The organism is Dinoroseobacter sp. S375 (genome assembly GCF_049800775.1).
Classification (GTDB): domain Bacteria; phylum Pseudomonadota; class Alphaproteobacteria; order Rhodobacterales; family Rhodobacteraceae; genus Dinoroseobacter.
Map to the genome: position 1 here is coordinate 1 of NZ_JBNAFR010000001.1, position 55,229 is coordinate 55,229.

General features: G+C 65.3%; 58 protein-coding genes and 3 tRNA genes (1 of these 61 running past the window's edge). 30 read left to right on the forward strand and 31 right to left on the reverse strand.

All coding sequences use genetic code 11. The annotated features are described in order from the left end of the window. Positions 1-39: 39 nt before the first annotated feature. Positions 40-1,193, reverse strand: a protein-coding gene (locus ACP150_RS00005; RefSeq protein WP_424964469.1) for an IS3 family transposase whose coding sequence is annotated in 2 segments (ribosomal slippage) — positions 40-932 and positions 932-1,193 — 1,155 coding nt in all. Because the reading frame shifts where the segments join, the coding sequence is not laid out codon by codon here. 149 nt (positions 1,194-1,342) lie between these two features. Between ACP150_RS00005 and ACP150_RS00010 the strand changes: the two genes are divergently transcribed. Both ACP150_RS00010 and ACP150_RS00015 read left to right on the forward strand, forming a co-directional pair. Then, positions 1,343-1,891 carry a hypothetical protein gene (locus ACP150_RS00010; RefSeq protein ID WP_424964470.1) on the forward strand — a complete coding sequence of 183 codons (549 nt, stop codon included), beginning with the start codon at positions 1,343-1,345 and terminating at the stop codon, positions 1,889-1,891. Positions 1,892-2,247: 356 nt separating this feature from the next. Then, positions 2,248-2,430 carry a hypothetical protein gene (locus ACP150_RS00015; protein WP_424964471.1) on the forward strand — a complete coding sequence of 61 codons (183 nt, stop codon included), beginning with the start codon at positions 2,248-2,250 and terminating at the stop codon, positions 2,428-2,430. Between the two features lie 54 nt (positions 2,431-2,484). Here the strand turns inward: ACP150_RS00015 and ACP150_RS00020 are convergent. After that, positions 2,485-2,569 (reverse strand) — tRNA-Leu (locus ACP150_RS00020). A 139-nt stretch (positions 2,570-2,708) separates the two neighbouring features. Here ACP150_RS00020 and ACP150_RS00025 point away from each other — a divergent pair. Continuing rightward, a complete protein-coding gene (locus tag ACP150_RS00025) occupies positions 2,709-3,755 on the forward strand; it encodes a Hint domain-containing protein (protein WP_424964472.1) in 1,047 nt (348 codons plus the stop codon). Here ACP150_RS00025 and ACP150_RS00030 read toward each other — a convergent pair. After that, entirely contained in the window at positions 3,741-5,375 is a 1,635-nt protein-coding gene (locus ACP150_RS00030) for an NAD(P)H-hydrate dehydratase (protein ID WP_424964473.1), read from the reverse strand. The genes ACP150_RS00025 and ACP150_RS00030 overlap by 15 nt on opposite strands. Positions 5,376-5,545: 170 nt before the next feature. Here ACP150_RS00030 and ACP150_RS00035 point away from each other — a divergent pair, with 170 nt between their 5' ends. From ACP150_RS00035 to ACP150_RS00050, 4 genes are all read left to right on the forward strand, one after another. Beyond that, positions 5,546-5,884, forward strand: coding sequence for a P-II family nitrogen regulator (locus ACP150_RS00035; protein WP_424964474.1), 339 nt, complete (start codon positions 5,546-5,548; stop codon positions 5,882-5,884). Positions 5,885-5,961: 77 nt separating this feature from the next. Further along, on the forward strand, positions 5,962-7,368 hold the full coding sequence (glnA, locus tag ACP150_RS00040) for a type I glutamate--ammonia ligase (protein WP_424964475.1): 1,407 nt from the start codon (positions 5,962-5,964) through the stop codon (positions 7,366-7,368). Between the two features lie 155 nt (positions 7,369-7,523). After that, entirely contained in the window at positions 7,524-8,846 is a 1,323-nt protein-coding gene (dddP, locus tag ACP150_RS00045; protein ID WP_424964476.1) for a dimethylsulfonioproprionate lyase DddP, read from the forward strand. Between the two features lie 154 nt (positions 8,847-9,000). Beyond that, positions 9,001-10,230, forward strand: a complete 1,230-nt coding sequence (locus ACP150_RS00050; RefSeq protein WP_424964477.1) for an alpha/beta fold hydrolase — start codon at positions 9,001-9,003, stop codon at positions 10,228-10,230. Here the strand turns inward: ACP150_RS00050 and ACP150_RS00055 are convergent. Then, complete coding sequence (locus tag ACP150_RS00055; RefSeq protein WP_424964478.1) at positions 10,227-10,643, reverse strand: DUF6314 family protein; 417 nt, start codon at positions 10,641-10,643, stop codon at positions 10,227-10,229. The genes ACP150_RS00050 and ACP150_RS00055 overlap by 4 nt on opposite strands. 99 nt (positions 10,644-10,742) lie before the next feature. Between ACP150_RS00055 and purB the strand changes: the two genes are divergently transcribed. The 7 genes from purB (at position 10,743) to nthA (ending at position 15,377) form a co-directional block, all read left to right on the forward strand. Beyond that, positions 10,743-12,047: an adenylosuccinate lyase gene (gene purB, locus ACP150_RS00060; RefSeq protein ID WP_424964479.1), complete on the forward strand. Its 1,305-nt coding sequence runs from the start codon at positions 10,743-10,745 to the stop codon at positions 12,045-12,047. A 97-nt stretch (positions 12,048-12,144) separates the two neighbouring features. After that, a complete protein-coding gene (locus tag ACP150_RS00065) occupies positions 12,145-12,312 on the forward strand; it encodes a hypothetical protein (RefSeq protein ID WP_424964480.1) in 168 nt (55 codons plus the stop codon). A gap of 102 nt (positions 12,313-12,414) precedes the next feature. Then, positions 12,415-12,948, forward strand: a complete 534-nt coding sequence (locus ACP150_RS00070; RefSeq protein ID WP_424964481.1) for a tetratricopeptide repeat protein — start codon at positions 12,415-12,417, stop codon at positions 12,946-12,948. A gap of 74 nt (positions 12,949-13,022) precedes the next feature. Continuing rightward, positions 13,023-14,066 (forward strand): flagellar motor switch protein FliG, encoded by a 1,044-nt coding sequence (locus ACP150_RS00075; protein WP_424964482.1) that lies wholly within the window; start codon positions 13,023-13,025, stop codon positions 14,064-14,066. Between the two features lie 64 nt (positions 14,067-14,130). Further along, positions 14,131-14,496 (forward strand): ScnB-like protein, encoded by a 366-nt coding sequence (locus tag ACP150_RS00080; protein ID WP_424964483.1) that lies wholly within the window; start codon positions 14,131-14,133, stop codon positions 14,494-14,496. Beyond that, entirely contained in the window at positions 14,489-14,776 is a 288-nt protein-coding gene (locus ACP150_RS00085) for an SH3-like domain-containing protein (protein WP_424964484.1), read from the forward strand. Before ACP150_RS00080 ends, ACP150_RS00085 begins: the two co-directional genes overlap by 8 nt. Next, positions 14,766-15,377, forward strand: a complete 612-nt coding sequence (gene nthA, locus ACP150_RS00090; protein WP_424964485.1) for a nitrile hydratase subunit alpha — start codon at positions 14,766-14,768, stop codon at positions 15,375-15,377. Before ACP150_RS00085 ends, nthA begins: the two co-directional genes overlap by 11 nt. Positions 15,378-15,399: 22 nt before the next feature. Here the strand turns inward: nthA and ACP150_RS00095 are convergent, their stop codons facing one another. Beyond that, the gene (locus ACP150_RS00095; protein ID WP_424964486.1) at positions 15,400-16,104 is read right to left on the reverse strand and encodes a DUF1223 domain-containing protein; all 705 of its coding nucleotides are present in this window, start codon (positions 16,102-16,104) and stop codon (positions 15,400-15,402) included. 218 nt (positions 16,105-16,322) lie between these two features. Between ACP150_RS00095 and acnA the strand changes: the two genes are divergently transcribed. Beyond that, a complete protein-coding gene (gene acnA / locus ACP150_RS00100) occupies positions 16,323-19,019 on the forward strand; it encodes an aconitate hydratase AcnA (RefSeq protein ID WP_424964487.1) in 2,697 nt (898 codons plus the stop codon). Between the two features lie 77 nt (positions 19,020-19,096). Here the strand turns inward: acnA and ACP150_RS00105 are convergent, their stop codons facing one another. The 11 genes from ACP150_RS00105 to yajC form a co-directional block, all read right to left on the reverse strand. Next, a complete protein-coding gene (locus ACP150_RS00105; protein WP_424964488.1) occupies positions 19,097-19,834 on the reverse strand; it encodes a choice-of-anchor W domain-containing protein in 738 nt (245 codons plus the stop codon). 88 nt (positions 19,835-19,922) lie between these two features. Beyond that, positions 19,923-20,459, reverse strand: a complete 537-nt coding sequence (locus ACP150_RS00110; RefSeq protein ID WP_424964489.1) for a redoxin family protein — start codon at positions 20,457-20,459, stop codon at positions 19,923-19,925. Next, on the reverse strand, positions 20,446-20,610 hold the full coding sequence (gene ccmD, locus ACP150_RS00115; protein WP_424964490.1) for a heme exporter protein CcmD: 165 nt from the start codon (positions 20,608-20,610) through the stop codon (positions 20,446-20,448). The genes ACP150_RS00110 and ccmD overlap by 14 nt, the downstream gene beginning before the upstream one ends. Then, positions 20,610-21,341, reverse strand: a complete 732-nt coding sequence (locus ACP150_RS00120) for a heme ABC transporter permease (RefSeq protein ID WP_424964491.1) — start codon at positions 21,339-21,341, stop codon at positions 20,610-20,612. Before ACP150_RS00120 ends, ccmD begins: the two co-directional genes overlap by 1 nt. Before the next feature lie 56 nt (positions 21,342-21,397). After that, complete coding sequence (gene ccmB, locus ACP150_RS00125; RefSeq protein WP_424964492.1) at positions 21,398-22,054, reverse strand: heme exporter protein CcmB; 657 nt, start codon at positions 22,052-22,054, stop codon at positions 21,398-21,400. Then, the gene (gene ccmA / locus ACP150_RS00130; protein ID WP_424964493.1) at positions 22,051-22,668 is read right to left on the reverse strand and encodes a heme ABC exporter ATP-binding protein CcmA; all 618 of its coding nucleotides are present in this window, start codon (positions 22,666-22,668) and stop codon (positions 22,051-22,053) included. The genes ccmB and ccmA overlap by 4 nt, the downstream gene beginning before the upstream one ends. Positions 22,669-22,712: 44 nt before the next feature. Continuing rightward, positions 22,713-23,072, reverse strand: coding sequence for an Mth938-like domain-containing protein (locus ACP150_RS00135; protein ID WP_424964494.1), 360 nt, complete (start codon positions 23,070-23,072; stop codon positions 22,713-22,715). A gap of 10 nt (positions 23,073-23,082) precedes the next feature. Beyond that, positions 23,083-23,835: a TSUP family transporter gene (locus ACP150_RS00140; RefSeq protein ID WP_424964495.1), complete on the reverse strand. Its 753-nt coding sequence runs from the start codon at positions 23,833-23,835 to the stop codon at positions 23,083-23,085. Beyond that, positions 23,828-24,796 (reverse strand): protein translocase subunit SecF, encoded by a 969-nt coding sequence (secF, locus tag ACP150_RS00145; RefSeq protein ID WP_424964496.1) that lies wholly within the window; start codon positions 24,794-24,796, stop codon positions 23,828-23,830. Before secF ends, ACP150_RS00140 begins: the two co-directional genes overlap by 8 nt. 3 nt (positions 24,797-24,799) lie before the next feature. Further along, the gene (secD, locus tag ACP150_RS00150) at positions 24,800-26,464 is read right to left on the reverse strand and encodes a protein translocase subunit SecD (RefSeq protein ID WP_424964497.1); all 1,665 of its coding nucleotides are present in this window, start codon (positions 26,462-26,464) and stop codon (positions 24,800-24,802) included. Positions 26,465-26,471: 7 nt separating this feature from the next. Continuing rightward, positions 26,472-26,789, reverse strand: coding sequence for a preprotein translocase subunit YajC (gene yajC, locus ACP150_RS00155; RefSeq protein WP_424964498.1), 318 nt, complete (start codon positions 26,787-26,789; stop codon positions 26,472-26,474). A 275-nt stretch (positions 26,790-27,064) separates the two neighbouring features. Here yajC and ACP150_RS00160 point away from each other — a divergent pair, with 275 nt between their 5' ends. From ACP150_RS00160 to ACP150_RS00175, 4 genes are all read left to right on the forward strand, one after another. After that, positions 27,065-28,390: a pentapeptide repeat-containing protein gene (locus ACP150_RS00160; RefSeq protein WP_424964499.1), complete on the forward strand. Its 1,326-nt coding sequence runs from the start codon at positions 27,065-27,067 to the stop codon at positions 28,388-28,390. A gap of 283 nt (positions 28,391-28,673) precedes the next feature. Then, positions 28,674-29,375: a VPLPA-CTERM sorting domain-containing protein gene (locus tag ACP150_RS00165; protein WP_424964500.1), complete on the forward strand. Its 702-nt coding sequence runs from the start codon at positions 28,674-28,676 to the stop codon at positions 29,373-29,375. 297 nt (positions 29,376-29,672) lie between these two features. Beyond that, positions 29,673-30,968, forward strand: coding sequence for a serine--tRNA ligase (serS, locus tag ACP150_RS00170; protein WP_424964501.1), 1,296 nt, complete (start codon positions 29,673-29,675; stop codon positions 30,966-30,968). Between the two features lie 94 nt (positions 30,969-31,062). Continuing rightward, complete coding sequence (locus ACP150_RS00175) at positions 31,063-32,184, forward strand: lytic murein transglycosylase (RefSeq protein WP_424964502.1); 1,122 nt, start codon at positions 31,063-31,065, stop codon at positions 32,182-32,184. Positions 32,185-32,187: 3 nt separating this feature from the next. Here ACP150_RS00175 and ACP150_RS00180 read toward each other — a convergent pair whose 3' ends face one another. The 7 genes from ACP150_RS00180 to ACP150_RS00210 all read right to left on the reverse strand — a co-directional run bounded on the left by ACP150_RS00180 (position 32,188) and on the right by ACP150_RS00210 (position 37,448). After that, positions 32,188-32,808 (reverse strand): cysteine hydrolase family protein, encoded by a 621-nt coding sequence (locus tag ACP150_RS00180; RefSeq protein ID WP_424964503.1) that lies wholly within the window; start codon positions 32,806-32,808, stop codon positions 32,188-32,190. Next, on the reverse strand, positions 32,805-33,251 hold the full coding sequence (locus ACP150_RS00185) for a MarR family winged helix-turn-helix transcriptional regulator (protein ID WP_424964505.1): 447 nt from the start codon (positions 33,249-33,251) through the stop codon (positions 32,805-32,807). The genes ACP150_RS00180 and ACP150_RS00185 overlap by 4 nt, the downstream gene beginning before the upstream one ends. 59 nt (positions 33,252-33,310) lie before the next feature. After that, a complete protein-coding gene (locus ACP150_RS00190) occupies positions 33,311-34,498 on the reverse strand; it encodes a vWA domain-containing protein (RefSeq protein ID WP_424964507.1) in 1,188 nt (395 codons plus the stop codon). Positions 34,499-34,504: 6 nt separating this feature from the next. Further along, complete coding sequence (locus ACP150_RS00195; RefSeq protein WP_424964508.1) at positions 34,505-34,672, reverse strand: hypothetical protein; 168 nt, start codon at positions 34,670-34,672, stop codon at positions 34,505-34,507. After that, on the reverse strand, positions 34,672-36,069 hold the full coding sequence (locus ACP150_RS00200; RefSeq protein ID WP_424964509.1) for a DUF2927 domain-containing protein: 1,398 nt from the start codon (positions 36,067-36,069) through the stop codon (positions 34,672-34,674). The genes ACP150_RS00195 and ACP150_RS00200 overlap by 1 nt, the downstream gene beginning before the upstream one ends. Beyond that, the gene (locus tag ACP150_RS00205; RefSeq protein ID WP_424964510.1) at positions 36,066-36,521 is read right to left on the reverse strand and encodes an N-acetyltransferase family protein; all 456 of its coding nucleotides are present in this window, start codon (positions 36,519-36,521) and stop codon (positions 36,066-36,068) included. Before ACP150_RS00205 ends, ACP150_RS00200 begins: the two co-directional genes overlap by 4 nt. An 84-nt stretch (positions 36,522-36,605) precedes the next feature. Beyond that, the gene (locus ACP150_RS00210; RefSeq protein WP_424964511.1) at positions 36,606-37,448 is read right to left on the reverse strand and encodes an AAA family ATPase; all 843 of its coding nucleotides are present in this window, start codon (positions 37,446-37,448) and stop codon (positions 36,606-36,608) included. Between the two features lie 175 nt (positions 37,449-37,623). Here ACP150_RS00210 and dksA point away from each other — a divergent pair, with 175 nt between their 5' ends. Continuing rightward, positions 37,624-38,046, forward strand: coding sequence for an RNA polymerase-binding protein DksA (gene dksA / locus ACP150_RS00215; RefSeq protein ID WP_424964512.1), 423 nt, complete (start codon positions 37,624-37,626; stop codon positions 38,044-38,046). A 132-nt stretch (positions 38,047-38,178) separates the two neighbouring features. Beyond that, entirely contained in the window at positions 38,179-39,348 is a 1,170-nt protein-coding gene (locus ACP150_RS00220; protein ID WP_424964513.1) for an FAD-dependent monooxygenase, read from the forward strand. A gap of 12 nt (positions 39,349-39,360) precedes the next feature. Here ACP150_RS00220 and xth read toward each other — a convergent pair whose 3' ends face one another. The 5 genes from xth to ACP150_RS00245 all read right to left on the reverse strand — a co-directional run bounded on the left by xth (position 39,361) and on the right by ACP150_RS00245 (position 43,820). Continuing rightward, complete coding sequence (xth, locus tag ACP150_RS00225; protein WP_424964514.1) at positions 39,361-40,140, reverse strand: exodeoxyribonuclease III; 780 nt, start codon at positions 40,138-40,140, stop codon at positions 39,361-39,363. 172 nt (positions 40,141-40,312) lie between these two features. Continuing rightward, complete coding sequence (rnd, locus tag ACP150_RS00230) at positions 40,313-41,470, reverse strand: ribonuclease D (protein ID WP_424964516.1); 1,158 nt, start codon at positions 41,468-41,470, stop codon at positions 40,313-40,315. Positions 41,471-41,587: 117 nt separating this feature from the next. Next, entirely contained in the window at positions 41,588-42,181 is a 594-nt protein-coding gene (purN, locus tag ACP150_RS00235) for a phosphoribosylglycinamide formyltransferase (protein WP_424964517.1), read from the reverse strand. Next, positions 42,178-43,233 (reverse strand): phosphoribosylformylglycinamidine cyclo-ligase, encoded by a 1,056-nt coding sequence (purM, locus tag ACP150_RS00240; protein ID WP_424964518.1) that lies wholly within the window; start codon positions 43,231-43,233, stop codon positions 42,178-42,180. The genes purN and purM overlap by 4 nt, the downstream gene beginning before the upstream one ends. A gap of 83 nt (positions 43,234-43,316) precedes the next feature. Continuing rightward, positions 43,317-43,820, reverse strand: a complete 504-nt coding sequence (locus ACP150_RS00245; protein WP_424964519.1) for an ABZJ_00895 family protein — start codon at positions 43,818-43,820, stop codon at positions 43,317-43,319. Between the two features lie 62 nt (positions 43,821-43,882). Here ACP150_RS00245 and ACP150_RS00250 point away from each other — a divergent pair. Together ACP150_RS00250 and ACP150_RS00255 are read left to right on the forward strand one after the other, a co-directional pair. Continuing rightward, positions 43,883-43,959 (forward strand) — tRNA-Ile (locus ACP150_RS00250). A gap of 277 nt (positions 43,960-44,236) precedes the next feature. After that, positions 44,237-44,455, forward strand: coding sequence for a hypothetical protein (locus ACP150_RS00255; protein ID WP_424964520.1), 219 nt, complete (start codon positions 44,237-44,239; stop codon positions 44,453-44,455). Here the strand turns inward: ACP150_RS00255 and ACP150_RS00260 are convergent. Continuing rightward, positions 44,427-45,743, reverse strand: a complete 1,317-nt coding sequence (locus ACP150_RS00260) for an ATP-binding protein (RefSeq protein WP_424964521.1) — start codon at positions 45,741-45,743, stop codon at positions 44,427-44,429. The genes ACP150_RS00255 and ACP150_RS00260 overlap by 29 nt on opposite strands. 51 nt (positions 45,744-45,794) lie before the next feature. Here ACP150_RS00260 and ACP150_RS00265 point away from each other — a divergent pair, with 51 nt between their 5' ends. The 4 genes from ACP150_RS00265 to ACP150_RS00280 all read left to right on the forward strand — a co-directional run bounded on the left by ACP150_RS00265 (position 45,795) and on the right by ACP150_RS00280 (position 50,574). Continuing rightward, entirely contained in the window at positions 45,795-46,706 is a 912-nt protein-coding gene (locus ACP150_RS00265) for an MBL fold metallo-hydrolase (RefSeq protein WP_424964522.1), read from the forward strand. Between the two features lie 63 nt (positions 46,707-46,769). Further along, a tRNA-Asn gene (locus ACP150_RS00270) sits at positions 46,770-46,844 on the forward strand. A gap of 566 nt (positions 46,845-47,410) precedes the next feature. Further along, on the forward strand, positions 47,411-49,282 hold the full coding sequence (locus tag ACP150_RS00275) for a serine hydrolase (RefSeq protein WP_424964524.1): 1,872 nt from the start codon (positions 47,411-47,413) through the stop codon (positions 49,280-49,282). A 77-nt stretch (positions 49,283-49,359) separates the two neighbouring features. Next, a complete protein-coding gene (locus tag ACP150_RS00280; RefSeq protein WP_424964525.1) occupies positions 49,360-50,574 on the forward strand; it encodes a helix-turn-helix transcriptional regulator in 1,215 nt (404 codons plus the stop codon). A gap of 77 nt (positions 50,575-50,651) precedes the next feature. Here ACP150_RS00280 and ACP150_RS00285 read toward each other — a convergent pair whose 3' ends face one another. Both ACP150_RS00285 and ACP150_RS00290 read right to left on the reverse strand, forming a co-directional pair. Then, positions 50,652-52,226, reverse strand: a complete 1,575-nt coding sequence (locus tag ACP150_RS00285; RefSeq protein WP_424964526.1) for an ABC-F family ATP-binding cassette domain-containing protein — start codon at positions 52,224-52,226, stop codon at positions 50,652-50,654. Positions 52,227-52,387: 161 nt separating this feature from the next. Next, positions 52,388-52,978, reverse strand: coding sequence for a TetR/AcrR family transcriptional regulator (locus tag ACP150_RS00290; RefSeq protein ID WP_424964527.1), 591 nt, complete (start codon positions 52,976-52,978; stop codon positions 52,388-52,390). Positions 52,979-53,220: 242 nt separating this feature from the next. Between ACP150_RS00290 and ACP150_RS00295 the strand changes: the two genes are divergently transcribed. The 3 genes from ACP150_RS00295 to ACP150_RS00305 all read left to right on the forward strand — a co-directional run. Continuing rightward, on the forward strand, positions 53,221-53,940 hold the full coding sequence (locus ACP150_RS00295) for an alpha/beta fold hydrolase (protein ID WP_424964528.1): 720 nt from the start codon (positions 53,221-53,223) through the stop codon (positions 53,938-53,940). Positions 53,941-54,163: 223 nt separating this feature from the next. Next, complete coding sequence (locus ACP150_RS00300) at positions 54,164-54,865, forward strand: hypothetical protein (protein ID WP_424964529.1); 702 nt, start codon at positions 54,164-54,166, stop codon at positions 54,863-54,865. Positions 54,866-55,048: 183 nt separating this feature from the next. Next, positions 55,049-55,229: the 5' end (the start) of an alpha/beta fold hydrolase gene (locus ACP150_RS00305; RefSeq protein WP_424964530.1), read on the forward strand. The gene runs 548 nt beyond the window's last position; only the first 181 of its 729 coding nucleotides appear in the window; it begins with the start codon at positions 55,049-55,051; its stop codon lies off the right edge, out of view.

Below are 55,229 nucleotides of genomic sequence, written 5' to 3' on the forward strand. Positions count from 1 at the left end.
TGAGCTACTCCCCAATGTTTGGACAGTTTCCGGCGTGATCTAAGCTACTCTCTGCTCCTGCTGATCGGGTTGGGTTTCGTCTTTTCTCAGCCAATAGACCATGGCTGGCGGTTGGCCGCCAAGGGCGGAATGGGGGCGCTTGCGGTTGTAGAACTCGATCCATTTTCCGACACCCGCCGTCGCCTCTGATCCGGTTTCCCAAGCGTGCAGGTAGACGCATTCGTATTTGAGGCTTCGCCAGAGCCGTTCCACGAAGATGTTGTCGAGGAAGCGTCCCTTGCCATCCATCGAGATGCGCACGCCGGATCGCCGCAGCCGGTCGGTCCAGGCAAACGACGTGAACTGGCTGCCCTGGTCGGTGTTCATGATCTCGGGCGGGCCGAAGCGGTGGATCGCCTCGTTCAGCGCCTCGACGCAGAAGTCTGCTTCCAGCGTGTTGGATATGCGCCAGGCCAGCACCTTGCGGGTGTACCAGTCCATGACCGCCACCAGATACAGGAACCCACGCCGCATCGGCAGATAGGTGATATCTGCGGCCCAGACCTGGTTGGGCCGGGTCACCCGCAAACCGCGCAACAGATAGGGATACGTCTTGTGCCCCTTCGCCGCCTTGCTGGTGTTGGGCTTCTGGTAGATCGGCATGAGCCCCATCAGCCGCATCAATCGGCGGATACGCTTCTCGTTGACCAGATGTCCCTCGTTGCGCAGGTGCCAAGTCATCTGCCGGACACCGAAGAACGGTGTTTCCAGGAACTGCTCGTCGATCTGACGCATCAGCATCAGGTTCATCGCCGTCTCGCCCTTGGGCGTGTAGTAGAATGATGACCGCGAGATCGACAGCAGCCTGCACTGTTTGCCAATCGACAGATCGGTATTGGCTGGTTCAACCATCTTCCGCCTCACTTGCCGGTCCACGGTTTGAGCTTTCGTGACAGAAAATCATTGGCCACAGCCAGCTCCCCGATCTTGGCGTGCAGGTCCTTGACCTGTTCTTCGTCCACTTCCGGCGTCTTTCGGCCACCACGCTCGAGCACGCCAGACGCGCCTTCAAGCAGCGCACGCTTCCAGCTGTGGATCATCGTCGGGTGAACGCCAAACTGGCTTGCCAACTCAGCAACCGTCCGCTCGCCCTTCAATGCCTCAAGCGCAACTTTGGCCTTGAACTCAGGCGAATGGTTCTTCCGTTTCGACATCTCTGATCTCCTCTTCGTCGAAGATCAGCAGACAGCAATTCGTAGCTTACGTCAGTGTCCGAATTTCGGGGGGTAGCTCAATCGATCAGGATCCGCCCGAGGTATCAAACAGCGACATCCCGGCTGCCTATACCTATTTCGGGCAGTTCGTGGATCACGACATCACGGCCGGAACCGATCGCGCCGTTTCGGTTTCGAAGATCGACACCGAGGATCTGGAACCCCTGCCGCGCGCCGTGGTGGTGGAGCAGCTGGGCAACCTGCGGACCGGGCGGCTCGACCTGGACAGCCTGTATGGCGGCGCCGTGCTGCGCCTTGGAACCACTACCAAGATCCCGGAACAGACAACGCCCTACAGCTCGACAGAGACAGGGTGCAAGCGCTTGGACATAGCGTTTCTCCTATCTTTCGTATTCGTCCCAAGGTTTCAGTTGATTAGCCAGCGCCGTCATAGCAAGGCGGGTCACACGGTTCACTGGAACCTCCCGGCCAGCCTTGGCATCAGCAAACCACAACTGCATTTTGTTCCGCGACGCATCCAGAGCGAGGGCGGCTTGACGTGCAGAGGTAAGGCCGGTCGCCTCGGTCCATGCAAGACAGTCTTGAGCTTTCATAGCTATAACTCCACATTCAGGGTAGCCGCCCCCTGTTTCCGGGGGACGACCACTCCGATCACCAGTGGTGGACGATGTTGGTGACAAGGGCCACCACTGTAAAGATCCGGAGAGCAATAGAGATGATTTGAAGTTTCATCCTTTTGCCTCCTGTGCGGGGCGGGACCATCCCGCTCCCTCTAGCACTTGTTTGCATTGGGGGGGCACATGGCTGAGGCGATGGGCCAACACCGTAGAACAGCAGTCAGCGAGCCGCACAAGAAAACGCGGGCGCACCGCCGGAGCGCAGGTCAAGCTCCTCAAGCCAAGGATACAACGTCAAGTGGGAAGCATTCCGCAAGGTCTTTGCATGTTCGAATGGGATGGACGTCGCCGCTGCTACATTTTTGGCAATCGCGCGGGATGCCACTCGCGCCGTGCAGCAGGAGAAAGGATAGACCTTGCCCGCCGCACCCAAGCCAGTGACGTGCCGTCCAGTGCACTCCCAAGAGGCGTTCGGCATCAACCGCGCGACCCTCTACCGCTGGGCGAAGGACGGCCACATCAACATCTACAAAAAAGGCCCCATGAGCTTCGTTAAGGTAGACGAAGTGCCGTTCTACATCGAACAGGGTGTGGGATAGAAGGTGGGTTCAAAACCGCCTATCCGGGATCTTCGCAATAAAATCAACGGGAGCTGGTGCGGGTGAAGGGACTCGAACCCCCACGCCTTGCGGCGCCAGAACCTAAATCTGGTGCGTCTACCAGTTCCGCCACACCCGCACGCGCTCCGATTAGCAAAGCCTCGCCGTGCTGGCGAGAGGGAATTGTCGCGCGGAGATATTCATGACACTAACGCGACGTTCAGAACTCTGGTGTAAGGCCGGGGTCACGACGTTGAAACAACTTGGCGCGACAGGCATTGTCCTACAAAATCTACGCCTTGGAAGAGACCCATGTGACCGTCACCGGAGGCCAGCTCTCCGGGGGCAATCAAGGCAATGGCAAGCACCTTGTCGGTAAAGAGATCACGCTCGACACCGGGGACTGGGTGCCGGTTTCGATCTCGGACAATGATGACCACTTCGCCGATTCCGATGGCAGCCAGCGACTGGCAGAACCGCTCGACTTCAATGGTGGCTCCTATTCCGGCAACCAGAAGGTCGAGGCCGAGTATACGCTTCAGGTCACCGACGGGAACGAGACCTATACGGTCATCGGGTTCAACATCAACGAACCGGGGGCCAAGAACGCCTATGGCACGGTCGAAGGGCTCGCCTTCATCGACAAGTTCCCGCCCGTGGGAACACCGCTCAAGGTGGTCAGCGCCTCCGAAGGTCCGGGCAAGAGCGCGCAGCATCACGAGACCTATGCCCAGCCCCCCTGTTTCACCGCGGGCACGCTGATCGAGACGCCAGATGGTCTTGTGCCAGTCGAGGCCCTGCGCGAGGGGGATGCGGTGCTGACGCGCGATGCGGGCGCCCAGATCATCCGCTGGGCCGGGGCAGCGCATATCGACAGTGCGCGTCTGGCCGGGAATGCGCGCTTCCGCCCGGTTCTGATCCGCGCGGGCGCGCTGGCGCCGGGCCTGCCCATCCGGGACATGCAGGTATCGCGGCAGCACCGGGTGCTGATGGAGGATTGGCGCGCCGATCTGCTCTTTGGCAGCACCGAGGTGCTCGCGGCGGCCGTGCATCTGGTCAATGACGACACGGTCCAGCATGTCTACGACCTGACCCCCGTCACCTATTACCACTTCATGTTCGACGCCCATCAGATTGTCCGCGCCGACGGGATCTGGGCCGAGAGCCTGCGGCCCGGACCAGCAGTGGTCTCGACCCTCGGGCGCGCCGCGCAGGAAGAGCTGTTCGAGATCTTCCCGGAGCTGCGCGAGGCTGAGGAGGCGCCCTTCCCCGCCGCGCGCCCCCTGCTCAGGGATTGGGAAACGGCAGTGCTACTGCAGGCCTAGATCGCGAAACACCTGCGGCAGCATTTCGGGCAGATCCTCGGCGATCAGCCCCGGACCAAAGGCGCGCGCGGCGTCCACATGGAGCCATGCGCCCGTCTCCGCTGCGGATTGCGGATCAAACCCGCGCGCGAGCAGTCCCGTGATGATCCCGGCCAGCACATCCCCCGACCCCGCGGTCGCGAGCCACGGCGCGGCGCGCTCGTAGACGGCGGCATTGATCGCACAGCTTCCATCGGGCGCGGCAATGACAGTATCGGGCCCTTTGAACAGCACCGTGCAACCGGCGCGGACCGCCGCCTCCCGCGTGGCGTCGACCTTGGAAAAGGCGGGCCCCGTGATGGGCGGGGCTGCAAGCTCTGCCGCGATATCCGGAAACAGCCCCGCGAACTCTCCGCCATGGGGCGTCAGAACCACATCCGGGTGGAGCGCACTGAACAAGCCCTGCGGGTCATCCGCGAAGGAGGTCAGCGCATCCGCGTCCAGCACCGTTGCCCGCTTCGCGGCAAGGGCAGCGAGGACCAGCGCGCGGGTTTTCTCCCCCACGCCGAATCCCGGACCGAGACAAAGCGCATTCAGGCGCGCATCCGCCAGCGACGCCGCCAGATCCTCGGCCCCTTTGCACCGCCGCAGCATGATCGCCGTCAGCTGTGTCGCGCATTCCATCATCGCCGACCCCGGCGCGCCCACCGTCACCAGCCCCGCCCCGACCCGGAGCGCACCCCGTGCCGCCAAACGCGCAGCCCCGGACCGCCCCATGGGACCGGACAGCACAAGGGCATGCCCATGGCTGTATTTGTGGCGATCCAAACCCTTTGCGATGGCGCCCCCGGAAGGCTCAGCCAGATGGACGACCTCCCCCGCCGAGCTGCCCGTCAGACCAATATCCACCACAACCGTTTTCCGGCAGCTGGCAGGCCCGTCCTCAAGGCAATGCCCGAGCTTTCGCGTGTGGAAAGAAACCGTCAGATCGACCTGCCCAGTGACGCCCGGCGGCGCGTCCCCCTCCAGCCAACGCCCGCTATCCGCGCAGAGACCACTGGGGATATCCACCGCAACGACCTTCGGCCGGCTGCCCGTCAAGCCACGCGATGGCCCGGAGGTCAGAGCCATCGACATACGCCGAAATGGCAGAAACGGACGCGCAAGCCCGGTTCCGAACAGCGCATCGATGCACAGCGCCGCGCTCCTGACTTCGTCGACCACTCCATCAAAAACCTGATCATCCAGTGGCGCAACCTGACCCAGAGCCCTCCAGCGGTCGTAATTGGTCCGCGCATCCGGGGGCAGCTTCTCCGGGTCACCATATAGAAAGACCTCGACCTCCCAGCCCTTCTCCTTCAGCAGCCGCGCCACCACAAACCCGTCGCCGCCATTATTGCCAGGGCCACACAGCACCATGGCACGCAAGCACTGCCGACCCTCTTCATTGTTCTCGAAATACTCCGGGGGTGCGGGGGCTGGCCCCCGCTGCGATCCCGCCAACTCAGGCCATTCCTCGAAAATCGCCGCGACGACGCCGCGCCCGGCGCGCTCCATCAGCTCCAGCCCGGTGACCGCACCGCTGTCGATCGCGGCCTGCTCGATGGCCCGCATTTGCGCCGCTGTGAGGAGGTCCGGCATCTCGCCCCTTCCAGTTGTTTTTCAGTTGCCCATTTCTGAGGCATGCTGCACAAATCGCAGACAGCGTCTGTCTTTTCGCAAGACACGGCCTAGTCCCGCCACGCTACCGAATTGTGGAGGGTAAATGAAAGTGTTCTGCAAAAGGCCACGGAATTAGAGGGAGTCGGGGGATGAAGAAAATCGAGGCTGTCATCAAGCCGTTCAAGCTCGATGAAGTGAAGGAAGCGCTCCAGGAGATTGGTGTTCAGGGGCTTTCCGTCGTCGAGGTCAAAGGCTTCGGACGCCAGAAAGGACATACAGAGCTCTACCGGGGCGCTGAATATGTCGTGGATTTTCTGCCCAAGGTGAAAATCGAAGTCGTTCTGTCCGATGATCAGGCCGAGGGCGCGATTGACGCCATCGTCGCTGCGGCCAAGACCGACAAGATCGGGGACGGCAAGATCTTCGTCTCGGCGGTCGAACAAGCCATCCGCATCCGAACCGGCGAGACCGGCGAAGACGCGCTCTGATAGCACGGCGCGGCCGCGCCCAGCGCCCGCGCAGCACAACAAACAACCCACACAACCGATTGAAAGGGAAAGGTCACATGAGCAAAGACGCTGTTCTCAAGACCATCAAGGACGAGGACGTCGAATATGTCGACATCCGCTTCACGGACCCGCGCGGCAAGCTGCAGCACGTGACGGTGATGTCCGACCAAGTGGACGCGGACTTCCTCGACGAAGGGTTCATGTTCGATGGCTCCTCCATTGCTGGCTGGAAATCCATCGACGAGTCGGACATGAAACTGATGCCCGACACCGAGAGCGCGTATATCGACCCGTTCTATGCCGAGAAGACCCTCTGCCTGCACTGCTCCATCGTTGAGCCCGACACGGGCGAGGCCTATGCTCGTGACCCGCGCGGCACCGCCGAGAAGGCCGAGGCATACCTGAAGTCCTCCGGCATCGGTGACGTGTCCTATTTCGGGCCCGAGGCGGAATTCTTCCTGTTTGACGACGTGCGCATGTCCGTCGAGATGAACAAGGTCTCGTTCGAGGTCGACGCCCAAGACGCAGCCTGGAACGGCGATGCCGAGTACGAGATGGGCAACATGGGCCACCGTCCGGGCGTCAAGGGCGGCTATTTCCCGGTCAACCCGACCGACGCGGCGCAGGATCTGCGCTCGGAAATGCTCTCGACCATGAAGCGCATGGGCATGAAGGTCGACAAGCACCACCACGAAGTGGCCTCCTGCCAGCACGAGCTTGGCCTGATATTCGGCTCGCTGACCCATCAGGCGGATGAGCTGCAGAAGTACAAATACGTGATCCACAACGTCGCCCATGCCTATGGCAAATCGGCGACCTTCATGCCCAAGCCCATCGCAGGCGATAACGGCACCGGCATGCACGTGAACATGTCCATCTTCAAGGACGGCAAGCCGATCTTTGCGGGCGACAAATACGCGGACCTGTCTCAGGAAGCGCTGTGGTTCATCGGTGGCATCCTGAAGCACGCCAAGGCCCTGAACGCCTTCACCAACCCCTCGACCAACTCCTACAAGCGTCTGATCCCGGGCTTCGAAGCCCCCGTTCTGCGCGCGTATTCCGCCCGGAACCGCTCCGGCTGCGTGCGGATCCCGTGGGCCGAGAACCCCAAGGCCAAGCGCGTCGAGGCTCGCTTCCCCGACCCGGCGGCGAACCCCTATCTGTGCTTCGCGGCCCTGCTCATGGCTGGCCTCGACGGGATCAACAACAAGATCGATCCGGGCGAAGCCTCCGACAAGGACCTCTACGATCTGCCGCCGGAAGAGCTGGCCGGTATCCCGACTGTCTGTGCCTCGCTCCGCGAAGCCATGGACGAGCTCGAGAAGGATCACGAGTTCCTGCTGGCCGGTGACGTGTTCACCAAGGACCAGATCGAAGGCTACATGGAGCTCAAGTGGGAAGAGATCTACGCCTACGAGCACACGCCGCACCCGATGGAATACAAGCTGTACTACAGCTGCTGATCCACGGATCCGGACCAGATACGAAAGGGCGCCTCGGGGCGCCCTTTTTTTATCCGCACGCCCGTCGGACATGCAAAAACGACATCGGAACAGGTCGCAATCCTGTCGGACAACCCGGCCCGCCGGCGGAACCCTGCGATGGCAGGAGGTCCGCCATGCACCAGCATTTTGCCGAAACGCGAAAGATCGATCCGGGACGCGGGGCGCGGCTGGCGGATGGCACGGCGAATGATCAGGACCGCATCGAGATCGGGCCGACGCGGTTGGCCTATGACGAATGGGCGGAAGCCGGGCTGACCCTGCCCGACCTGCCGACCATGCGTCGCTACAGGCTGGACCGGCTGGTCGCCCAGCTTCAGGCCCGCGCCATGGATGGCCTCCTGATGTTCGACCCGCTCAACATCCGCTATGCGACCGACAGCACGAACATGCAGCTCTGGAACACCCATAACCCGTTTCGGGCCGTGCTGGTCTGCGCGGATGGGCATATGGTCCTGTGGGATTACAAGAACGCGCCCTTTCTGGCCGAGCACAATTCTCTGGTGGCCGAGATCCGCTCTGGCGCCTCCATGTATTACTTCGCCCATGGGGAGGCAGGTCCCGAGGCCGCGCGGGCATTTGCGGCGCAGGTCAGCGATGTTCTGACCGCGCGCGGGCTCGGATCGCGATTGGCGGTCGACAAGATCATGATCCGCGGGTTGCGGGCGCTCGAAGCGGCGGGGTTCGACGTGCAGGAGGGCGAACCCCTCACCGAGCGCGCCCGCGCCATAAAGGGACCGGACGAGATCCACGCCATGCGCTGCGCCATGCATGCCTGCGAGACCGCCGTGGCGCAGATGCACGCCGCCGCCCGCCCGGGGCTGAGCGAGGATGAGATCTGGGCTGTACTGCATGCCGAGAACATCAAGCGCGGCGGCGAATGGATCGAGACCCGGCTGCTGGCCAGCGGGCCACGGACCAACCCCTGGTTCCAGGAATGCGGGCCGCGCGCGTTGCAGAAGAACGAGATCCTCGCCTTCGACACTGACCTGATCGGCAGCTATGGCATCTGCATCGACATCAGCCGCACCTGGTGGATCGGAGACGCCCGCCCCCGCCCGGACATGATCGCAGCGATGCAGCATGGGGTGGAGCATATCCGGACCAACATGGCGCTGTTGCAGCCCGGGACCCATTTCGACGCGCTGACCTTTGGCGGGCATCAACTCGCTCCGCGCTACGAGGCGCGGCGCTATTCCTGCCGGTTCCACGGGGTTGGCCTTTGCGATGAATGGCCCCTGATCACCTACAAGCAGGAGTTCACCCCCGGCGCCTTTGACGCCGTCGTCGAGCCCGGCATGGTGTTCTGCGTCGAGGCTGTGGTGGGCGAGGAGGATGGCGATTTCTGCATCAAGCTGGAGGATCAGGTCCTGGTCACCGAGGACGGGCCCGAGAACCTGACCAGCTATCCCTTCGATCCGGCGCTGTTGGGGCTGTGATCCCCCGGGGGCCGTCGCGCAGGGCGCGCTGGCCCTTCCGCCCATATGTTTCAGACCACCAACGCCTCGTCACCCTTGCGTGACGGGGCTGACACATGGGTTGCCGCAGGCCGCGCCGGGCCCCATTCTCAGGCTCCAACCACGGAGCTGCCCCATGCCGACGGAAAAACTCACATTCACAGGTCACGCTGGCGACACCCTCGCCGCGCGCCTCGATCTGCCCGAGGGTCCGCATCTGGCCACCGCACTCTTTGCCCATTGCTTCACCTGCTCCAAGGATATTCCGGCGGCGCGGCGCATTGCCCAGCGGTTGGCGGCCATGGGGATCGCGGTGCTGCGCTTTGACTTCACCGGGCTCGGGCATTCCGGCGGCGAGTTCAAGAACACCACCTTCAGCTCCAATGTGGGTGATCTGCATCGGGCTGCCGAAGCGCTGGCCGAGAAGGGCATGGCGCCGAGCCTGCTGATCGGGCACAGCCTCGGGGGTGCGGCGGTGCTCAAGGCGGCGCGGGGCATCACCGGCATCAAGGCCGTGGCCACGATCGGCGCGCCCTTTGACCCGGAACATGTCACCCATAACTTCACCGATGCCCTCGAAGAGATCGCCCAGACCGGCGAGGCCGAGGTCAAGCTGGGCGGACGCCCTTTCCACATCAAGAAGGCCTTTGTCGAGGATGTGGCCGCCGAACAGCTCGCCCCCGAGATCGGCGCGCTCAAGGCCGCGCTTCTGGTGCTGCATGCACCGCTAGACGCGCAGGTGGGGATCGAAAACGCGACGCAGATCTTCAGCGCCGCCAAGCACCCTAAGAGCTTTGTCACCCTCGATGACGCGGATCACCTGATCACCCGCGCCGAGGATGCCGAATACGCCGCCGAAGTGATCGCGGCCTGGGTCGGACGCTATCTCGACCTGCGCCCGCCCGCCCCGCCGCCCGGCGCGCCCGAGGGCATCACCCGGGTGGCCGAAGCCGATCCGGCTGGTTTTCTGCAGGATGTGAATGCGGGCCCGATCCACCATATTCAGGCCGATGAGCCCTTCGCCTATGGCGGCACCAATCGCGGCATGACCCCGTATCAGCTGGTGGCGGCGGGGCTTGGAGCCTGCACCTCGATGACCTTGCGGATGTATGCCCGCCAGAAGGGCTGGCCGCTGACCCATGTGTCGGTCGACGTGATGCATGACAAGGTCCATGGCCAGGACGCCAAGGGCGAATACGACCGGATCGACAGCTTCAAGCGGCGCATCCATCTGGAGGGCGATCTGGATGACGCCCAGAGAACGCGGCTGCTTGAGATCGCCGATAAATGCCCGGTCCACCGCACGTTGGAGGCCGGCGCCCAGATCGTGACGGAGCTGGCCGAACCGGCAAAGGTCACGGCCTAGGCGCGGGCGTAGCGGCTCGTCATGACATAGTCCTTGCGCGGCCCCGTCACCCGCCAGCGCGCCTGCCAGCGGGGCCAGTCGGCAAAGTCGTAGGTCACGTCATACTGGTCCGGATCGCAGAAATGCGCCGCCTCTGCCTGCGCGCCCAGCGAGAAGCGGTGAAAGAACCGGCCATCTGCGAAATGCACCGCGACGCCCCCCTCTTCGGGCTCCTCGGTCCAGTGATACTGGCGCGCGGCGGTGAAACTGGTGCCCTGGGCGAGGGTCAACCGCCCCTCCTCGGCATAGCGCAACGCGCCCGCCCCCATGGGCGAAATCTGCGCTCGTCCGGTAAACCGCCCCGGCCCGCTCAGGGCATCGGCAATCTCGCGCTGGATCTGCCAGACCCCTTCAAATGCTGCAAATGAGATCATGTCCCGCCTTTGGCGCGCCTGCGACGGCCCGCAACCTTGTTCGTCCTGCTCATGCCCCGTATGACGCGCGCAAACCTGTTCAAAACGCAAGGCCCAGACATGATCCCTCGCTATTCCCGTCCCGATATGGTTGCCATCTGGTCGCCCGAGACCAAGTTCCGCATCTGGTACGAGATCGAGGCCCATGCCTGCGATGCGATGGCCGAGCTGGGCGTGATCCCCAAGGAGAACGCCGAGGCCGTCTGGAAAGCCAAGGATGTCGAATTTGACGTGGCGCGGATCGACGAGATCGAGGCCGTCACCAAGCATGACGTCATCGCCTTCCTGACCCATCTGGCCGAGCATGTGGGCTCGGAAGAGGCGCGCTTCGTGCATCAGGGCATGACCTCGTCGGATGTGCTCGACACCTGTTTCAACGTGCAGCTCACCCGCGCCGCCGACATCCTGATCAAGGATCTCGAAGGGCTTCTGGCCGCGCTCAAGCGCCGGGCGATCGAACACAAGGATACGGTGCGGATCGGGCGATCCCACGGGATCCATGCGGAACCCACCACCATGGGCCTGACCTTCGCGCGGTTCTATGCCGAGATGGACCGCAACCTCACCCGGATGCGCGATGCCCGCGCCGAGATCGCCACGGGCGCCATCTCGGGCGCGGTGGGCACTTTCGCCAATATCGACCCGGCGGTCGAGGAACATGTCTGCGAGCAGCTCGGCCTCGTGCCGGAACCGATCTCGACCCAGGTGATTCCGCGCGACCGTCATGCGGCGTTCTTCGCGACCATGGGCGTCGTGGCCTCCTCGATCGAGAATATCGCGGTCGAGATCCGGCACATGCAGCGGACCGAGGTTCTGGAAGGGGCGGAGTTCTTTTCCATGGGGCAGAAAGGCTCCTCAGCCATGCCGCACAAGAAGAACCCGGTTCTGACCGAGAACCTGACGGGGCTCGCGCGCATGGTGCGCTCGGCGGTGATCCCCGCGATGGAGAATGTCGCCCTCTGGCACGAGCGTGACATCTCGCATTCCTCGGTCGAGCGGATGATCGGCCCGGACGCGACCATCACCCTCGATTTCGCCCTCGCCCGCCTGACCTCGGTGGTCGACAAGATGCTGATCTTCCCCGAGAACATGCTCGACAACATGAACAAGTTCCCCGGCCTCGTCATGAGCCAGCGCGTGCTTCTGGCCCTGACACAGGCCGGTGTCAGCCGCGAGGACGCCTATACCTATGTGCAGCGCAACGCGCTGAAGGTTTGGGAGCATCGGACCGACTTCAAGGAGGAGCTGCTCGCCGATGCGGATGTGACCGCCGCCCTGAGCCCCGCCGAGATCGAGGAAAAGTTCGACCTGGGGTATCACACCAAGCATGTGGACACGATTTTCGCCCGCGTTTTCGGCGAATGACGGGGAAATAGGCACCCCGCAAAGCCATATCCGAAAAAAGGCTTTGCAGGGCGGGTTTCCGTGCTACCGTTTCGTCGTTCAAACACGGAGAGACGATATGCGCCTACCCGCGATTTTTACGGTTGCGATCCTCGCACTGACACCGGGCCTCGCCATGGCCGAGTGCAACTGGGGTCACAAGATGGAACAGACCGTCGCAAGCTGTGCCGAAGGCAAGACTTGGGACGCGACCACGCAGGCCTGTGTAGACCAGCTTTCGGGCTGATCTGACCGGGTAAGAGTTTTGAAAACGGCGCGCCCCGGCGGGCCGTTTTCTTTTGCGCCCCCGGGCCTATCTGTTGGAAAACCCATGAACAGGAGCGACCCGATGCGCTGGATCCTACTCGTTGGCCTCTGCCTGACCCCCGCGGCCGGTTTTGCCGCCGGAGGTGATGATTTCGCCCCGCCGGTGAAGTCCGAAACGACCACAAGCTGCAGCGGCAGCACGGTCTGGGACGAGAAAACCCGCAGCTGCGTAAGCTCCAGCCAGAGCAGTCTGGGCGATGACCAGCGCCATGAAGCGGTCCGCGAGCTGGCCTATGCCGGAGCCTATGATCGCGCGCTGCAGGTGCTGGCGAGCTATGACAACCCGCAAGACCCCCGGGCCCTGACCTATCAGGGCTTCGTCGCCCGCAAGACCGGCGATCTCGACGGGGCCATGACCTATTATGCGGCGGCGCTGGCGCAGGACCCGGATTATCACCCGGCGCGCTCCTACCGCGCGCAGGGCTATCTCGAAATCGGCCAGCGGGCCGAGGCCGAGGCCGAGCTGCGCGAAATCAAGGCGCGCGGCGGGCGCGAGACCTGGGCGGCCTTCTCGCTGGCGCAGGCGCTGCGCTCAAACTCCGGTTACGCCTATTAAAATCTTGTTTGCCCTAACCGGGCGTTAAGCTTCGCCTGCGACACCTGTGGGAAACAGCGCAGGCGGAGTTTCGGGTGAGCACGACCACTGTATCTAAACCCAAGGCGCCCTCTGGAGGGGCGCTTGTGACGCTGACACGGCGGCAGAAAGCGGCTGTCGTGCTGCGTCTTCTTCTCGAGGATGGGCTGGCCCCGGACCTCACCGGGCTGAGCGCCCATCAGCAGGCAACCCTCGCCCAGGAGATGGGGCAGCTGAAACCGATCACGCGCGACGAGCTGCAATCAGTGGTTGGCGAGTTTCTGGGCGAGCTTGAGGAGCTGGGCCTGTCCTTCCCCAAGGGGCTTGGCGACGCGCTTGAGAAGCTTTCGGGACATATCTCGGACGAAGTGGCCCAGAACCTCCGGCAGGAGGCCGGTCTCAATGGCCAGACCTCGATCTGGGATCTGCTCTCCGAGATGGAGCCGGAGGCGATCGTCCCGCTGATCGACGGCGAGAGCGCCGAGATTTGCGCGGTGATCCTGTCCAAGATCAAGGTGGGCAAGGCCGCCGATGTGCTCGGGCTTCTGCCCGGGGCGCGGGCGCGGCGGATCACCTTCGCGATTTCCCAGACAAGCGGGATCAGCCCGGTTCTGGTGGACCAGATCGGGGAAAGCCTGCGGGTGCGGATCGAGAACACACCGGTCAGCGCCTTTACCAAGGACCCGGTGGCGCGGCTTGGGGATATCCTGAACTCCACGGCGGCCGCGACGCGGGACGACCTGCTCAGCAGCCTCGACGAAACCGATGAGGGCTTCGCCAATCAGGTCCGCAAGGCGATCTTCACCTTCGCCCATATCACCGAGCGGGTCTCGGCCCGCGATATCCCGGCCATCACCCGCGAAGTTGACGGCGACGTACTTGTGCGCGCGCTCGCTGCGGGCAGCGAGACCTATCCGGATGTGGTCAGCTTCATCCTCGAAAACATGTCCAAACGCATGGCTGACCAGCTTCGCGACAGCATGTCTGAAATGGGAGCCGTGCCCGAACGCGACGGCGAAATCGCCATGACCGATGTGGTCATGGCCATCCGCAAGCTGGAATCCGACGGCGAGATCACCCTGATCGCGCAGGAAGAATAGCGCGGCTTTCACCTGACGCTCGGAGGGCATTGTCGGCGGCGGATCCCGGGTCTAGGCTGCGGCCATGCATGATACGTCCCCTCCCCCCGACACACCTCTCACCGCGCGCAGCTGGTTCGACATGGGCGGCGCGGAGGCTGGCCCCGTTCTCCCCGAGGAACATGATTTCGCGCTCTGGGAAAAGCGCGTCGATGCGCTGGTGATCCTGTGCCAGGGCAAGGGGCTCTTCACCGTGGACGGGCTGCGCCGCGCGCTGGAGGATATGGGACCGGAAGCGTTCGAAACCATGAGCTATTACGAGCGCTGGGTCGCCTCGCTCCGCCGGAACCTGATCGAATCCGGGACCGTCACCCCGACCGAGATCGCCGCCAAGATCGACGAGATCCGCGCCCGCGGGCTGAGCTATGGCGAGGTGACCGGCCGTGACTGACACCGCCCTGCCCCAGCGCGTGCGCGTCAAGACATGGGCCCCGCCGGGCCATATCCGCACGCCGGGTTATCTGCGCGGCAAGACCGGCGAGATCGAGCGCCGCCTGCCCGCCTTCCCGAACCCCGAGCTCTTGGCCTATCGCCTGCCCGCGCCGGAGGTGCCGCTCTTGCGGGTGCGCTTCACCATGGCCGAGATCTGGGGGGCGGACGCACCGCACCCGGATGACACGCTCGATGCCGAGATTTACGCCCATTGGTTGGAGCCCGCCGATGCCCCATGATCACGCCCACCCGCACCCGCATCGCCCGGATCAGGACGGTCCGCTGACCGAGGCCCAGCTGACGGAGATCGCCTTGCGCGAGTTGCTGATCGAAAAGGGTGTGCTGACCCCGTCGGAAGTGACCGCGCAGGTCACCGAGATGGACGCCCGCAGCCCGGCCAATGGCGCCGCCGTGGTCGCCCGGGCCTGGACCGATCCGGCTTTTCGCGACCGGCTGCTCAGCGATGGCTCTGCCGCCTGCCGCGAGATGGGCTATGATATCGGGACGCTGAACCTGATCGCGGTCGAGAACACGCCCGAGACCCATAACGTCATCGTCTGCACCTTGTGCTCCTGCTATCCGCGCAACCTGCTGGGGCTGCCGCCGGATTGGTACAAAAGCCGCGCCTATCGCTCGCGAACGGTGCGGGATCCGCGCGGTGTGCTGGCGGAGTTCGGCACCACCCTGCCCGAGGGCGTGACCGTGCGCGTGCACGATTCCACCGCCGACATGCGCTATATCGTCGTGCCGGAGCGTCCCGCGGGGACCGAGGATCTGGATGCGGAGGGTCTCGCCGCGCTTGTGACGCGGGACGGCATGATCGGGGTGACGCGCCTCTGACGCGCCGCCAGCGGCCGCCGGATTACCTGACCCGTGCGGCGGCCACCATGGGCCCGTGCTTGTCTTCCTGCACGATCACAACAGCCAGACCGCCTTCGGGCTTGGGATGCCGAAAGGTCTTCTTGCTGCGCCCATCCCATTTGCCCAGGCTCACCATCTCGCGCACCGTATTGGTATAGGTGATGGTCCGCCCGGCATTCTCGCCACGCTTGATCTTGACGGTTTCCTTGGGCTCGTAGCCGATCAGGCTGACGGTCATCTGACCGCGCTTGCGCCCCGGTTCCAGCGTTACGACCACGGTGTTATTCGCCAGACGCGCGGCAATCTCGGCCCCGTCCGGCACGTCGCGATGCTTCTGCACGGTGTTGGCGACATCCATGGGCTTGAATCCGACCACGTGATCCAGCCCCCCGATCACCATTTGCGGGGTATAGATGCTGCGCGCGCCCGCAGCCCGGGCATAGCCCTTTTGCCGGGCCGTATAGGCCGGGTCAGCGAAGATGTCCTTCCAGCCGATATAGTCCCAGTAATCCACATGGAGCGCGAGGGCGATCACATCCGCATTCTCGTCGAGCTTGGCCAGAAGCGCATCCGCCGGCGGGCAGGACGAGCAGCCTTGCGAGGTAAAGAGCTCAACGACCACGATTTTTTCCTCCGCAACCGCAGGCGCGGCTGTCGTCACAGCAAAGGCAGTCCACAGGGCGAATAGCGTGCTCGTAATGCGCATGTCATGTCCTCGATTCTGTCTCAGTATTTAGACCAGCCCCCCTGACATCACCAATCAAGGAATTGCGAGATTTCGAGAGCTTTCTGAAATGCTTGGGATCGGGGGCGCGCGATGGGCAAACATGCATACCATAGTATACACTCATATTGAACCCGCTCGCAGCCCCCTTATATCAAGACCAACACGCCACCTCACCTTCACAACCCGGGAGCCATGTCATGCCCATTTCCGTCGGCCAGGATACCGCCAAGACCCGCAAGACGCTGCAGGTCGGGGACCAGTCGGTCTCGTACTATTCCATTCCCGCCGCGCAGGAGGCCGGGCTCGGGGATTTCTCGAACCTGCCCGCAGCGCTGAAAGTGGTGTTGGAGAACATGCTGCGGTTCGAGGATGGCGGGCGGACCGTCTCGGTCGAGGACATCAAGGCTTTTGCCGACTGGGCGTCGCAGGGCGGGCAGAACCCGCGCGAGATCGCCTACCGCCCGGCCCGGGTCCTGATGCAGGACTTTACCGGCGTGCCCGCCGTGGTCGACCTTGCCGCGATGCGGGACGGGATAGTCGGGCTCGGCGGCGATGCCGAGAAGATCAACCCGCTCAACCCGGTGGATCTGGTCATCGACCACTCGGTGATGATCGACGAATTCGGCAATCCGCGCGCGTTTCAGATGAATGTGGACCGTGAGTATGAGCGCAATCTGGAGCGCTATACCTTCCTCAAATGGGGGCAATCGGCCTTCAACAATTTCCGCGTTGTCCCGCCGGGCACCGGGATCTGCCACCAGGTGAACCTGGAATATCTCGCCCAGACCGTCTGGACCGATACGGATCAGGACGGGGTCGAGGTGGCCTACCCTGACACGCTGGTGGGGACGGACAGCCATACGACCATGGTCAACGGAATGGCAGTGCTCGGTTGGGGCGTTGGCGGGATCGAGGCCGAGGCGGCCATGCTCGGCCAGCCGATCTCGATGCTGATCCCCGAGGTGGTGGGCTTCGAGCTGACCGGCGAGATGATGGAGGGGACCACGGGCACCGATCTCGTGCTGAAGGTGGTCGAGATGCTCCGCGCCAAGGGTGTGGTCGGCAAGTTCGTCGAATTCTACGGCGCCGGGCTCGACACGCTGCCCCTCGCGGACCGCGCCACCATCGCCAACATGGCCCCGGAATACGGCGCAACCTGCGGCTTCTTTCCGATCGATGGCGAGACCCTGCGCTACATGCGCACCACGGGCCGCGACGAGGCGCGGATCGCGCTAGTCGAAGCCTATGCCAAGGAGAACGGGCTGTGGCGCGGGGCAGATTACGCACCGGTCTATACCGATACCCTGCATCTCGACATGGGGACCATCGTGCCCGCAATCTCGGGCCCGAAGCGGCCGCAGGATTTCGTGGCGCTGACCGATGCCAAGACCGCCTTCGCCCGCGAGATGGCCGAGACCTTTGACCGCCCCATGGACAAGACCGTCCCGGTCAAGGGCGAGGATTACACCATGGCCTCGGGCAAGGTCGTGATCGCCTCGATCACATCCTGCACCAACACGTCGAACCCCTATGTGATGATCGGCGCGGGTCTTGTGGCGCGCAAGGCGGTGGAGCTGGGGCTGGACCGAAAGCCTTGGGTGAAAACCTCGCTGGCACCGGGTTCTCAAGTGGTGTCGCAATATCTGGAGGCCGCGGGCCTGCAGGAGGATTTCGACAAGATCGGCTTCAACCTCGTGGGATATGGCTGCACCACCTGCATCGGCAATTCGGGGCCGATCCAGTCCGAGATTTCCGAGGCGATTGCCGAGGGCGATCTGGTGGCCACTGCCGTGCTCTCGGGCAACCGGAACTTCGAGGGCCGGATAAGCCCGGATGTGCGCGCGAACTACCTCGCCTCCCCGCCGCTGGTGGTGGCCTATGCGCTCGCCGGGACGATGGATATTGACCTCACCTCAGAGCCCATCGGCACGGGCAAGGACGGGCAGGACGTGTTCCTCAAGGACATCTGGCCCAGCACGCAGGAGATCGCCGAACTGGTTGAACAGACCGTCACCCGCGAGGCGTTCCAGACGAAATACGCCGATGTCTTCAAGGGTGACGAGAAATGGCAGAGCGTCGAGACCACGGACAGCCTGACCTATGACTGGCCCGCCAGCTCGACCTATGTGCAGAACCCGCCGTATTTCCAGGGCATGGGTGCCGAGGCCGGGACGATCCGCAACATCGAAGGGGCCAAGGTTCTGGCCATTCTCGGCGACATGATCACCACCGACCACATCTCGCCCGCGGGCTCGTTCAAGGAAAGCACGCCCGCCGGGCGCTACCTCACCGAGCGGCAGGTGCAGCCGCGCGAGTTCAACTCCTATGGTTCCCGGCGCGGCAATCACGAGATCATGATGCGCGGCACCTTCGCCAATATCCGCATCAAGAACGAGATGCTGGATGGGGTCGAGGGCGGCTATACGCGCGGGCCGGACGGGGACCAAACCTCGGTCTTCGAGGCCGCCATGGCCTATCAGGAGGCCGGCACGCCCCTGGTGATCTTCGGCGGCGAGCAATATGGCGCGGGCTCCAGCCGGGACTGGGCGGCCAAGGGCACGAGCCTCTTGGGTGTGAAGGCGGTGATCGCCGAAAGCTTTGAGCGGATCCACCGCTCCAACCTTGTGGGGATGGGGGTCATTCCGTTTGAATTCACCGGCGGCGACACCCGCAAGAGCCTCGGCCTGAAAGGCGATGAGACGGTGAGCATCACCGGGCTCGAAGGCGAGATCGTGCCCCTGTCGGAAATGCCCTGCACCATCACCTATGCGGATGGGACCACGCGCGAGATCCAGTTGAAATGCCGGATCGATACGGAGGTGGAGATCGAATATATCGAGAATGGCGGCGTGCTGCATTATGTGCTGCGCAACCTCGCCAAATCCGCAGCCTGACACCGCTTGGGCAGGGCGCCCGTCATGCGCGCCCTGCCCGGTTCCGGGCGTTGTTCGGCCCGGGGCCTCTGCGGGGCTCAGACGCGGCGCGAGCCGCGCATCCCAGCGCCGCCCAGCAGACCGAGCCCGGCCAGCATCAGCCAGGCCGCCGCCGGCAGCGGGATCGGCGCGACGTCGACCGATGCGATCTTGAAGTTCACATCAAGCCGCGAGCGCTCGGGCGGCAGCGCCCCGTCAAACACGGCCGTCACGTCGCCGGTCAGGGTCCAGCTGTCATCAAAGGCCAGATCGGTCACCGCGAGATAGTTGGCATTGGCCGAGCCGCCGCCCACATAGCCCAGATCCGGGATCGCCATGCCATTGATGAGCATGTTGCTCAGGGTGATCGTGTTGGTGTCATCCTCGCTGCGGGCGCGGATGAACAGCGTATCGATCGCATCGAACGCATCCGGTGCCACCATCGTGGTCGAGCTCGCCGAGGCGCTCTGGGTGGTCAGGCTGAGGGACAGGCTGTCGGCCAGGGCGTCATAGGCAAAGGTGAAATCCACCGCCTCGCCGCTGGTCCAGGCCCATTGCTGGACATCCTGCGGGCTGCCCGGCGGGTTCTGAACACCGACTTCCCAATCGCCGCCCAGACCGGCGGTCCCGCCCCGGATCTCGCCGACGGCGGCCTCACAATCGGTATTCGACACGCCCTGATTGCACTGGGCATTGAAGGTGCTGTCGCCGACGAAACTGCTGGTGGTGGCTGCCTGACCCAGGCTGGATCCGAGCAGAAGGGCCGCGGTGGTCGCGGCAATCTTTATATACATCATCACACTCTCTGATACTTAACACCCCTCTGGTTAATAAAAGGAGGGATTTGAGTCAATTCTGACAGAGGGCATGGTTAACCCGCGCGGATCAGGCCTCGGCCAAAGCGGGCCGGATGTAGTCGCGCACGGTGTCGGACAGCACGGGCCCCGCATATCGCAGCAGGATCCGACCTTCGCCATTGAGGACGTAGGTCTCGGGCAAGCCGGTCAGGTTCCAGTCCCGATAGGTCGCCATCGTGCCATCGGACCCGAGCTTGGTGAAGGGGGAGCCCAGCTCGGCCAGAAAGGCGAGACTGTCAGCCTCGAGATCGCGATGGGTGATCCCGTGGATCGGGATCCCCTCGGCGGCCAAGCCCATCAGGGCCGGATGCTCTGCCCGGCACGGCGCGCACCAGCTCGCCCACCAATTGACCAGCTTGGGTCCCGGCGCCTTGAGGTCGGGATAGGTCAGAAAGGGTTGATCCCGCAGGGGGCCCAGGGTCAGCGGCGGTGCCAGACGCCCTGCCCGCGCACCGGGCTCCGGCTCCGGGGGCGCTGGCTGCATCAACAGTGACGATGAGAGGTAGCCTGCTCCGGCGCTGAGCGTGACCGCGCCGCCAAAGAGCAGGAGGTTACGCCTTTTCATTCGCCTCTTTGCGCGCCTTCTCGAACGCCCGCAACTGCGCGCGGACTTTGCGTCCCTTGGCGATGGTCAGTGCCACGAGGATCCCCAGAAGGGTCAGCGACACCAGATAGGCCATGGAGACCTCGAACGCGTATTTCCCGAGATCCGGCATCACGCGGACTGCCGTTCCCGCAGGCGCAGCGCCGACAGACGCCGGGTCCGGATCTCGGTCCGGGTGCGCAGCAACAGCAGCGTCACAAAGAGCAGGACAAACCCGGCAAGGCAGAAGAGCAGCGGCTGATAGAACACGTCCGCCACGTTCTTTTCCTTGTCCAGCGACAAGGACGCGCCCTGATGCAGGCCCTGGTTCCAGAAATTCGCCGCGTAGCGGCTGAGCACCGCAAAGACCGAGCCCACAAGACACAGGATCGAGGTCAGATCGGCCGCCGTGTCAGAATTCTCGATCGCGGACCAGAGCGCGATATAGCCCAGATAGAAGAGAAACAGGATCAGGAAGGAGGTCAGGCGCGGATCCCATTCCCACCATGTGCCCCACATGGGCTGGCCCCAGATCGCCCCGGTAAAGAGCGCGATCAGCGTCATCACCACGCCGATGGGTGCCGCGGCCTTGGCGGCCAGAACCGAGACATGGTGCCGCCGGATCAGCCAGATCAGCGAGGTGACCAGCATCATCACCCAGATATTGATCGCCATCATCGCCGAGGGCACGTGGAGATAGATGATCTTCACGGTGGATCCCTGACGGAAATCATCGGGCGTGAAGAAGAAGCCCCAGACAAGACCGACCAGCAGGCAAATCGCCGTCAGGCCCGCCGTGTAGGGCAGGATTGCAGCCGAGGTCTGCATGAACTTCTTCGGATTGGCGTATTCCCAGAGTGACATGAGCTCGAAGGTAGGGTGCTGGCGCGAGGGTCGCAACGCGACAAAAGCCGCGTTGCCTAGCGCAGGTTGATACGGATTGCCGCAGCCGCCGCGAAGGGCAGCAGCGCGATGGTGCCGAGGGTGATCCCCGCCAGCATGAGAAGCGGGGTCGAGATGTCGAAACCGTCCACCGCCCGACGCACGGTTTCGGCCCCGAAGATCAGCGTCGGCACATAGAGCGGCAGCACCAGCAGCGACAAGAGAAGCCCGCCGCGTTTCAGCCCTACGGTCAGGGCCGCGCCGAAGGTGCCGATCATGCTCAGGGCCGGGGTCCCGACGGCCAGCGAGATCACCAGCCAGGGGAACCCTGCCGGGTCGAGGTTCAGCAGCACCGCCAACACCGGCGCCAGCAGCGTGAGCGGCAGCCCCGTGGTCAGCCAATGGGCCAGCGCCTTGACCGCCACCAGACCCTCCAGCGGCAGCGGAGCCGTGACCAGCAGGTCGAGCGAGCCATCCTCGAAGTCGAGTTGAAAGATCCGGTCGAGGGACAAAAGGCACGCCAACAACGCCCCGACCCAGAGCACCCCGCTCGCCACTTCGCTCAGGATCCCCGTATCCGGGCCGACCCCGAACGGCACCAGCACCGTCACGATCAGGAAAAAGGCGAGGCTCAGGCCAAAGCCTCCGCCCGCCTTGACCGCTAGGGCCAGATCCCGGAGCAGGAGCGCCTTCACAGGAAGGCCTCGTCGATCTCGGCTTCCTCGGCGGGGGCCGCAGCCTTGTAGGGCGCGAGATCCAGCACCCGCGCCTCGATCCCCAGCTCGATATGGGTCGCCATCAGGGCCATGCCCCCCGTGGCCAGATGCCCGGAGATCATCTCTCCAAACAGCGCCACATTGGCCGCATCCAGCGAGACCGTCGGCTCGTCCAGGATCCAGATCGGGCGCCCGGTGACCATCATCCGCGCCAGACCTAGCCGGCGTTTCTGCCCCGCCGAAAGGTCCTGCGCCTGCCGGTCCGCGAGCGGGCCAAGCGCATAGAGGTCCAGCGCCGGGGCGATATCGGCCACCCCGTAGACCTGCGCCCAGAAGGCGAGGTTCTGGGTGACGGTGAGCGGCCCTTTCAATCCGTCCGCATGGCCCGCATAGGCCATGGCATCCTCGGGCGCGTCCACCTGCCCGGCCACGGGTGGCTGCAGCCCGGCAATCGTGCGCAGAAGGGTCGTCTTGCCGATCCCGTTCGGGCCGCGCAGCACGACCGCCTCGCCGGGGGCAAGCGCAAAGCTCACCCCTTCGATGACGGTCAGGCCGCCGCGCTGGCAGCTCAGGTTTTCGACACGCAATTCCACGGCTTGGGCTTAGCGGATGCACGCATTCCGGGAAAGCGATTTCCTCAGGGCGTCTCGACCACGGGCAAGAGCGCGAGACCGACCCGGCGTCCCTCGGACAAAAGCACGTTATAGGTCCGGCAGGCCGCCGGGCTGGACATCACCTCGAGCCCGATCCCCTGCCCCTCTACCGCGTCGCGGAACCCGGCGGGCGCATGGGCGATCTCGGCCCCCATGCCGAGAAAGAGCACGTCGATCTCTTCGGCGTTGACCGGGCCCAGATCCTCCAGCCCGCCCCAGCGCTGCACCCCGGCGGGCGAGAGATAGAGCGCGCCCTGATGCACCTCACCGCCCACACGAAAGAAGCCGGGGCCATAGCCCTCGACCGGCTGGGCGTCGGAATAGACAACTTCGTTCAAGCGCATGGCGGCTCCTTCAGAATTCGATCGGCAGGCCGAGGATCGCGGCGGCTGCGATAATAACATAGGCGGTGACGCGGTATAGCCCGGCGCGCGCGGGCGTGAACAGCATCCGCCCCACTGTGGTGCCGATGGCATAGGGGATCAGCAGGAAAAGCCCAAGGCTCACCGCGCTCGGCGGGACCGCGCCCTGCAGCGCCATGACCGGCAGGAAGGCGAGCGAGCTGAAGGTCAGCACGATGATGGTATTGGCCCGACTGCGGGCGGCCTCGTCCTGCCCGCCGAGCTGAAAGAGCACCATCACCGGCCCGTTGAGCCCCGTGGCTCCGCCGAGAAACCCGACACCCGTACCCACCGACAACCATGTGCGCGGCCCCGGCGCACGGGTGTAGCGCAGCCCCGCGATCAGCGCGATGAGCGTCGCGATCACCACACCCGAAACCGCCCATTGCAACACCGCGCCCGAGCTGTGATTCAACACCCAGACTCCGGGAAAGGTCGCCAGCACTGCCGCGGCCAGCATCGTCCCCGCCGCCTTCAGATCAGCGGCGCGCAGCGCCCCGGGCACAACCGTGAACACCGATGACAGGGCCGATAAAGAAAACGCCCCCACCGCGAGGGAGGGGGCGATGAAGATCGTCGCCAGCGGCATGAAGATCAGCGCTGCGCCAAACCCGGCAAACCCGTAGATCAGGCCCGCCAGCGCCGAAATCCCGCAGAGCCAGAAAAGGCCGGGCGTTGCCAGCCCGGCCTCCAGCATCTCAGGCATCGATATTGGCGTATTGGTTGCCCTTGTTGGCATCGGGCTTCGACCAGTCCCGCTTCACTCCGAGATAGAGCAGGATCGCCGAGGCCACGAAGACCGAGGAATAGGTTCCGATGATGACGCCCCAGATCATGGCAAAGACAAAGCCCCGGATCACATCCCCGCCGAGGATATAGAGCGAGATCAGCGCCAGCAGCGTGGTCACAGAGGTCATGACCGTCCGGCTGAGCGTCTCGTTGATCGACTGGTTGAGCACCTCCATCAGGGTCTTCTTCTTGTACTTGATCAGGTTCTCGCGCACCCGGTCGAACACGACCACCGTGTCGTTGAGCGAGTAGCCCACGATGGTCAGCAGCGCCGCGATGATCGCGAGGTCAAACCGGATCTGCAGCAGGCTGAACACCCCGATGGTCAAGAGCACGTCATGGACCAGCGCCGCGACCGCCCCGACCGAGAACTGCCATTCGAAGCGCAACCAGATATAGAGCAGCACCGCCCCGATCGCGAGCACCACGGCGATGATCGCCGACTGGATCAGTTCCCCCGACACCTTGGGCCCCACGCTCTCAACGCTGGGAAAGGTCATGTCCGGATAGACCGACTGGAGCGCGCCCTCGATGGCGAGGATGGTCTCCGGTGTCACACTCTCCTGCCCTTCCTGGGCCTCGATGCGGACCATGGCCACGTTGCGCTCGGGGCCGAAGGTCGGATCGAACACCTCGGTGATCGAGATATCCCCCAGATCCAACGAGCCGATGGCGTCGCGATAGGCGCCTACATCGACCGCTTGCGTGCTCTCGGTCCGGATGGTCGTCCCGCCCCGGAAGTCGATCCCGAAATTCAGGCCGACCACGGCGAAGATCACGATGGCCGCGATGACGGCGGCAACAGAGGCCCCGAAAGTGACCTTCCAGTAGCGGAAGAAATCATAGGAGGTCTCGGTGGGAACTAGCTTGAGACGCATGGCTCAGACCTCGATCGTTTTGGGGCGTTTGCGCTCGAACCACATGATTACGAGCAGACGGGTGACGAAGATGGCCGTGAAGACCGAGGTCAGGATGCCGAGACCCAGCGTGATCGAGAAACCGCGCACCGGACCGGAGCCCATCACGAACAGGATCACCGCCGTGATGAAGGTGGTGATGTTCGCGTCGAGGATCGCGCTCAGGGCCTTCTCATAGCCGAGCTCGATCGCCCGGGCCGGGCCACGCGCGGTCTTGAGCTCTTCGCGGATCCGCTCGAAGATCAGGACGTTGGCATCCACCGCCATCCCGATGGTCAGCACGATGCCCGCGATCCCTGGCAGGGTCAGGGTCGCGCCGATCATGCTCAGCAAGCCGAAGATCAGACCCACATTGATGATGAGCGCGATATTGGCGAAAACCCCAAACAGGCCGTAACTCAGGAACATGAAGAGCAGCACACCCGCAAAGGCCACGAGACAGGCGATGGTGCCTGCATCGATGCTGTCTTGCCCGAGCTCTGGGCCGATGGTCCGTTCCTCGAGAAAGATCATCTCGGCGGGCAGTGCCCCGGCCCGCAGCAGAACCGCGAGCTGGGTGCTTTCCTCAACCGAGAAACTCCCCGTGATGATCCCCGAGCCGCCGGGGATATGGGACTGGATGACCGGGGCCGAGATGACCTCGCTATCCAGCACGATGGCAAAGGGCAGGCCGATATTCTCGGCCGTGTAGTCGCCAAAAAGCCGCGCGCCCGTGGGGTTGAACCGGAAGTTCACCGCCGGGCGGCCGTTCTGGTCAAAGGCCGGTTGCGCATCGGTCAGCTGGTCGCCGGAGACGACCGGCGTCTGTTCGAGGATGTAATAGGTGTTCGGCTCGTCGATCGAGGGCAGCAGCATGTTGCGCGGCCCCGGCGCGGCGTCGGCGTCGCCGGTCCGGTTGACCACCGGGTGGAAGGTCAGGCGCGCGGTGGTGCCGATGATTTCCTTGAGCTCGGCGGCCGAGCCGATCCCCGGCACCTGGATCAGGACCCGGTCCTCGCCCTGACGCTGGATCGTGGGCTCGCGGGTGCCGACCTCGTCCACGCGGCGGCGGATGATCTCGAGGCTCTGCTGCAGGGTCCGGTCATCGGTCGCCTGCCGCTCGGCTTCGGACAATTGCACAATGAGATCAGCACCTTCGAAGGAGACCTCAATGTCCGTGGACCCGACCCCCGTAAGCGAGGTCACCGGCTGCGCCAGACCGCGCACGATGGCGACGGCGCGGGTGATCTCGGCAGGTTCCGAGATCCGCACGCGGAGCTGGTCGGGCGGGCTGTCCTGACGCCGGATGGTCCCGATCGTCGCGCGGGCCTCGCGCAGGGCGTCGCGGACATCGGGCCAGAGCCCGTCCATCCGGTCCGCATAGACATCGGCCACCTGCACCTCGGCGAGCAAATGCGCGCCGCCGCGCAGGTCGAGCCCGAGATTCACAAGGCTCGACGGCAGGATATCGGGCCACTGGCCCAGATCCGCTGCGATTTCCCCCGTCTCGGCCGCGCCGGCCTCGACCAGCTTGGCGGCGTCATTATGGGTCTCGACCCGGCTGTAGAACGCGTTGGGCATCGCAAAGGACAGCCCCAAAAGGACCAACCCCCAGATAACCACCCGTTTCCAAAGGGGAATTTGCAACATGTCTGGATCAGCTCGCCGGTTCGGTCTTGGTCAGAACCTGCTGGATCGTGTGGCGCACCACGCGCACCTCGGTGCCGGACGCGATCTCAACCTTGACCTCGTTGTCATCGACAACCTTGGTCACCTTGGCGATCAGGCCGCCTTGGGTCACGATCTGGTCCCCGCGCCGCAGCGCCTCTACCATCGCCTTGTGTTCCTTCACTTTTTTCTGCTGCGGACGGATCAGCAGGAAATACATGATGGCAAAAATCAGGATCAGCGGAATGAAGGAGGTAAAGGCCCCTCCGGCGCCCGCGGCCTGGGCGTAGGCAGGTGTGACGAACATGAATGTCCCCTCGGTCAGAAGCTCTGTTTAGGGCGGCCCCCCGCCCGGTCAATCGGCGCGCACCGTATAGACGGGCCCACCGGCATTCAAGGCAGATAAGGCGCGCGCGGGGCCGCAGCAAGCACCGAAATCCAGCGTCTGCGCCGCGTCGGCTTTCTGTCGGACATCTGTCGGGCATGTGTCGGGCAAAATGTCGGACCCCCAAATGTTGTGTTTTGACCGACAATCCGCGAGGTTGGGCGCATTGGTTGAGGTGATGTAGGCGGGCGCAGAGAATGGACAGAGTCGAAGAGATTCTCAGCACGCCGCCCGTCGCGCCCCTGATCGGGTTCGCGGCGCTCCTGCTGCTGGCGCTCTGGATTCTCAACACCGCCGCGCGTCCTGCGCCCAAGCAAGCCGGATTGCGATCATGGCTGCGCGCGAACTACTGGCTCGCGATGGTGCTCGCGGGTCTGAGCCTCGGTGGCTTGGCCGCGATTTTCTATCTGGTGGAAATCGGCATTTCTGTCCGCGCCCTTGTCGATCGATTGGTCACGGCGGCATCAGATCCGACCACCGACGCGGAGGACCTGCGCAATCTGGCGACGGCAACCGCAGTGCTGCTCGCGGCGCTGGCCGCCGCCGCGACCCTTGTCTTCCAACTTGTGCGCGTCTGGGTCACGGAGCGGCAGACGACGACCGCCGAGCAGAACCTGATCACCGCTCGGATCAACGAGGCGGTGGCAGGGCTCGGCGCAGAGAAGGTCGTCAAAACCCTGACCCAAGGCGCCGATGGCGAGGCCCGGGTCGTCGAGCGGAGCGCACCGAATATCGAGGTGCGCGTGGGCGCGATCCTGTCGCTGGAGAGGATCTCAATCTCCAACCCGCCGGACCATGTGCGGATCATGGAGATCCTGTGTGCCTATGTGCGGGAGAACGCCTGTATCGTTCCGATCAAGGAAAATCCGTCTGAACCTGAGGACTGGAAACAGCGCACGGACACGCAAATGGCGCTGACCGTGCTTGGGCGGCGCGGGCCGGACAAGATCACTTTGGAGCAAGCCAGAGGCTACGCTCTCGACCTGCGCGGGGCGGATGTGCAGCTTGCGGATATGTCAGGAGGGGCATGGCAAAAAGCCCGCCTGTCCGATGCCCTGATGGCGCGCGCCCTCCTCTTCAACGCAAACTTGCAGGGGGCCAACCTCGAGGACGCGAACTTGCAGGGGGCCGACCTCAGGGGCGCGAACTTGCAGGGGGCCAACCTCGTATACGCGAACTTGCAGGGGGCCGACCTCTGGGCCGCGAACTTGCAGGGGGCCTACCTCGAGGGCGCGAAGCTCAACTCTGCCGATCTGATAAACTGGACAATTGCGCGCACGTTTCTCAGATCGGCAGAGTTTGCAGCCAGTCAAAACCTGTCACAGGACTCTGTCAATTCGGCTTTTGGTGTCGCGTCAGGGATTGGGCAGACGGTCTTACCGGACGGGGTCACGCCCCCCGCCCATTGGCACATTGCCGAAGATGCGCAGGATGACAGCGGCGCGCATCTTGAGGCGGCCTGGGACGCCTACGAAGACTGGCTCGCGTCTCTTCCCGAGGACACGGACGACACTTCCCCCTAGCCCTCAGCGGGACACCGCGCCCTGATCCCGGCCACGCCGCGGAGCATGGCATCTCGTTCGCATTTTCCCCTGTCCAACGACAGGCTGACCGGGCGGCCGCGCCCCGCCGTATATCGACCGCGACCAGCGGCTGACCGACCCGGGTGACCGGGTTCAGCGCGGCAGTGACGGGCCAGCGGGGCGCCCGGGGACGTTAACCATTTGTTAGGCAATTCTTTGACAGGGCCGCGATGCCCAACTAAGCATCGATTGTGTCTTGTAACGATTTTTTGAGGAAAATCCCATGCGAAATCTTCTCGCGGCTGCGGCCGCATGCTTTGTCCTGCCGCTCGGCGCCCATGCTGCCAGCGTCACCGTCAACCTGACCCCGGGGACGCTGTTCACGACCGATGCGATCGGCGGGTTCGCGACCACAGGCGGTGACATGGACGGCATGCTCGTCACGGGCACCTTCGCGGGCGGCGCCAGCGAGACACTGACCTTCAACGGCACGGGCGGGACCGCCGGATCGACCGGTGCGGGCAGCTTCAGCGTCGCTCTGAACGGCAACAGCTTCACCTCCAGCTGGTCCGTCAACGTCTCCTCGGGCCTTCTGACCTCTCTGCAGCTGCAGGGCGCGCCGGGCGACACGATCTTCGACGTGGCGACCTCCCTCGCGGGCGGCAGCACCGAGAACAGCGAAAACGGACGGACGTTTGAAGAGACGTCCAATCTGTCCGGCGCGATCGTTGCGACCTACTCGAACAACGTCGCTCTGACCGGGGACGCGCCCGTGGGCGATCTCTACGAGTCGCTGTTCATCGACCTGTCGGGGCTCGCCGGGGGCGGTCTGTCCAGCACGCAGACCCTCGCCTTCCGCGCGGATACCGACAATGCCGCCGCCGGGTCCTCGGTTGTTCCGGCAATCCCGCTGCCGGCGTCCTTCCCGCTCATCCTGGCCGGTCTCGGCGCTCTGGGTCTGACGCGGAAGCGTCGCAAGGCCTGATCGTCGCCCCCCGGGCAAGCGCTTCTCCATGGGGAGCGGTCCGGGGGCATGAACGCTCTGAATGCGTGAGTGAAAAAGCAGCGTGCCGCCCCGAGCGGCGCGCTGTTGTTGTTTGGGCCTGGCGCGGTCCTGTCCGGGCGCGCCTTGGCTGGGGCGCTGAGCCTTGCTGATGGCCTCCAGCGCCCTCCGGCGGCTGCGGGGCGCGCACCCTGCCCCTAGCCCTCGGCGGAAATCTCGGCCATATACCCGGCGACGGCCCGTTGTGGGACCGCCACGGCCAATTGAGGACTGCCCGCCATGCATGATATCCGCCAGATCCGCGAGACCCCGGAGGCGTTTGACGCCGCTTTGACCCGCCGGCCCGGTGTGTCTGCGGTCTCGTCCGAGATCCTCGCGCTGGATGCGGCGCGGCGGGCCAAGATCCTCGCCGCGGAGACCGCGCAGGCGGAGCAGAACGCGGCCTCCAAGCAGGTCGGTGCGGCCAAGGCCAAGGGGGACGAAGCGGAGTTTGAGCGGCTGCGGGCTCTGGTCGGTGCCAAGAAGGCCGAGGTGGCCGAGCTCAAACACGCGGCGAGCCTCGACGACGCGGCGCTGACCGACCGGTTGATGGAAATCCCGAACCTGCCCTTCGACGACACGCCCGAGGGCGCAGATGAAGAGGACAATGTCGAGATCAAGCGCTGGGGCGATCCGCGCGCGTTCGATTTCGCCCCGAAAGAGCATTACGAGCTGCCCTCGGTCACCCCGGGGATGGATTTCGAGCTGGCGGCGAAGCTTGCAGGCTCGCGCTTTGTGGTGCTGTCGGGAGCCGTGGCACGGGTGCATCGGGCGCTCGCGCAGTTCATGGTCGACACCCATGTGGAAGAGAACGGGCTGACCGAAACGTGGACGCCCGTGCTGGTGCGCGAAGAGATGATGCTCGGCACCGGGCAACTGCCGAAATTCGGCGAGGACAGCTATCAGACCCGCGAGGGCTGGTGGCTGGTGCCGACGGCGGAGGTGACGCTGACCAATATCGTGAACGGCGCGATCGTCGAGGAAAGCTATCTGCCGCGCCGCTATGTGGCCCACACCCAGTGTTTCCGGTCCGAGGCGGGCTCGGCGGGGCGGGACACGGCGGGGATGCTGCGCCAGCACCAGTTCGAGAAGGTCGAGATGGTGTCGATCACCAAGCCCGAAGACAGCCGCGCCGAGCTCGACCGGATGACCGGCTGCGCCGAGGGGATCCTCGAGGCGCTTGGCCTGCCCTATCGCACCATCGTGCTCTGCACCGGCGATATGGGGTTCGGCGCGCGGCGCACCCATGACATCGAGGTCTGGCTGCCCGGGCAGGACACCTATCGCGAGATCAGCTCGGTCTCGGTCTGCGGCGATTTTCAGGCGCGCCGGATGAATGCGCGCTTCAAGCCGCAGGGCGGGGGCAAGCCGGAATTTGTCCATACGCTGAACGGATCCGGGCTGGCGGTCGGGCGCTGCCTGATCGCGGTGCTGGAAAACGGGCAGCAGGCGGACGGCTCCGTGGATCTGCCCGAGGCGCTGCACCCCTATCTGCGCGGCAAGACGCGGATCGACGCGACCGGTACGCTGGTCTGAGCCGGGCGGGGGCTGCAAAGCCCCTGCCCCATTGCCATTCCCGCGCGCGCCCCTAGGCTTTGGCCAAAGACAGGGCAGCACAGGCGGGCATGGCATGGACAGACGGATTTTCGCAGCGGGTCTGGCGGCCTTTGCGCTTGCAGGATGCGGCGGGCCGCCGCCCGCGACACGGGTGACGCAGGCCGGCGGCTTGCCCGACGATCTGCGCCCCGCCCCCAATGCCAGCTATGATGCCTGGGTCAGCCGGTTTCGCGCCCGTGCGGCGGATCAGGGGTTCTCGCAAGACCTGCTGCGGCGGGCCTTTGCGGGCACGGGCTATCTGCCCGGGGTCGTGCGCCGGGATCGCAACCAGACCGAGTTCACCCGCACGCTGGAGGATTACCTCGCCATCGCCGTCTCGGAGGAGCGCGTCAGCAAGGGGCAAGCGGCCTATGCCACCCATCGCGACACGCTGGAGGCCATCGCCGCGCGCTACGGCGTGCCCGCCCATGTGGTCACGGCGATCTGGGGGCTCGAAAGCTTCTACGGTGACCGGCGCGGCGATGTGCCGGTGATCTCGGCCACCTCGACGCTGGCCTTTGACGGGCGGCGGGGCGCGTTCTTTGAACAGCAACTGGTCGCGGCGCTGCGGATCCTTGAGAATGGTGACACCACGCCCGGCAATCTGGTCGGCAGTTGGGCGGGCGCCATGGGGCATACGCAGTTCATTCCGACCTCTTACGAGGCCTTCGCGGTGGATTTCACCGGCGATGGGCGGCGGGATATCTGGGCCGAGGATCCGAGCGATGCGCTGGCCTCGGCGGCGGCCTATCTCGACCGCAATGGCTGGGTCAGCGGGCAGTCCTGGGGCCGCGAGGATCCGAGCGGCAGTCTGCAGCCGCAGCCGGGGGGGCCGCGCTTTGCCACAACGCGCAACTTCGCGGTGATCAAGCGCTACAACAACTCGGATGCCTATGCGATCGGCGTCGGGCACCTGTCGGACCGGATCCTGGGCGGACCGCCCCTGCGCCAGCCCTTTCCGCCCGACGCGAACGGGCTGACCAAGGCCGACCGGGTCGCCCTGCAGGAGGGGTTGACGGCGCGCGGGTTTGATACGGGCGGCGCGGATGGGGTGATCGGCCCGAACAGCGAGGCCGCGATCCGCGCCTATCAGGCCAGCCGGGGCCTGCCGGTGACCGGCGTGCCGTCGCTGGAGCTGCTGCGGATGCTCGGCTGAGGCTCAGGCCAGCCGCACCCCGGTCCCGGTCAGCCGCGCCTCGGATGTCGCGCGCGCCCCGGCGGCCAGCGTTCCGGCGGTCACGACCGTGACGTCATAGCCCCGCTGCCGCGCCGCGAGCGCGGTCTTGAGCACACAGTAGTTGAAATCGAGCCCGACGATCCGCAGGGCCCCCACGTCGAGCTCGGACAGGAGCGGATCCAGCGCGCCGGTCTCGAACCCGTCCTGCACCCGCTTGACCAGCGTGTGCTGGGCGGCCCCGGCAAAGGGCGCGGCGATCTCGGTTCCGGGGGAGCCCGGCAGCGCCTGCCCCTTCATGAAGAGCCGCGCGAGGGTCTTGGTCTCGGGCTGGGACCATTCCTGCCGGATCGCGATGATGGGCAGGTTTCGGGCCCGCGCCTCCGCGATTTCCTGCCCGATGGCGTCGATGGCGCGGGTTTTGTCGGCCTCGGCATAGGCGCCACCCTCCCAGAACACGGTCTGCAGATCGACCAGCAGGAGCGCCGTGCCCGGGCGCGGGCCAATGGGCGCGCCGGTGCTGAGCCGTCCGATGCGCCAGGTGCCGTAGCAGAGCCAGAGAAAGCCCGCGAGGAGCAGGCCGAGGAGGAGATATACCAGCGTCATGGCCTGTCCTTTGCGTGGGATTTGAGCCGGGTGGTCAGGGTCTGCACGATGCGCAGGGCGGCGGCGACCTCGGTCGGGTCGAGATCCGCGCCGATCCGGTCGACCAGCGCGCGCTCGCGCGCGATCACCCCATCGATCAGCGCGCGCCCGGTCTCGGTCAGGCTCAGCAGGGGCGAGCGTTTGTGGCGCGGGTTCGCGCGCGGCTCGGTCAGCCCGGCGGCGCCGGTCTCGTTCACCATGAGCTGCACGTATTGGCGTTTGATCTCAAGCCGTTGGGCGATCTCGGGCACGGTCTGATCGCCATGGGCGTGGAGCATTTCCAGAACGGCGCGCATCCGCACGGTAAGGCCCGTGCCGGAAAGCCCCGCCTCGACCGAGGCTTCCGCCGCCTGCATCAGGGGGCGGGACATCCAGATCAGGGAATAGAGAGAGGAGTCAGTCACAATGACAATGCAGATGTCATTATGACATGCAGGATGTCAAGATGAACCGAACTGCGCGGTCAGCGCCCCAGCACACGCATCCCGCGATCGATCCCGTCGAGGGTCATGGGGACCATGCGCTCGGGCCCGAAGACCTGCTGGATCATCTCGATGGACTGGGTGTAGCGCCAGTGCCGCTCGGGCACCGGGTTCAGCCAGAGATGGTTCGGCCATTGGTCGCGCAGCCGTTCGAGCCAGACATAGCCGGCCTCGGCATTCCAGTGCTCATTCGCGCCGCCGGGATGGGCGATCTCGTAGGGCGACATGGAGGCGTCCCCGACGATGATGCATTTGTAGTCCGACCCGTAGGTGCGCAGGATTTCGAAGGTGGACATCTGCTCGGACCAGCGGCGGCGGTTGTCGCGCCAGACGCCCTCGTAAATGCAGTTGTGGAAGTAGAAATACTCCAGATGCTTGAACTCGGCGCGGGCGGCGGAGAAGAGCTCCTCGACGAGCTTGATATGGGGGTCCATGGAGCCGCCCACATCGAGAAACAGGAGGACCTTGACCGCGTTGCGCCGCTCGGGCCGGGTCTGGACGTCGAGATAGCCATGCTCGGCCGTAGAGCGGATTGTACCGTCGAGATCGAGCTCATCGGCGGCCCCGTCGCGCGCCCATTGGCGCAGGCGTTTCAGGGCGACCTTGATGTTGCGCGTGCCGAGCTCGACCGTGTCGTCGAGGTTCTTGAAGGCGCGCTTGTCCCAGACCTTGACCGCGCGCTGGTGGCGGCTGCCCTCCTGCCCGATGCGCACGCCTTCGGGGTTGTAGCCATAGGCGCCGAAGGGCGAGGTCCCGGCGGTGCCGATCCACTTGTTGCCGCCCTGATGGCGGCCCTGCTGTTCCTTGAGGCGCTCCTTGAGGGTCTCCATCAGCTTGTCGAAGCCACCGAGCGCTTCGATCTCGGCGCGTTCTTCGTCGGTCAGGTGCTTTTCGGCGAGCTTCTCGAGCCATTCGCGCGGCAGGTCCACAGACTCGAGCACCTGCTCCACCGTGATCTGCTCCAGCCCCTTGAAGGCGGCGGCGAAGGCCCGGTCGAACCGGTCCAGATGCCGCTCGTCCTTTACCATGGCGCAGCGTGCGAGATAGTAGAACGCCTCGGGGTCGTAGACCGCCATACCCTTGCCCAACCCTTCGAGGAAGGTCAGGTATTCCCGCAAGGAGACCGGCACGCCGCCGGTCCGAAGCTGGGTGAAGAAGGGCAGGAACATGGGGGCTCAGGCCGCCATGCGTTCCAGAACGATGGTGGCGATGAGGCCGATCAGCCCCCAGAAGATCGCGAAGCCGGCGGCGTATTGCGCCATGTCGCGCTTCAGCCCGTTTCGCGATTTGGCCAGCCATGCGCCCCAGCCGGCCCCGCCCAGTAGTCCTGCAACAATCAGCATCAGCTTCCCCGATCTGTGGTCTCTTCGGGCGCTCTGACGGGGGGCGGCAGGGCGGCGATTTCCGCCAGCCGGGCCCGGACCCGTGCGTCCGAGCCGATGCCATATCTTGCCCAGCCGAGACTGTCGAGACGCACGGTTTCCGCCTCGGAGGCGCGCCCCAGAAGATCGAGCGCCTCGGCCTTCATCATCAGGAGCGTCGCCAGCAGCGCCGCGTTTTCCGAGCGTTGCACCGCGGGCAGCGCGTTATTGGCCAGACGCAGGGCAGTGTTGGCCTGCCCGTTGATCAGGGCGAAGGCGACGATCTGCATGGTGACATGGGCCTGCTGGACCTCGGTGCCCTCGGCCGCGCCGTAAAGCCCGCCCGCCTGCAGGAAGGAGGCCAGCGACAATTCGGGATCCGAGCCGAGCGCGAGGCGGCCCAGCACGTAATAGCTGAAGGCGCTGCGCACATCGGGGAACTGCGCATCGCGGGCGATGCGGACGGCCTCGACGGCGGTTTCCTCGCGCTTGCGGGGCGAGGTTCCGGGGCCCAGAGCGGCCTCGACCGCGTTGATCCAGTCGCGCCGGGGCACGCTGGGCTGTGCCCGCCCCGCCGGGCGCCCGGCAGGGTTCAGCCGGGACAGGATCGATGGCAGTTTCTCGGCCACCTGCGCCGGCAGCATGCCTGAGCGCAGCTCGGGCGCGTAGGTGACCCGCAGCATGAGCATGTCGAAGCTGGTCAGGACCGGGTGGAAATTGTCATCGTTGAAGACCGAGTTTTCGAGCCGGTAGAGATCGTTGAGCGGGCCGAGCGCCTGAGCGATTTCCTCATGCAGGCAATCGCGGACCTCTTGCGGGCTCACATCATTGGGCACGAAGACCGAGGCGCGGGTGCGGGTCTGCAACCGGGTCCAGTCCACGACCGCCGAGCGCCGGTTGCGCAGAAACTCCGACCAGCCCGCCACATTGGGCACCACGAAGCAGGCCGCCTGGGGCACGTAGCGCTGGATCTCACGGCGTGGCAGGGCCTCGACCACGATCTGGGCCGGTTCGTTCTGACCGGCCCGGGCGATATCGAGCCCCGCCTCGCGCCGGAGCCGGTCGAGCAGCCGGGCAAGATCCGGGCCGAGTGTCAGCGGCGCGTTGCCGATCACCGCCACGCGCACGGGGCCCTCGAACCGGGTGAAGCGCGTCAGGGCGCGCCCGCTCTCCATCTGGAAGCTGAGCTCCACGAAATCCGCTGCGAGCTGCCCGTTGGAGCGGCCCACGGGCGCGGGTTCGTAGGTGCCGAAGGTCTTCATCGGCGGGAGCTCGTCGCTGGGCTGCAGGCGGCTGGGTGGCGCGGTTTGCGGCGCGGGCGGCCCCGAGGCACAGCCCGCCAGCAATACCAGCGGCACGAGCCAGGCCAGCCACCTCACGCGGTCACCCGGGCGTATTTGATGAAATCCGTGACCTCGGCCACCTGATCATAGAGCGCGCGCGCCGTGGCATTCCCCGATTGCGTCGTCCAGTAGACCGAGGCCGCCCCGTCGCGGTCGGCGGCCGCGTAGACGGCTTCGATCAGGGCGCGGGCCACCCCCTGCCCCCGCGCCTCGGGCACGGTGTAGAGGTCCTGCAGGTAGCAGACCGGGGCGATATGCCAGCCATGGCGGTGATAGATGTAATGCACGAGGCCCAGCACCTGCCCGTCCCGTTCGGCCAGCAGCCCGTGGTAATCGGTGACCTCGGGATCGCAGAGCCTCGCAAAGCTTGTCGCGTAGATCTCGTCGCCCAGCTCGGTCTCGTAGAAAGCCAGATAGGCGCGCCAGAGCGCACGCCAGGGCGTCTGGTCGTCGGGGCCGATCGGGCGGAGGGTGAGGGGCGCGGTCATGGCCGCAGAATGCGAGTTGCATGGCAGAGGCGCAAGCCTGCATCCGGGCCGGAAAGGCGAAGCGTTGCCACAGGGCAGTGCCGCCTAGCGCCGCCCGGAGCGGGCCAGAAAGGCGAGCCGCTCAAAGAGCGCCACATCCTGCTCGTTCTTCAGCAGCGCGCCGTGGAGTTTCGGCAGGGCATTGGCCCCGTCGCGCTTGAGATCCTCCGCCGTCAGATCCTCGGCCAGCAGCAGCTTGAGCCAGTCCAGCACCTCGGAGGTGGAGGGTTTCTTCTTGAGCCCCGGGGTCTCGCGGATCTCGTAGAACTGGGTCAGCGCCGTGCCGAGCAGCGCGCCCTTGAGGCCGGGATGATGGACCTCGACGATCTTGCGCAGGGTCTCTTCCTCGGGGAACGAGATGTAGTGGAAGAAACAGCGGCGCAGGAACGCATCCGGTAGCTCTTTCTCGTTGTTCGAGGTGATGATCACAATCGGGCGAGTTCGGGCGCGGATCGTCTCGCCGGTCTCGTAGACGAAGAACTCCATCCGGTCGAGTTCCTGGAGCAGGTCGTTCGGGAACTCGATATCGGCCTTGTCGATCTCGTCGATCAGCAACACGACCTTGCCCTCGGCCTCGAAGGCCTGCCAGAGCTTGCCCTTCTTGATGTAATTGGCGACGTCATGGACGCGTTCATCACCGAGCTGGCTGTCGCGCAGACGGCTCACCGCGTCATATTCATAAAGGCCCTGCTGCGCCCGGGTGGTGGATTTGATCGACCATTCGATCATCGGCAGCCCGAGGGCGGCGGCCACCTGACGGGCCAGTTCGGTCTTGCCCGTGCCGGGCTCTCCCTTCACCAGAAGCGGGCGTTCCAGCGTCACGGCGGCGTTGACCGCGACCTTCAGATCATCGGTGGCGACATAGTCCTCGGTGCCGTCAAAGCGCATGGGGGCTCCTGGAAAAAGGGATCTCTTGCGACGTTACACCAGCTTCGATTTCGCCCGGCAACCCCCTATATTCGCGTGACAACGTGTGGGAATCTGAGTATGACGCAGACAGGGAGGGCAACGGATGTCAGGTGAACCAGACGCTGAACTATCCGGCCTGTATGAGGGAGCAAACATGCGCGCTGAGACGTTTTTGCCAGACGATTACCGTCCTGCTGAGGACGAACCGTTTATGAACGACAAGCAGACCGAGTATTTCCGCCGCAAACTGCTGGCGTGGAAGACCGAACTGCTCGAAGAAAGCCAGAACACCATTTCCGAATTGCAGGGCGCGGCCCGGAATATTCCTGATGTGGCGGACCGGGCCTCGGAAGAGACCGATCGCGCGCTGGAACTTCGGACCCGCGACCGTCAGCGCAAGCTGATCACCAAGATCGACGCGGCGCTGCGCCGGATCGACGAGGGTGAGTATGGCTATTGCGAAGCGACCGGGGAACCGATCTCGCTCAAGCGGCTGGACGCCCGTCCGATCGCGACCCTGAGCCTTGAGGCGCAGGAACGTCACGAGCGCCGCGAGAAGGTCCACCGCGACGACTGAACCCGCCCATCGCGCCGGGCAAGCCCCGGACGCGATGCAGAGCGGCCACACCTATGACAGCACCGGGGGGCAACCTCCGGTGTTTTTCGTTTCCAGCTTTGAAACAGAATATTTTGCGGCTACTCCCCACATATGGTGTTGGTCGGACGAGAGATAACTGTCCTTGGGGCCGGGATCGGGGGGTTGTGCGCCGCGATCTGCCTTGCCGCGCGTGGCGCGCGGGTCACCGTTCTCGAACAGGCTGACGAGATCCGCGAAGTTGGCGCCGGGATCCAGATCAGCCCCAACGGCCTCTGCGTTCTGAACGCGCTGGGACTGGGCGCGCGCCTGTCGGAGATGAGCATGCGCTCGGAGGCGGTGGTGCTGCGCGACTTTGCCGATGGGCGAGAGGTGCTGCGGATGCCCCTGCCCGAGACGCCGGGTTTTCGCCTGACCCATCGCGCGGATCTGATCGCCCTGCTGGCCGAGGCCGCGCGGGAACTTGAGGTTCAGATCGAGCTGGGCTGCAAGGTTGACGGGGTGACCCTGTCGCCGGGCATCGCGCCCACGCTCAAGCTTGCAGGCGGGCAGACCCGCAGCGCCGAGATCCTCGTGGGTGCCGATGGTCTGCACTCGCAGGTGCGCAAGGCCGTGGACAAGCCCGCCAAGCCCTTCTTCACCGGCCAGGTCGCCTGGCGGATGATCCTGCCTCAGACCCATGCGCCGGACCCGGAGGCCTCGGTCTTCATGGGGCCCGGCCGCCATGTGGTGAGCTATCCGCTCCGCGAGGGCACCGTCCGCAACATCGTCGCCGTGGAAGAGCGTGATCGCTGGACCGCCGAGGGCTGGACCCAGCCCGATGATCCCATGCGCGTGGCCCGGGCCTTTGCCAGTTTCGCGCCGCAGGTCCGCAACTGGATGAAGGCCGCGCAGGAGGTCCATGTCTGGGGCCTCTTCCGGCACGAGGTCGCCCAGAGCTGGCATCGCGACGGGGCGGTGATCCTCGGGGATGCGGCGCATCCCACCCTGCCCTTCCTGGCCCAGGGCGCGAATATGGCGCTGGAGGATGCCTGGGTGCTGACCGACAGCCTTGCGCGCGAAGACAGCCCCGAGGCGGGATTTGCACTCTACGAGGCGCGGCGCGCGGCGCGGGTCACCAAGACCGTGCAGGCCGCCAACACCAATGCGCGCGCCTATCATCTGCAACAGGGGCCGGTGCGCAGCATGGCCCATGCGGGGCTTTCCCTGCTGAACCGATTTGCGCCGCAGCTGCCGCTGCACAAGTTCGACTGGCTCTATAACGAGGATGTCACCCGGGGCTAGGCGGGCGGCGGCTCAGGCGGCCAGATCCACGATCACCGGTACATGGTCCGACGGCTTCTCGCCCCCGCGCACGGCGGCATCAATCCGGCAATCGCGCATCAGGTCCGCGCAATCGGGCGTCATCAGCACATGGTCGATCCGGATCCCGTCATTGCGCTGCCAGGCACCCGCCTGATAATCCCAGAAGGAATAATGCCCGGCCCCCTGATGGCGGGCGCGGAACGCCTCGGTGAAGCCGAGATTGAGGATCCGCCGGAAGGCGGCGCGCGAGGCGGGCAAGGCCAGCGCATCCTTGTGCCAGGCCTCGGGCCGGGCGGCATCCTCATCCTGCGGGATGATGTTGTAATCCCCGGCCATGAGCGCGGGCTCCTCCGCCGCCATCAGGTCCCGCGCGCGGGCCTCGAGCCGGGCCATCCAGGCGAGCTTGTAGTCGTATTTCGGCCCCGGCGCCGGGTTGCCATTGGGCAGATAGAGCCCGCAGACCCGCACGGGCACCTCGCCCATGACCGTCGCCTCGATCCAGCGAGCCTGTTCGTCGTCGTCATCCCCGGGCAGGCCGCGGGTCACATCCTCCAGCGGCAGCTTGGACAGGATGGCGACGCCGTTGAAGCTCTTCTGACCATGGGTCTCGACGATATAGCCCATATCCTCGAAGAGCTCGCGCGGGAAATTCGCGTCGATCGACTTGATCTCCTGCAGGACGACCACGTCGGGCGCGGCCTCGCGGAGCCATTCCGGAAAGGCGTTGATCCGGGCCTTGATGCCATTGATGTTGAAGGTCGCAACCTGCATGTCCCTGCCCTCTCGGTTTTGCCCGATAGAGCCCGAGGGGACCGGGAAAGTCCAGAGCCGCCGCGCCCGTGGCGGCGGTCCGTTTCGCGCCTTGCGCGCGCCCTCACCCCGCCCCACGGCAGGGGCAAGGCGGGTCCGCCGCATGCTGTCAGGCATGCGGCCCTGTCCCCGGCTAGAGCTCGACGATGCGGACCTTGCTGCCCTTGGTCGTCAGGGCGATCTCGCCATCGCAGAGACGCAGCGCATCGCGCCCGAAAACCTGCGCCCGCCAGCCCTTGAGCGCGGGCCCGTCGAGCTGCCCTGCGGCCATGCTGTCGAGCTCAGCCGTGGTGGCGATCATCCGCGAGGCGACCCCCGCATCCTCGGATTTCGCCTTGAGCAGCACCCGCAAAAGATCCGCCAGCGCGGAATTCACCTGCATCTTGTCGCGGCTCCGGTCGACCTTGGGATAGGTCGCGGGATCCGCGTTCTGGCCGGCCTCGATCGCGGCGAGGATGCCATCGGCAATCTCGCCCCGGCGCGCCTCGCGCAGCAGAAGCCGCGAGCGGCTCAGGTCCTGCATGCTCTTGGGCCGGGTCGAGGCCAGCTCGAGCAGGGCGTCATCCTTGAAAACCCGGCTGCGCGGCACGTTGCGGGTCTGGGCATAGGTCTCGCGGAATTCCGCAAGCTCCCGCACCGTGGCGAGGAACTTGCCGGAATTGGTCCGTGTCTTGATCCGCCGCCAGGCATTAGCGGGCTCGACCACATAGGTTTCGGGCTGCAGCAGGACCTGCAACTCCTCCTCGACCCAGGGGCGGCGATTGTTCTGGTCGATCTGCGCCGACAGATGCTCGTAGATCACCCGCAAATGGGTGACATCCGCCAGGGCATAGGTCTTTTGCGCCTTGGACAGGGGCCGGTGGGACCAGTCCGTGAAGCGCGAGGTCTTGTCGAGGCTCTCGCGCGCGATCTTGCGCACGAGGGTCTCGTAGCCGACCTGTTCGCCAAAGCCGCAGACCATGGCTGCGACCTGCGTATCAAAGAGCGGAATGGGAAAGACCCCATGTTCCACGTAGAAAATCTCGAGATCCTGCCGCGCCGCATGGAACACCTTGACCACGCCGGGATCGCGGAAGAGGTCGAGCATCGGCTCCAGGGACATGCCCTCGGCCAGCGGATCGACCAGCACCGCGCTCTCGGGCCCCTCGCCCGGATAGGCGAGCTGCACAAGGCAGAGCTTGGCATAATAGGTGCGTTCTCGGAGAAACTCCGTATCTACGGTGACATAGGGATGTTCGGCGGCACGGGCGCAGAACTCGGAAAGTGCGTCCGTATCAGTCAGTATGTCCATCTGGGCCTTACAGTTTATTTCTTTTTTGGCCTCGCCGACTTGATCCTACGCGGTTTTGACCAGTTGGAAAAGAGCGGCTTTGTGCCCCAGACCGAGACGTCGCGTCACGGGGGTGGATCAGGTCAGATCGAGGCGGCTCCGGTCGCCTTCGGCAAAGCGGCGCAGGACCGCCGGATAGAGCCGGTGTTCAAGGGTCAGCACCCGGTTCGCAAGGGTCTCGGGCGTGTCGTCGGGCGCGATGTCCAGCCGGGCCTGGCCGAGGATCGGGCCATCGTCGAGCTCGGGCGTGACTTCGTGGACCGTGCAGCCATGGGCAGCATCCCCGGCCTCGAGCGCGCGGGCATGGGTGTTCAGCCCCTTGTATTTCGGCAGGAGCGACGGATGGATATTGAGCATCCGCCCCTGCCAGCGGGTCACGAAGCCCGGGGTCAGCACCCGCATGAAGCCCGCCAGACAGAGGATATCCGGGGCCGCAGCCGACAGAGGCTCGGACAGCGCGGCCTCGAACCCGGCACGGTCGCCTTTGAAAGGGCGGTGATCCACGGCGGCGGTCGGAATGCCCAGTGCGGCGGCGCGTTTGAGCCCGCCTGCCTCCGGATCATTACTGGCCACCAGCACCGGGCGGGCGGGATGATCCTCGACCATGCTCTCCACCAGTCGCAGCATGTTCGAGCCGCCGCCGGAAATCAGAATGGCGACCCGTTGTGTCACAGAAGGGTTCCGGAATAGGTGACGGCGCCTGCCGCGTCGGCCTGCACCTTGCCGATCACATGGACGGTTTCGCCCGCCGCGCGCAGGGCTTCGGTCAGCGCCTCGGCGCGATCCGCCGCCACCACGAGCGCCATGCCGATCCCGGCATTGAAGGTCTTGAGCAGCTCGGCCTCGTCCAACCCGCCCTCGGCGGCCAGCCAGGCGAACACCGGCGGCAGGTCCCAGGCATCCAGATCGATGGCAATCCCCAGCCCCTCGGGCAGCACCCGGGGCAGGTTCTCGGTCAGGCCCCCACCGGTGATATGGGCCAGCGCATGGACGCCGCCCGCCGCAACCGCCGCGAGGGCCGGTTTGACATAGAGCCGTGTGGGCGTCAGCAGGGCCGCGCCCAGGCTGGTTTCGGCAAAGGGTGCCGGATCGGCCCAGCCCAGCCCCGAGCGCTCGACCACCCGGCGCACCAGCGAATAGCCGTTGGAATGCACCCCGTCCGAGGCCAGCCCCAGCACCACATCCCCCGCGGTCACACCGGCGGGCAGGTCCGCGCCCCTCTCCATCGCGCCGACGGCAAAGCCCGCCAGATCGAAATCGCCCGCATCATACATGCCCGGCATCTCGGCGGTCTCGCCCCCGATCAGCGCACAGCCCGAACCCGAGCAGCCCGCAGCGATGCCTTCGATGATCGTGGCAGCCGCCTCGACCTCCAGCTTGCCGGTGGCGAAATAGTCGAGAAAGAAGAGCGGCTCGGCCCCCTGACAGACGAGATCATTGACGCACATGGCCACCAGATCGATCCCGATCGTGTCGAAATGGCCCGTGTCGATGGCGATGCGCAGCTTGGTGCCCACCCCATCCGTGGCCGCCACCAGCACCGGGTCGGAATAGCCCGCGCCCTTGAGGTCAAAGAGCGCGCCGAACCCGCCCAGACCGCTCATCACGCCGGGCCGGGCCGTGGCCTTGGCCGCAGGTTTGATCCGGTCGACCAGCGCATTGCCAGCATCGATGTCGACCCCGGCCTCGGCATAGGTCAGACCCGTTTTGGGGGTATCATTCATGGCAGGATTCCGGCAGCAGCTAACGTTGGCGCCGACCTAACAAGACCGTACCGGCCTGTCCATGGCCTGTCCCTGGTCCGGCCTTACATGGCATCCTTTGCCGCAAGCTCTTCCTGGCGGCGCTGCTCGGCCTTCACGCCAAAGCCAAAGGAAAACCGCGCGACCACTACGCCAAACAGATACACGACACCCAGGATGATGGCCCCGCCCCCAAGCCCGAAGAAAGACAAATCTGAGACCATCTCGTCCTCGATCCCAAACACCAGTGCGACCGCAAAAACGAGCAAGAAGCCAACCACGATATTGATCAGCGACATGATCCAGGACAGCTTCCACATCGTGCCTGAGCTCGGCGCCACCTTGGTCCGGCGCGTGTAGATGGCACCAGTATACCATGCCGGGACGAAATGCGTGACGCTACTGACGCCGACCCCAATGTCGACATCGAGAAAAAAGAGTAACCCGCTCGACAGAACAAGCACAAAAACCATGCAGATCAGCGTGTAGAGCGCATGGCGCAGGAGGAGGGCGGATATGGACATGAAAACGCGGTTCCCTGCGCGGTGCGGCTTCGTTTCGGGGTCCATTGCGGGCGATCCTGCCATCGGGCTTGACGCGAGGCTGCACTCTGGTAGCCATCGGGTGCGGCGGGCCTGTAGCTCAATTGGTTAGAGCAGAGCGCTCATAACGCTTTGGTTGCGGGTTCAAGTCCTGCCGGGCCTACCATCCTCTTTCCGTCGCACAGATCTGAAGCCCAGACCGGTGGGGACAGGTCTTTGGCGCGCTCACCCGGCGCGAGGGGCTTGCACAGCCCGGGCTTCGCCCAAGAATTCAGCGCCATGCCTGCGGTCGAGACGCTCGGACGGATCCGTTCCCGCCTTGCGCGAATGCCCTGCCCCCTGCTCCCCCGGAACTGGCGGTCCCGCGGGGTTTCACGTCGGATTTACTGGAAACTGCGACATTCTGCCCCATCCTTCTTAGGTGAGGAGACAAGGAGTGGAAGATGACATTTCTCAAAACACTGGGCTTTGCCGTGTATAACCTCTCGCGCATGGGCTACTACCACGCGGGGGCGGAGATGTGTGGCGGCAGCGAACGGCGCGCCAAGGCCGATGCCTATCGCAACCTGAGCAACATGACCGGCGGCGTGGTCCGCATGCAGGTGTTGGAGGCGATCTCTCGGGGTCAGCGCTTCACCGTGCAATCGCAAGATCAGCTTTAAGTCCGCCCAGCGTCTCGGAAATCCCGAGGCGCAAGGATCCGCCATGGCTCCGGGCGATATCGGAGGCGATGGCGAGCCCCAGCCCCACGCCGCTGCCGGCATTCTGGTTGCGCGCCGCATCGAGGCGCGCAAACGGCTTGAGCGCGGTGTCCCGCAGGTCCTCGGGAATGCCCGGCCCGTCATCCTCGACCGTGAACCGCACGGCTGAGCGGAAGACCTCGACCGTGACCTGCGCCCGGTTGCCATAGCGCAGGCCATTGCCCACCAGATTGTCCAACGCCCGCTCGATCGCCATGGCCCGCAGGGGCACGAGGCACTCTGCCTCCGGATCCACCCCCTTGAGGACCAGCGCCACATCCCCCCCGGTGCGGCGGTGCTGATCCACCACCGCCTCGGCCAGCCCGAACGGATCCACCAGCTCGGGATCCTCCAGCGCATCGGCCCGGGCGAAATCGAGGAAGGTGTTCAGCAGCCGCGACATGTCCTGCACATCGCGTTCCAGCGCGTCAACCTCTGGCGAGGGCGGCAGCATGGACAGCTCCAGCTGCATCCGCGTCAGGGGCGTGCGCAGGTCATGGCTCACCCCCGAGAGCATCATCGTGCGCTGCTCCATCTGGCGTTCGATCCGGGTGCGCATGTCGAGAAAGGACTGGCCCGCCGCCCGCACCTCCAGCGCGCCGCTGGGCTTGTAGGGCGTGGTGCGCCCCTTGCCGAAAGCCTCCGCCGCCTGGGAGAGCCGCGCGATGGGCCGCAACTGGTTGCGCAGGAAGATATAGGCGACCAGCGTCATAAGCCCGCCCACAAAGATCATCAGCACCAGCAGCTGATGCGGGTTGGAGGCCGACACCCGGCGCCGCTCCAGCTGCAGCAGGACGGGGCCCTTCTGGGTCGCGAGCGAAAAGGCCAGCTGCCGGTCGTCACTGGCCAGATCGATCAGCCCGATCCCGGTCAGCTCCTTGCGCAGGGTGTCGATCACGGTCAGCCCAGAGATGTCGTAGAACACCCGCCTGTTGCGCACGGCCTCAGGCGCATCGAGCGCGCTGAGCCGGATCCGCAGACCGGTCGCCAGCCGCGCGGCCTCGGCTAGCCCCTGCTCGGCCACCGTGTCCTGCAGCAGCTTCGCCTCGGTGATCACCGTCATGGTCATCTGGCGGGTCACATCCTCGAAATGCCGCTGCAGAAAGGTGATCGACACCACAAGCTGAATGGTGACAATCGGCACGATCAGGATCAGCGCAGCCCGCGCATAGAGCCGACGAGGGAGAGAGTTCTTGAGAAAGCGGAACATGGCGCGCAGCCTAGACCGGGGATGCGCCGGGCGGAAGGGAGACTGCACCTGATGGCCCTGCCCCCCCGCCCCGCCCGCGTCGCCACGCTGGCCCCGGCCGTGCGCCGGGTGCTGGCCGAGAACCCCTCGCCCATGACCTATTGGGGCACCAACAGCTATGTGGTGGGCTCCGGCGAGGTGGCGGTGATCGATCCCGGCCCCGCCGATCCGGACCAGATCGCGGCAATCCTCGGCGCGTTGTCGCCCGGCGAGACGGTCAGCCATATCTTTGTCACCCATGCCCATCTCGATCACAGCCCCGGCGCGGCTTTGCTGGCGGCGGCGACCGGCGCGCCAGTGCTGGCTTATGGCGACGCGCAGGCCGGGCGTTCGCCCCAGATGACGGCGCTGGCCGCGCGCGGCGGGCTGGCGGGGGGCGAAGGGGTGGACGCGGGGTTCACGCCCGACCGGACCCTGGCGGATGGCGAGATCACCGCCCATGGCGATTGGCAGCTCGAGGCGCTCTGGACGCCGGGGCATTTCGGCAACCATCTCGCCTTTGCCCTGCCCGCGGGGCGCGGTCTGTTCTGCGGCGATCTGGTCATGGGCTGGGCCAGTTCGCTGGTCTCGCCGCCGGACGGGGATCTGGCCGCTTTCATGGCATCGCTCGCCCGGCTCGCAACGCGGGAGGATCAGGTCTTTTATCCCGGCCATGGGGAGGTGATTGCCGCGCCCGCGCGCCGTCTCGCCGAGCTCAGGGCCCATCGCGAGATGCGCGGGCGCCAGATCGCCGACGCATTGCGCAGCGAGCCCGGTTCCGCCGCGGAGCTCGCCGAGAGGATCTATGTCGAGACACCTGCCGCCCTGCTGCCTGCCGCGGCGCGGAACGTCCTCGCCCATCTCATTGAAATGGCGTCAAAAAACGAAGCCACCTTCGATGCCGAGCTGCGCGCGGACAGTGTTTTCTCGGCCCCGCAAGAATAGTTGCGCTTTTTTCGCTCGGGCCTCTGGACAGCCATTCCCGGAGTTGCTAAATCCCGCGCCAGTTCCGGCGTAGCTCAGCGGTAGAGCAGTTGACTGTTAATCAATTGGTCGTAGGTTCGATCCCTACCGCCGGAGCCAAAATCTCTAAACGAGGTTCGTGAGTTACAAGGGCGTCAGAGCATCTGGCGCCTGTTTTGTTTTGCCGCCCGTCCAGTGCTGGGCCTGCGCGGACCGCGGCGGTTGGGTCTTGCAGATCCGGGCGGCGTATCTTCTCAGCCCGCATTTTCGAACAGCCCCAAAACCCAAACCAACCCGCACGTCAAGGCGCGCCTAGGGGCCGTCCGGTTCTGGTCCCGGAGGGGTTGGGTCAGGTCCCGCTACAGCGCGTGCCGAGTCCAACCGGGTGACCGGGTCGCAGGAGTCTCCCCCGTCCTCAGCGGCTGAGGGCCCCCAGCGCGCCGGGGCATCGCACACCGCAGCAACCGGGGCTCTGGTCACACGCACCGGCATCCGACATTCCCCGCCTCCGTCAGCACTGTCCGATCCGATCGGCGCTGATCCCGGTTTGCCGCTGTCGCAGGGCGCGATGGGGGTGAATATGTCCGTCCCGACCGATCCGGACGCATCTTTCCGACCTTGTTGGCATGGGGTGCTGGACGGGCCCCGAGGCCCGCCATGTTACCGATGTCTACAAGGATCCAGATATGTCCATTTTCGACCCAAGCGCCCTCAAAGAGGCGCCTTCGCGTGCAGTGCAGGACTTCGCGCAGACCAGTCCCGCCCCGGCCGTGCTGATCGAGATCGCCCGTGGCGGGCTCTCCCTCCATGAGGTTGCCGGAAGCGTGACGCGGGATGGCGCCCAGACCGCCAGCATCAGCAATCAGTTCGAGATCGGATCCCAGACCAAGATGATGACCTCGGTCATCATCCAGCAGCTGGTGGGTGAGGGTCTGATCGCGTTCGACACGCCGCTCGCCGCGCAGATGGATCTGACCGGCCTGGAAGGTATCCCGAACATCGAAGAGGTGACCGTGCGGGAGCTTTTGGCCAACCGCTCAGGCATTCCCGATTTCGACACGGTGCCCGGCGAGACCGGCCTGCCCGCCTTCATCGAGATGCTGATGGCAAACCCGGATCAGCCCCTTGGCCCGGACGGGCTGCTCACGCTGGCGTCCGGGCAACCGGCCAATTTCGCGCCGGGAGAGGCCTATGCCTATTCGAACACCAATTTCCTGCTGCTGCAGAAGCTGGCTGAGCAGGTCTCCGGGGCCAGCTTCGGCGAGTTGCTGTCCGAGCGCATCTTCTCGGTCACCGGGATGGAGGACAGCGCCCTGAGATCCGAGATCGGGTCCGACAACCTGCTGCATTCCTACGCGTCGCTGGTCCCGGGACAGGAGATCGATGTGACCGAGGCGCCGCTGGATCTGGGCGCGGCGGGCGGCGTGGTGTCGACCACCGCGGACATGATCCGTTTCTTCGAGGCGCTGCTGGTCTCCGGCACCCTGCTCTCGCCCGAGCAGATGGAAGAGATGCTGGATTTCCGCGCGCCGGACGGCACGCCCGGCAAGGAAGGGGAAAGCCTCGGCCTGTCCTCCGGAACGATCTTCGGGCAGCAGTTCATCGGGTTTCAGGGCGGGACGCTGGGCACCTATACGGCGACCTTTCTGCATGTCGAAAGCGGGACGATCTTCTCGGTAGCGACGACCCATTCCAATGGCGAGCCTATCGAACTGCTGGTCGAAGCCTTCACCGCGATCTTCGATGACGCGTCCTGGGCCAGTTTCGACCCGACGGATGATAGCTTCGACATCGCCGGAACGGCGGCGGAGATCACCCTGTCCGAGGACAGAAATGCCGAGGGCAACCCGGAGACCGTACTGACCCTGGACGGGGTCAGCCTGACCTTCGAAGGGGGGATCGGAGAGCTTGACCCGGGGCGGTTCAGTTTCTCCGATGGCTCCACCCTTTGGATCGGGAGCGATGGCATCGACCGGGTCGACATTCTGCGGGACGCGCCGGAGGCCGCCGAGGCCGACAACCAGCTAATCGGTCTGGACGGCAATGACCACCTGCGCGGAGGCCATGGCAATGACTGGATCGAAGGCGGCGCAGGGCGCGATCACCTCTGGGGACGGGACGGCGATGACGTGCTCGATGGCGGGGCCGGGGATGACACCCTGCGGGGGGATCACGGGGATGACCGCCTGACGGGCGGCGAGGGCCGCGACCGGCTGAGTGGTGGCGCAGGCGATGACGTCCTGTCCGGTGGCGATGGCAATGACCTGCTGCGCGGGGGCGCGGGCGACGACGTGCTGGAGGGCGGCGCCGGGCGCAACACCTTGTGGGGCGGCAGCGGCGCCGACACCTTCGTGTTTCCGATCAGCGCCGGACAGGATCGCATTTTCGGCTTTGACGCCGCAGAGGACCTGCTGGATTTCTCGCAGACCGGCTTGCAGTTCGACGATCTGGCGATCGATACGCGCGGCGCCATCACCACGATTAGCTATGGCGAAGGGGAGATCATCCTGTTCGGCACCTCCTGCGAGACGTTAACCGAAGACTGTTTCCTCTTCTGAGCAAAAAACACTAGGAGACGGGGCGCAGGCTCTGACGGCCTGCGCCCTGCCCCGCATCCCCCCATTCCGGTATTCGCATGACCCCGCCACCGCTCGATTTCGATCAGGAAACCCTGCGCCTGACGGCTGCCGTCGGCTTTCTGGTGCTGTCGCTGTTTTGCTGCAACGTGCTGCTGCTTCCGGATCGGGACCGGGACAGCCGGATGCCGCTGGCGTTGTTCTTCATGGCCAGCGCGGGCGAGCTTCTGGCGCTGCCGGTCTCCGTCCTGTTTCCCGCAAGCCCCCCGAGCTTTGCGACGCTTGCGCTCGAACTGGCCGAGATCCCGCTGACCATGGCGCAGCCCTTTCTGCTATGGCTCTATGTTCACCGCCTGACCGCGGACAGGACGCAACCGGCGCAGCCCCAGCGGCTCCTGTGGCATATGCTGCCCATCGGGTTTGCCTGTGCTGTGTATGTCTACGTCCTGCTCCTCCCCCCGGAGCTTCAGGCGGGTCTGTATCCCGGCGCGCAGAGCCTTGGGATCTGGCAGATCATCGCCTTTGCGGGGTTCTATGGGGCGACGGCGGTGTTCTATGTGCTGATCCCGATCTATGCCGTGCTGATCCTGCGCAGGCTGCGGCGGTACCGAACTCGGCTGAAGGATCTGTTCGCCAGCACCGAAGGGCGCGAGCTCGCCTGGGCCTGGTGGCTGACGGCGGCGGTCTGTGTGTTCTGGCTGTTCAATCTGATGGCGATCCTGGCCACGGAACTCGCGCTGAGTTTTCCGGGCGTGGGGCTGCTCGACTCCCTGACAGCTGCGATACTCGTCCGCTTCGGTCTGATCTGGAGCATCGCCCTCTGGGGGACGCGCCAGCGGCCCGGGCTCGTGCCACCGCCCGCGCGGGCGCCGGAAACCCCGGACCTGCCCCCGCCCCCGCCCGGACCCCTGCGGAAATACGGCCATTCCGGGCTGAGCGACGACCGCCTTGACCGGATCGCAACGAAGATCGATGCCCTGATGAAGGACGGGAAGCTCTATCTCGAACCCGATCTGTCGCTCTGGGATCTGGCGGAACGGATCGGGGTGACCACCCATTACGCGTCGCAGGCCTTGAACGAGAAGATCGGCCTGCGCTTTTTCGACTATGTGAATGGCTGGCGTGTGCGTGAGGCCGCCGACAGGTTGCGCAGCACCGACGCGACCATTCTGGCCATCGCCTATGATGTGGGGTTCAACTCCCGCTCTTCCTTTTACACCGCCTTCAAGCGCGAGATCGGCATGACCCCCTCGCAATACCGGAGCGCCGCCTAGCCCCCCTCGCTTGGGCGCAGCACTCGGGCTGCGGGACCGCCGGTGCGGACACGCAGGATCCGCGCCCGCGGGGGCGGTCAGAGGTTCACGCGGCGGGCCACCCCGATCCGGTCGAGAAAGGCCGGGTCGTGGCTGACCACGAGGATCGCACCGTCATAGGCGTTCAGCGCAGCCTCGAGGGTTTGCACGGCGTCGATATCCAGATGATTGCTGGGCTCGTCGAGGATCAGGAGCTGCCTTGGCTGGCTATGCCCCAGCGTGCAGGCCAGGGCCGCGCGCATCCGCTGCCCACCGCTGAGCGCGCCGATGGTCTGGTCCGCATCCGCACCACGAAACAGGAACCGCGCCAGCACGGCGCGGCGGGCGTTCTCGCTGGTCTCCGGATCGAGCCGGGCAAAAGCCTCCCGGACGGTCTCGGCCGGGCGCAGCAGGCTCAGGTCCTGATCGATCCGGGCGGCGGGGACATGCAGGGTGACGGTCCCGCCCTGCGGGTCAAGCTGCCCGTCGATGCAGGCCAGCAAGGTCGACTTGCCCGCGCCGTTCGCCCCGTGGATCGCGACCCGCTCCGGTCCATGGATGGCAAGCGACACCCCCTCCAGCAGCGGCCGATCAGGATGGTATCGGAACCGGAGGCTGTCGACGCTCACAACCTCGCGCCCGCGCGCGAGCGCGCAGGATGGCACCGCCATCAACAGGGGCTCGTGCAGCTCCACCGCCGCGCGTGCGGCCTGTACGGCGGCCTCTGCGGCCTCGGTCTGGCGGGTGTGCAGCCGCGCAGCGGCGCGGGATGAGCCTTCGCTCCGCTCCTTTGCCGCGTCCAGCACGAGCTTCGATTGACTGCCCGAGGCGCGCAACTGCCTGCCCTGCCGGTCCGTGCGGGCCTTGCGGTCCGCCGCCTGCTGCGCCTGGGCATGGGTCTCTTTCAACGCCTGTTCCGCACGGGTCAGATCCTGCGCGGCGGCCGCCAGTTCCGCTGCCTTGGCCGCTGCATAGTCCGCATAAGGGCCCCCATGTATGCGCGCCCCAAGGCGGGTCAGCTCGACAATCGCGTCCATCTCGCCCAGTAACGTCCGGTCATGGCTGGCAATGACCGCGCATCCGCGCCAGTCGCGCAACGCCGCGATGACCGACTGGCGGCCCGCGCGGTCGAGATGGTTCGTCGGCTCGTCCAACAGCAGCGCATCCGGCTTTGCAAAGAGCAATGCGGCGAGGCTCGCCCGCGTCCGTTGACCGCCCGACAACCGATCCAGCCGGGTCTCCAGCGGTTGATCGAGGCCCAGACGGCCCAGCGCGCTCTGCAGCCGCGCCTCAAGGGTCCAATCTGCCGTTGCGAGATCCTCGGCGGTGGCCTCTCCGGCCTCGGCGCGGCGCAGACTGGCAAGCTGATCCGCCATGCCGAACAGATCGGCAAAATTCGCCCCCTCCATCCGTTCCGGGGTCTGGCGCAGGAACCCAATGGCCGGAGGGGCGGCGATGCTGCCCTGATCCGGGGTCAGCTCCCCGGCGATCAGACGCAGCAGGGTCGTCTTTCCGGTGCCATTGCGACCGACAAGGCCCGTGCGAACAGGACCGAAGGTCAGCGTCAGATCGGAATAGAGAGGTTCGGAATTCGGGGTATGCCAGCCCAGACCGGCAATGGAGATGGTAGACATGCTGTACGCTCGCAGGAAAGAACCGAAGAATGCTCAGTCAGTGCGTGCGGTATCCATGATCTCTGTCTCCAGTCTTGGTCTCGTTCACAGGTAGTCCCCCCTCTGGTCCGTGCAAGGGGAACCACCCGCGGGGGTCTCGCCACGGGGCTGGAGGGAAATGCTCAGGGCGCAGGGCGTCCCAGCTCCATGGAGAATTGCTCGTGCAGGAGCGTCTTGATCAGATCCGGGGTCAGTGAGGATTGTCCGAGGGCAAAAACCCCCATCAGCCCATCGATCTGCGCCGAGATCCGCCACGCGGCATGCTGCGGGCTGTCGCACCCCGCCGCGCCATCCGACGCGCATCGTCGGAGCAACTCGACAATCGTGTCATGCCACCGCAGATGCCCCGCCTGGATAATGGCCGCAAGATCGGGGTCCCGGCGCGCCTCTTCAATGGCATCGAGCCAGAGCTTCCAAAACCGCAACTCCGGGTCAGAGATCATCCAGTCGATGAAGCGCGCGATCATCGCGTTCGGCGGGGCCTCGGACAGGACCGCCTGCAGCGCGCAGATCTCCCGGTGGATGAATGTCTCGACAACCTCCGCGCGCAGGTCCTTCCATGTCGCGAAGTAATGGTGCAACAGGCCCGACCCCACCCCGAGATAGCGCGTCACATCCCGGGTCGCGGTGGCTGCCAGACCTTTCTCAAGGATGACCGCATAGGCGCCCTCGACAATCTGCGACCGGCGTTCCTGTCCTGACAATCTTGCCATGGGCCCCCCTTGACATCCGTCGGCAAACTGAGCACCTGCTCAACTGAGCATATGCTCAGAAGTATGAGAGAGTGCCATGGTCCGTGAAGTCAAGCGCCCGGTGGCGGCAGCCGGGTCTCTGCCCCGCGCCCGCATCGCATCGGGCGCGCCCGCCCCAGACGCATCCGAGGGCGAAATCGGACAGCCGTGCCGAGGTGCCACGCCGGTCAGCCGCGCCGGACGTGGCCCATGGGAGGCGTCCCTTGACCGATAGGACCTCCTCCCTGCGGCAGGCCAAGAGCCTGTGGATTCACGGCGCGGGGCTGTCCGGTGCAACCTGGCGCGGGGTGACGGCCGACCTGCCCCGGGCCGTAACACCAGATCTGCCGGGGCATGGTGCGGCCCATCCGATCACGCCGCCCCGTGTCGAGGGCTTCGCAGACCAGCTATGTCCGCGGGTCGAAGACGACATGGTTCTGATCGGGCATTCCCTTGGCGGCATGGTCGCGCTCGAGATGGCGGCGCGCCACGGGCGCGGGCTTCGGGCCTTGGTCCTGATCGAAGCGGTGCCGACCGTCACCGACCGCTGGACCGGACGGGTGGCGCCACGTCTGGCGCGTCCTTTGCTGAAACTCCTGCCGCGCCCCGTTCTCACAAAGATGGCCGGGGCGGGCCAATCCGAAGATGCCGCGCGCGAGGCCCGGCGCTGGCTGGCGCAGATGCCCCGCGCGCGCCTTCTGGACGCGTTCGACGCCGCCCGGACCTATGACGGACGCCGTCACCTTGCGCGCGTAAAGCTCCCGACCCTCGTGATTGTGGGCCGCCAGAACCGCGCCACCCATCGTGGTGCGCGCTTGATGGCCGACGGAATAGATCGCGCCGAGTTCGAGACCCTGCCCGGGGGGCATTTGCTTCATATCGACAACCCGCAGGGGCTGCGCCATGCGATCACGGCGTTCCTTGCGGGCATCCCGGCCGCGTGATGTCGCGGGCCGTCTCCCCAGACCGAGAGGTACCCCATGAACCGAAAGCAACGCTCCACCTTCGCCATCATCATCGCGATCGCGGTTGCGATCCTGGTGGCCATCACCCAAGGCGGCTGACGCCGTGATCCGCAAGCGCCCCATGCGGCGCATTCGGCACCACGCGGCCCCCTTCCCAGCCCGCGCCGCCTCTGACGGCACGTATCAAGCAACGGACCCCAAAATGACCCCTTCCCCCTGTCTCGGCATCGCGCGCGCTGGGCGTCTCATCGCCATTCTCGCGCTCTCACTTGCGGCGGTGACCGCGGGCGCACAAGCCCAGACCGTCCTGCGCGAGATGCCGGAGCAGGTCGATCCCGCCCGGCACTACATCTTTTATATCCATGGGCGCATCGTTGAGACCGAAGGGCCCGAAGCAGTCTCGGAGCGCTTCGGGCCCTATGATTTCAAGGGGATCACCGAGGGGCTGGCCTCCCGCGGGCAGACCGTCATTGCCGAGCTGCGCGCCCCCGGCGGGCTGGACTATGTCGACACGCTCGCGACTCATATCCGCCGGATGCAGGACGAGGGTGTTCCGGCGCGCAACATCACCGTCGTCGGGTTCTCCAAGGGGGGATACATGGCGCTCCGGGTGGCGCGGGCGCTGCAGGATCCGGAGGTGAATTTCGCGATCCTCGCGGGCTGCATCGCCGAGGCGATCTCTGGGGAGGACCTGTCGGGCGATGGTCTGGACGGACGCCTTCTGTCCATGGCCAATAGCGCGGATACCCTTGGCTTTCCCTGCACGCCGCTCTTTGCGCGCAACACCCATCTTGCGAGCCCGGTCTCTGTGGTGTTCCACGAGGGGTCTGGTCATGGTCTGTTTTACGCCGCGGACCCCGTCTGGATGACACCGCTGCTGGACTGGATCGAGGCCGGCCTCTAGCACCGGGCCAGCGACGCGGACCGCCTGCGCAGGGCTGCGCGGCATGGCAGGGCCCCGGCCCTGCGCCCTCTGACCCAACGGAGTGCTAGGCGCGCGCGACACGTCAGTGATCCATGCCAACGCCACGGATCACAAGCCGCGCCCCGTCGCAGGGCACCCCCCCAAGACACAGGAGACATGCCCGTGGGACAAACGCTTCACTGGACCCTACGCGGAGAGGGACCGCCCCTGCTGCTGCTCCACGGGTTCACGGGGGTTGGTGCCGATTGGACTGCGGTCTTCGGCGAGACCGACACAGGCTTCACTCATCTGATGCCCGATCTACAGGGCCATGGCCGATCCCCGCAGCTTGAGGCCTTCTCCT

Excerpts from the sequence above, each read along its gene's own strand:
- ACP150_RS00120 (WP_424964491.1), bottom strand. The coding sequence starts at position 21,341 with ATGTCACTCTGGGAATACGCCAATCCGAAGAAGTTCATGCAGACCTCG.
- ACP150_RS00220 (WP_424964513.1), top strand. The coding sequence starts at position 38,179 with ATGGTGTTGGTCGGACGAGAGATAACTGTCCTTGGGGCCGGGATCGGG.
- ACP150_RS00095 (WP_424964486.1), bottom strand. The coding sequence starts at position 16,104 with ATGCGCATTACGAGCACGCTATTCGCCCTGTGGACTGCCTTTGCTGTG.
- ACP150_RS00135 (WP_424964494.1), bottom strand. The coding sequence starts at position 23,072 with ATGCGCTTGAACGAAGTTGTCTATTCCGACGCCCAGCCGGTCGAGGGC.
- ACP150_RS00055 (WP_424964478.1), bottom strand. The coding sequence starts at position 10,643 with ATGATCTCATTTGCAGCATTTGAAGGGGTCTGGCAGATCCAGCGCGAG.
- ACP150_RS00105 (WP_424964488.1), bottom strand. The coding sequence starts at position 19,834 with ATGATGTATATAAAGATTGCCGCGACCACCGCGGCCCTTCTGCTCGGA.
- ACP150_RS00165 (WP_424964500.1), top strand. The coding sequence starts at position 28,674 with ATGCGAAATCTTCTCGCGGCTGCGGCCGCATGCTTTGTCCTGCCGCTC.
- ACP150_RS00290 (WP_424964527.1), bottom strand. The coding sequence starts at position 52,978 with ATGGCAAGATTGTCAGGACAGGAACGCCGGTCGCAGATTGTCGAGGGC.
- ACP150_RS00285 (WP_424964526.1), bottom strand. The coding sequence starts at position 52,226 with ATGTCTACCATCTCCATTGCCGGTCTGGGCTGGCATACCCCGAATTCC.
- ACP150_RS00190 (WP_424964507.1), bottom strand. The coding sequence starts at position 34,498 with ATGTTCCTGCCCTTCTTCACCCAGCTTCGGACCGGCGGCGTGCCGGTC.
- ACP150_RS00140 (WP_424964495.1), bottom strand. The coding sequence starts at position 23,835 with ATGCCTGAGATGCTGGAGGCCGGGCTGGCAACGCCCGGCCTTTTCTGG.
- glnA (WP_424964475.1), top strand. The coding sequence starts at position 5,962 with ATGAGCAAAGACGCTGTTCTCAAGACCATCAAGGACGAGGACGTCGAA.
- ACP150_RS00245 (WP_424964519.1), bottom strand. The coding sequence starts at position 43,820 with ATGGACCCCGAAACGAAGCCGCACCGCGCAGGGAACCGCGTTTTCATG.
- ACP150_RS00280 (WP_424964525.1), top strand. The coding sequence starts at position 49,360 with ATGACCCCGCCACCGCTCGATTTCGATCAGGAAACCCTGCGCCTGACG.
- ACP150_RS00180 (WP_424964503.1), bottom strand. The coding sequence starts at position 32,808 with ATGACGCTGGTATATCTCCTCCTCGGCCTGCTCCTCGCGGGCTTTCTC.
- ACP150_RS00175 (WP_424964502.1), top strand. The coding sequence starts at position 31,063 with ATGGACAGACGGATTTTCGCAGCGGGTCTGGCGGCCTTTGCGCTTGCA.
- ACP150_RS00030 (WP_424964473.1), bottom strand. The coding sequence starts at position 5,375 with ATGCCGGACCTCCTCACAGCGGCGCAAATGCGGGCCATCGAGCAGGCC.
- dksA (WP_424964512.1), top strand. The coding sequence starts at position 37,624 with ATGCGCGCTGAGACGTTTTTGCCAGACGATTACCGTCCTGCTGAGGAC.
- secD (WP_424964497.1), bottom strand. The coding sequence starts at position 26,464 with ATGTTGCAAATTCCCCTTTGGAAACGGGTGGTTATCTGGGGGTTGGTC.
- ACP150_RS00210 (WP_424964511.1), bottom strand. The coding sequence starts at position 37,448 with ATGCGCTTTGACGGCACCGAGGACTATGTCGCCACCGATGATCTGAAG.
- xth (WP_424964514.1), bottom strand. The coding sequence starts at position 40,140 with ATGCAGGTTGCGACCTTCAACATCAATGGCATCAAGGCCCGGATCAAC.
- ACP150_RS00080 (WP_424964483.1), top strand. The coding sequence starts at position 14,131 with ATGCATGATACGTCCCCTCCCCCCGACACACCTCTCACCGCGCGCAGC.
- yajC (WP_424964498.1), bottom strand. The coding sequence starts at position 26,789 with ATGTTCGTCACACCTGCCTACGCCCAGGCCGCGGGCGCCGGAGGGGCC.
- ACP150_RS00265 (WP_424964522.1), top strand. The coding sequence starts at position 45,795 with ATGGCCCTGCCCCCCCGCCCCGCCCGCGTCGCCACGCTGGCCCCGGCC.
- ACP150_RS00035 (WP_424964474.1), top strand. The coding sequence starts at position 5,546 with ATGAAGAAAATCGAGGCTGTCATCAAGCCGTTCAAGCTCGATGAAGTG.
- nthA (WP_424964485.1), top strand. The coding sequence starts at position 14,766 with ATGCCCCATGATCACGCCCACCCGCACCCGCATCGCCCGGATCAGGAC.
- ACP150_RS00160 (WP_424964499.1), top strand. The coding sequence starts at position 27,065 with ATGGACAGAGTCGAAGAGATTCTCAGCACGCCGCCCGTCGCGCCCCTG.
- ACP150_RS00050 (WP_424964477.1), top strand. The coding sequence starts at position 9,001 with ATGCCGACGGAAAAACTCACATTCACAGGTCACGCTGGCGACACCCTC.
- purM (WP_424964518.1), bottom strand. The coding sequence starts at position 43,233 with ATGAATGATACCCCCAAAACGGGTCTGACCTATGCCGAGGCCGGGGTC.
- ACP150_RS00260 (WP_424964521.1), bottom strand. The coding sequence starts at position 45,743 with ATGTTCCGCTTTCTCAAGAACTCTCTCCCTCGTCGGCTCTATGCGCGG.
- ACP150_RS00070 (WP_424964481.1), top strand. The coding sequence starts at position 12,415 with ATGCGCTGGATCCTACTCGTTGGCCTCTGCCTGACCCCCGCGGCCGGT.
- serS (WP_424964501.1), top strand. The coding sequence starts at position 29,673 with ATGCATGATATCCGCCAGATCCGCGAGACCCCGGAGGCGTTTGACGCC.
- dddP (WP_424964476.1), top strand. The coding sequence starts at position 7,524 with ATGCACCAGCATTTTGCCGAAACGCGAAAGATCGATCCGGGACGCGGG.
- ACP150_RS00205 (WP_424964510.1), bottom strand. The coding sequence starts at position 36,521 with ATGACCGCGCCCCTCACCCTCCGCCCGATCGGCCCCGACGACCAGACG.
- ccmD (WP_424964490.1), bottom strand. The coding sequence starts at position 20,610 with ATGCCGGATCTCGGGAAATACGCGTTCGAGGTCTCCATGGCCTATCTG.
- ACP150_RS00275 (WP_424964524.1), top strand. The coding sequence starts at position 47,411 with ATGTCCATTTTCGACCCAAGCGCCCTCAAAGAGGCGCCTTCGCGTGCA.
- acnA (WP_424964487.1), top strand. The coding sequence starts at position 16,323 with ATGCCCATTTCCGTCGGCCAGGATACCGCCAAGACCCGCAAGACGCTG.
- purB (WP_424964479.1), top strand. The coding sequence starts at position 10,743 with ATGATCCCTCGCTATTCCCGTCCCGATATGGTTGCCATCTGGTCGCCC.
- ACP150_RS00110 (WP_424964489.1), bottom strand. The coding sequence starts at position 20,459 with ATGAAAAGGCGTAACCTCCTGCTCTTTGGCGGCGCGGTCACGCTCAGC.
- ACP150_RS00195 (WP_424964508.1), bottom strand. The coding sequence starts at position 34,672 with ATGCTGATTGTTGCAGGACTACTGGGCGGGGCCGGCTGGGGCGCATGG.
- secF (WP_424964496.1), bottom strand. The coding sequence starts at position 24,796 with ATGCGTCTCAAGCTAGTTCCCACCGAGACCTCCTATGATTTCTTCCGC.
- ACP150_RS00300 (WP_424964529.1), top strand. The coding sequence starts at position 54,164 with ATGACCCCTTCCCCCTGTCTCGGCATCGCGCGCGCTGGGCGTCTCATC.
- ACP150_RS00255 (WP_424964520.1), top strand. The coding sequence starts at position 44,237 with ATGACATTTCTCAAAACACTGGGCTTTGCCGTGTATAACCTCTCGCGC.
- rnd (WP_424964516.1), bottom strand. The coding sequence starts at position 41,470 with ATGGACATACTGACTGATACGGACGCACTTTCCGAGTTCTGCGCCCGT.
- ACP150_RS00065 (WP_424964480.1), top strand. The coding sequence starts at position 12,145 with ATGCGCCTACCCGCGATTTTTACGGTTGCGATCCTCGCACTGACACCG.